We start from the raw sequence: 56,151 nt of genomic DNA, 5'->3' as shown, positions 1-56,151 counted from the left end.
TACGCCGCGGCAATAGCGTTGTGATTGGCGGTGACGGCCAGGTGTCACTGGGCAACACCGTCATGAAAGGCAATGCCCGCAAGGTGCGCCGCCTCTACCACGGCAAGGTCATTGCCGGGTTTGCCGGCGGCACCGCCGATGCCTTCACCCTGTTTGAGCGATTTGAAGCGCAACTGGAAAAACACCAGGGCCATCTGGTCCGTGCCGCTGTAGAGCTGGCCAAGGATTGGCGCACCGACCGCGCCCTGCGTCGCCTGGAAGCTCTATTGGCCGTGGCCGACAAGGAAGCCTCACTGATCATCACCGGCAATGGCGATGTCATTGAGCCGGAAAACGACCTGATCGCTATCGGTTCCGGTGGACCCTTTGCCCAGGCAGCCGCCACCGCCCTGCTACACAACACCGAGTTGGCTGCCGGAGATATTGTCGAGAAGAGCCTGACCATTGCCGGCGATATCTGCGTCTACACCAATCAACAGCAAACCATTGAAGAATTGAGCTGGTAATCCGATGCCAAACCTGACCCCGCGCGAAATTGTTCATGAACTGAACAAGCACATTGTCGGCCAAGAGCCGGCGAAAAAATCCGTTGCCCTGGCCCTACGCAACCGCTGGCGTCGCATGCAGCTTCCGGCAGAAATGCGCGCTGAAGTGGCGCCCAAAAATATTCTGATGATTGGCCCTACCGGCGTGGGCAAGACCGAAATTGCCCGCCGCCTGGCCAAACTGGCCGATGCCCCCTTTATCAAGATCGAGGCCACCAAGTTCACGGAAGTGGGCTATGTGGGCCGCGATGTGGAATCCATCATTCGTGACCTGGTGGAAATGGCCATCAAGATGCTACGCGAGAAAGCCATCGCCCGCGTCGGCAGCCAGGCTGATGATGCCGCAGAGGAACGCATTCTCGATGCCCTACTACCCGCCGCCCGCGGCGAGGAAGAGAACAAGACCGACAACAGCACCCGTCAGATCTTTCGCAAGAAACTGCGCGAGGGTGAGCTGGACGACAAGGAAATCGAGATCGAGGTGTCCAGCAACCCGGCCGGGGTGGAAATCATGGCACCGCCAGGCATGGAAGAGATGACCAGCCAGCTGCAGCAGATGTTCTCGAAAATGGGCGGCAGCGGTAACAAGCGCACCCAGAAACTGCGTGTCCGCGAAGCCTACCGACTGATCCGCGACGAGGAAGCGGCACGTTTCGTCAATGAAGACGAATTGAAGGTGCAGGCCATTGATGCGGTGGAAAACAACGGCATTGTGTTCCTGGATGAAATCGACAAGGTGGCCAAACGCGGCGAAAGCGGCGGCACCGATGTATCCCGGGAAGGGGTTCAGCGCGACCTGCTGCCGCTGATCGAAGGCTGCACCGTATCTACCAAGTACGGCATGGTGAAGACCGACCACATCCTGTTCATCGCCTCCGGCGCCTTCCATCTGTCCAAACCCAGCGACCTGATCCCGGAGCTGCAAGGCCGTCTACCCATTCGCGTGGAACTAAGCGCGCTGACGCCAGATGACTTCCAGCGCATTCTCACAGAACCCAGATGCTCCCTCACCGAGCAGTACAAGGCCCTGCTGGACACCGAAGGGCTTAATCTGGAGATCACCGACGACTGCATCCGGCGCATCGCCGAGGTGGCCTGGCAGGTCAACGAGCGCACCGAAAATATCGGTGCCCGCCGTCTGCACACGGTACTGGAAAAGCTGCTGGAAGAGATCAGCTACGATGCCGACTCCCTGGCCACCCAGTACCACGACAAGGCGCTGGTACTCGACGCCGAAGCGGTGGACCGCTATCTGGGTGAGCTGGCCGATGACGAGGATCTGAGCCGCTACATCCTCTGATGGCCCGCGTCTGAGGTCGGGCATCTGACACGAAACCTGCAAGTGTTGGATGCCTGACTTCCGTCGTCCACCCCCTTTCCTGCTATGATCCCCGCCGGAGGAAAAACCATGACCGCCGGCGAACAACTACAACACTATCTGGACCGTTTCTTTGCCCTGCGCCAGCATGGCGACGACACCCTGTTTCTCGCCCGCCTGCAACGTCTACAGGACTGGCAGGGGGAACGTCTCAAGCACACCCATCGCCATCTTCTGAACGCTCCGGCCACGGCGGAGGGCATCCGTTTTCTCCTCGAGGAAGTCTACGGTGGTCGCGAGCTGCTACCGGTGGCCCGGGAAATCCGGCGCGCCCTGCCCAAGGCCATGAAGCTGCTGCCGGACAAGGTCATGGCCACCTCCGCCAGCGCTCTGGAGGCCGCCATTCTCACCCAGGAGCTGGACGAGCAGGTCACCGACTGGCTGAGTGACGAGCTGGATCAACCGCTCACGGAGCTGACCTACCTCAAGGGGTTTCGCCAGCAAAGCCATCACCCTGCCCGCCAGCGCCAGCTACAATTGGTGGCTGAGCTTGGCCATCGGCTGGACCGCTATATCCGCTCGCGAATGATACAGACCACCTTTCGCATGGTACGCAGACCGGCCCATGCGGCAGGCTTTGCGAACCTGTATGATTTCATGGATCGCAGCTTCCGGGTGATGAAGCCAGTGCCCAGTGTGGGCCTGTTGCTGGAGCAGCTGGCCGCACGGGAAGAGACCATCATGCAGAAGGTCTACGACCATCACCCGGCCCCCTTCGAGGACTGACATGAACGACGAAACCAAGGTCACCCACTTCGGTTACCAGCAGGTACCGTGGCAGGAAAAGCAGCAGAAAGTGGCTGGCGTATTCCGCTCGGTGGCGGGCAAATACGATGTCATGAACGACCTGATTTCCATGGGTAGCCATCGCCTGCTCAAGCGCATGACCATCGAACTTGCCGGCATTCGTCCGGGCCACAAGGTACTCGATCTGGCCGGCGGCACCGGTGACCTGGCCATCAAGTTTTCCCGTCTTGTCGGCGAAACTGGGCAGGTGGTGCTGGCAGATATCAATGACGCCATGCTGGCAGTGGGCCGCGACCGTCTGTTCGACGCGGGTTGCAGCCACAATACCCAGGTCGCCCAGGTAAACGGCGAATGCCTGCCCTTCGAAGACAACAGCTTCCACTGCATCACCATTGCCTTCGGCCTGCGCAACATCACCGACAAGGATGCCGCCCTGCGCTCCATGCTGCGGGTACTGAAACCCGGTGGCCGGCTGCTGGTACTGGAATTTTCCACCCCGGTGCACAAGCCCCTGGCCAAGGCCTACGAGCTGTACTCCTTCGGCGTATGGCCCAAACTGGGCAAGCTGATCGTCAATGACGCAGACAGCTACCAGTACCTGGCCGAGTCCATCCGCATGCACCCGGACCAGGACACTCTGCAGGGGATGATGGACCAGGCCGGCTTCGCCCGTACCGAATACTTCAACATGCTGGGTGGCATCGTGGCGCTGCACAGAGGGTTCAAATTTTGAGTCTGAAAGACCAGTCCCGCTCCCCCGGCCTCCTCTCCACCACCGCTCTGGCTACGGTGGAACGAGCCATTAACACCGCCCTGCGCTCCGATCCGGCCAGCGCCGACCGGCTGGCGCTGCATGCCGGGCGCCTGCTGGCCATCGAGGTGACCTTACCGCCGCTGGCCATCTATGCGCTGATCGTGGAAGACGGGGTGGAGTTATATCACCGCAGCGATGCCAACGCGGATGTCACGGTAAAGGGCAACCCCATGGACCTGGCCTCCCTGCTGCTCAACTGGAATACCCGCCCCGGCGTCATTGGCGGCCCGGTGGATATCAGCGGCAACCGGGAACTGTTGCAGGAAATGCAGCAACTGGCCCGTGAACTGCAAATCGACTGGGGCGCCATCCTAGAGCCGGTGACCGGCTCGGAACTGGCCCAGCAACTGGATTATAGCGCCCGTCGCCTGTTCGGCTGGGCCCGCCAGGCCGCCGGTCGGCTGACCGAGCAACTGGCCGACTACGTGGGCAACGAATCCGGCCTGACCCCCGGGCGCCGGGACGTCTACGAATTCGGTCAGGACGTGGACGAGCTGCGCATGGACGTGGACCGTCTGGATACCCGTATCCAGCGCCTGCGCACTGCACGGTCCGGCAATACCAGCAACGGGAGCGCCACCGACTGATGCTGCCCGTTACCCGCATTCTGGTGGTCGCCCATGTGGTGTGCCGCTACCGGCTGATTGCCCTGCTGCCCTCGCATCCGCTGCGCAATGTGCTGCTGATGCTGTCATTCCTGGTACCTTCAAGCTGGCTTGGCACCGGCAAACTCAGCGAAGGCGAGCGCCTGCAGAAGGCCCTGGAACGCCTCGGCCCCATCTTCATCAAGTTCGGCCAACTGCTGGCCACCCGCCAGGACATGCTGCCACCGGAGTGGACCAGCGCCCTGGCCCGACTGCAGGACCAGGTGGCGCCCTTCGACGGGCAACAGGCCCGGGATCTGGTGGAAGCCAGCCTGAGCCAACCCTTCGATGAGGTATTCCTCGACTTTGACACAACGCCCATGGCCGCCGCCTCCGTGGCCCAGATCCATGCCGCTACCCTGCACAATGGCCAACAGGTGGTGGCCAAGGTACTGCGCCCCACCATCCGTCCGGTGGTGCACCGGGACCTGAAGGTAATGGCCTTCGGCGCCCGCTGGCTGGAACGGTTGTGGCGCGATGCCCGCTATTTCCGCCCGGCCCGGGTGGTACAGGATTATCGGGACATCATCCTTGGCGAACTGGATCTGGCCGCCGAGGCCCGCAACAGCGAAACCATGCGCCGGCACTTCCTGTTCAGCCCGCTGCTGCATATCCCGGCCATTCATCTGGAGCTGTCCAGTCCCACCGTGATCATCATGGATCGCATTCACGGCATCCCGGTGAATGATATCGAGCGCATCAAGGCTGCCGGCATTGATCCCAAGGTGCTCGCAGAACGGGGCGTGGAGATCTTCTTTTCCCAGGTATTCCGTTTCAACTTTTTCCACGCGGACATGCACCCGGGCAACATCTTCGTCAACCCGGAACACCCGGAATCCCCCCAGTATATGGCCGTGGATGCGGCCATCGCCGGGCGCTTGTCGAAGGAAGACCTGAACGTGCTGGGCCGCATGGTGCTGGCCGTCATGCGCGAGGATTACAGCGCCCTGGTGGATGCGGTGATCCGCGCCGGCTGGAATACCGCCCCCATCGACCGCCCCCGCTTTGAGCGGGCCGTGATCGACATTGTCGAGCCGGTGCGCTCCGCCCAACTGGACCAGCTGGAATTCGCGCCGCTGGTGATGAAGCTGTTCGATATGGCGCGCAACTACCACATCGAAATGCCGGTGCAGTACATCCTGCTGATGAAGACCCTGGTACATATCGAAGGGCTGGGGCGCAGCATTTACCCGCAACTGGATATCTGGAGCACCGGACGGCCGCTGCTGGAGGCCTGGATGCTGGCCGAATACGGGCCCAGCGCCACGCTAAAAAAGCTGCAGAACCGCATGCCGGAGTGGACCGCCCAGCTGCCTGACATGCCGGATCTGCTGCGCGACGGTCTGGAAAGCCTGCGCGAACTGCCCTATCAACAGGACCGCCTGGAAGCCCGCTTCGAACAGGCCCTGTTACGCCATCGGCACAAGCTGTTTGCCGGTCTGGCCGGCCTGGGCTGCGCCGGCACCGCCGTGTGGCTGGCAACCCCCCATTTCAGCTGGCCACTGGCCGCGGCTGCCATGCTGCTGGTGAGCTGGAGCTGGCGGCGCTAGACTGTGGCACCGCACTGCGGCACACCGGATAATCCGTCGGCGCCCGCCCGCAGCAGGCGCCAACAATAAAGAAAGTACAAACGCTATGTCAGATATACTCAGTCAGCTCCATCAGGTGCTTGAATCCCGCAAGGGCTCCGACCCGGACAGCTCCTACGTGGCCAGCCTGTACGCCAAAGGATTGAACAAGATCCTGGAAAAAGTGGGCGAGGAAGCGGTGGAAACCATTCTCGCCGCCCGCGACGCGGAGGTCAGCGGCAAAACCGATGCGCTGATCAGCGAAACCGCAGATTTGTGGTTCCATAGTCTGGTCATGTTGGCCAAACTGGGAGAACACCCTGACAAGGTACTGGCAGAACTGGAGCGCCGCTTCGGCCTGTCCGGCCATGACGAAAAAGCGGCGCGCGGCAGCAAGCACTGAACCGCCCTGACTATCGGCGCCTGACCTACTGGAGAGAGACAGCATGTTTTCCGGCATCAGCATTTGGCAGTTACTGATCCTTCTGGCCATCGTGGTCCTGTTGTTCGGCACCAAGAAGCTGCGCAATATGGGTGGCGACCTTGGCGGAGCCGTAAAAGGCTTCAAGAATGCCATGAAAGACGGCGAGGAAGAGCAGGATCAGAAGCGCCTGGCCGACGAAGAGAAAGAGGCTCCCGAACAAAAAACCGAAAAGGACAAGGAAAAAGACCAAGCCTGATCTGGCCCGGGCTTTCGGCTTCCCCAACGCCCCGTTAAGAGGTTTCCATGTTCGATATCGGCTTTGCCGAACTTACCCTGATCTTCGTCATTGGTCTGGTGGTGCTTGGCCCCGAGCGTCTTCCCACGGTGGCGCGCACTTTGGGGCAATGGATCGGTCGTGCCCGCTCCACCTTCAATCATCTGAAAAGCGAACTGGAGCGCGAAGCGGTCACCCAGGACATGCGCGAACGCATGGAAAAACAGATGCGCGAGATGGGCCTGGATGAAGACAGCATCCGCGACGCCAAAGAAAGCCTGCTAAGCCCGGAACAGATTGCCAAGGCGAGAACCCCCCGCGACTCGCAAGCGGACTCCGCCGACGACAGTGAAAAAACCCAGGAACCACCGCGCCATGAATGACGCCAGCAACGATTCCGGCCAGCCACTGATTGCCCATTTGCTGGAACTGCGCAATCGCCTGCTCAAAGCCATGGCAGCCATCTCCGTGGTGTTCCTGGGGCTGTTTTATTTCTCTCGAGAACTGTACACCCTCGTGGCCAAACCGCTGATGCAGGCCATGCCGGAAGGTACCAGCATGATCGCCACCGGCGTCGCCTCGCCGTTCCTGGCGCCCTTCAAACTAACCCTGTATCTGAGCATCTTCGTGGCCATGCCCTTTATCCTGCATCAGGCTTGGGCCTTTGTGGCACCTGGCCTGTACCGGCATGAAAAACGCCTGGCCATCCCGCTACTGGGCAGCAGCGTGCTGCTGTTTTACGCCGGCGCTGCCTTTGCCTATTTCGTGGTATTCCCGCTGATGTTCCAGTTCTTTACCGCCATTGCCCCGGAAGGGGTGGCGGTGACCACGGACATCAGCAGCTATCTGGATTTTGTGCTGGCCCTGTTCCTGGCGTTCGGGCTGGCCTTTGAGTTACCCATCGCCATCGTGCTGCTGGTCAGTACCGGGGCCACCACAGTGGAAAAACTGGCCAGCGCCCGCGCCTATGTGGTGGTGGGCTGCTTCGTGGTAGGCATGCTGCTGACACCACCGGACATCATCAGCCAGACCCTGCTGGCGCTGCCCATGTGGTTCCTGTTCGAGGTTGGCCTGATGGCCGCGCGTTTGATACGTCGGGAAAAGCAGAAACAGCAGGAGACGCCCGACCCGTAGGGTGGATTAGCCGAAGGCGTAATCCACCAGACCAGGCACATCGAACACTCTCCCACCTTATGGTGGATTACGCCCTTTGGCCTAATCTACCCCCTACGCACAGTCTCGCGCTCGGCAGCCTCCTTCATTAAAAGCGGTAGCCATTATTGCCGGTTGGCGCTGGCGGCAACGGCAACGGCGCCAGGCCATCCATACCGTCATCACGGGCCGGTGGCGCTGGTGCCGGTGCGGCGCAGCCATTGTGCTGCAGAAAATCCACTATGCGTTGCTGCACCGACGGATCCCGGGTGCTTTCGATATGCCCGCCACGCAAGCGCTGGAACGTTTTCGGCTCGCTGGCAGCAGCAAACAACCGCTTGCCGTGGTCATAGGGAATAATCGGGTCGTCTTCGCTGTGCATCACCAGCAAGGGCGTCGGTGCCACCCCTGCAATACGGGATTCCGGGTCCAGGTCGGTGCCGGGCATACCCGGTAGCACCAACCAACGCAGCGGCCACAGCAACCAGCTGCCTTTCATCACATCATTGGTGATACCCCGATAACTGGCAAACGCCGCCTCCAGCACCACGCAGTCCGCCGCACCCTGATTCTCGGCATCTCCCAGCACCGTCGCTGCCATGGCGCCCCCCAGGCTCTGACCAAACACTGTCAGCGGGCCCTCGGCACTCTTGGCATTGCGCAACCAGTCCAGACCCAGCTGCACATCGTCGAACACCGCCGGCAGTTTCGGCTTTCCCTCTGACAAACCATAGCCACGGTAATCAAGGAGAAAAACGTTATACCCCTGCTCTGGCAACCATTGCACACTGGCCAGATGGGTGCTGATGTTCTGAGCATTGCCATGAAGAAAATACACGGTGCCACGCACATGACCATCACCGGCTGCCGGCAGCCACCAGCCATGCAGGCGCAGCCCGCGCGGATGGATCAACACCACATCCTCGTAGCTGAGCCCCTGGTTTTCCGGGTTTTGTACCCAGGGCTCCATGGGATAGAAGAACAGTTTGCTGCAGCCGGCCAGCGCCATGGCCAGCCCAGTCAGCAGGATCAGTCGAAGTACCATCGCCATTGCAGTTTGAACTCGTTATCACCATCCCCGCGCCAGCCTTCCCGGCTCAGCGATGCCCGCAGTCCGTGCTGTCGGGCAAACGCCCAGTGCACGGCAAGCTCGGAGGTATGTCGATAGGTATCGTTGTTGAAGTAATGCCCCACGCTCCCCACTTGCCACTGCCAGCGCCCACGCTGGTAGAGCAGACCGGCATCCAGCCCGGCCCCGGGGGTGAGGAAGGTATCGAAGTCGCTATTATTTTCCATTCGCAGGCTGGTTAACAGGTAAGGCTGCCAGTTCCCCATGGCCCAGCTGCCACCCGCACCGCCCTGAACATAGCGAACCAGTCTGCGACGCCCCGCCCAGGCTCTCTCCAGGCCACCCTCCACATACCAGCTCAGCGGTTTGCTGAAGCGGTTAAGGGGGGCCAGCGAGCGAATGCTCACCACATCCAGTTCTTCCAGTCGTGGATCACCGGATTCCGTGCTGCGCAACGTCAGTCCGAGCCCCTGGATCTGTGCTCCGCGCAGAAACCCGTAATTATTATCCAGCAAGTCATGATAGGTCAGCCGGTAACTCAGTTCCCCAAAATCCTGGTTTCCTTCGCGCTGACCACCAGCCAGCGCCAGCATCTGGGTGCCATGGCCGGCTTCCGGCGGCTCGGGGTCCTGCGTTTCCGGCACATCGACCCTGGGCAACTGATTCATCTTTGTCAGCAAGACAAAGGAATCCCTGGCGACCTCTGGATCCCGTGCCCCCTTGCGGTTGACCAGGCGCAGATAGCGGTAGGCTGTGGTGACCATCTGCGCCTGCTGCTCCGCACCGGCTTGCAGGAATTCTTCCGATTCCATTAAACCGGGATCATCCGCCAGACGCCGGGCCAGCTTCTGTTGGCGCGGCGTCATCTGGCGGCGCAGGTTATCCAGCTCCACCGCCTTGGAGGGCCGGTAGTGGCGCTCGCTGATCAGATCCCGGTCATCCAGGGCGCGCACCGTATTCACCGGCACTTCGGCAAACCGTAATTCTGTCAGCAGCTGCGACCCCGGACGTGCTACCTCCACCAGCTCCAGCAAACGAAAGGAGCAATTTTCATCAAAAAAGTAGTAATCGAAATTGATGTCCTTCAATTCCCACAGATGCTCAATCAGCCAGTCAATTTCCTGCTGATCCAGGTCCAGGGTGTACTCCCACATGTCGCGGTTTTCCATGTGGGAGTATTCCTGAATTTTTTGCACGTAAGGGACCAGGGCAAATCGCCCGGGATAACCACCCGCCAGACCCCGGTAAATATAAAACAGGGAATTGTCGGCCTCGCTGGATACCGCACCGAAGTTCACCGCCCAGGACAACCACACGGCACTGCCTTCGCCCTGATCCAGGCGCAACAGAGTGTGACCGAACATGGAAGACGGGCTGTTCAGATAAGCCGCAGGAAAAACCAGCACTGCCCGACTGGCCTGTACCGCAGCACGCCATTCGGAATAATCCTCGCAGTGGGCAAACGGCGTATCATCCTGCCAATTGAAATGCCCGGCCAGGAAACGATAGCGGGCAGGGAAACGACAACGATCCGGGGCTTCTGCCGGCTCAAGCGCAGCAGCCGTTGCCCGCAATTCGGCAAGCACATCATCCTTGCCATTGTCTGCCAGAAAATAATTGTCGTCGTCGATATAACTGCGTCCCCGGTCACGCAGGGTGGCACCGGGATTTACATGCATGAGAGCCTGCCATCGTGATGAAGCGGCAAGATCAACCAATGAGGGAGAGGAGTTCGCGGCCAACGCCGGGGCAATCCAGCACAGCAGCACACAAAACAGTCCAGTGCGCATCCGGTATTATCCGTGATTCGGGCGGGGGAAATTCAGACCTGAATCCGTGATTTCAGATCAGACAAACAAAGCCCCGCCGTTGGGCGGGGCTTGTCGGTAAACGTGCTAGCCGTTTACGCCAGGTACTTGGACAGGCTCTGGTCCTGCTTCATTACCTCGGTGATGCTGGCCATGACTTCTTCGGCAGTCACATCCTGGTGCGGGAAGATAACTGCAAAGTTTTCATGCATGGCAGCATTGAAGCGAGCGCGGTCGCCAGCTTCGATGCCCATGGATACGGACAGTGCGGTCAGGGCTTCGCCTTCACCGGTTGCCATATCCTGAGCCACTTCTTCCATCACACCGGTCATACCCAGCAGGCTCTGGCCGCTGTAGGTCAGAGAACCATTGGTATCACAACCGTTGGTGCCGGTAGTCATACCAAAGGTGGCGTTGCCGGAGGTGCCATTCACAATGGTCGCCAGCAGGTGCATGGGCAGACCGGAGTTGCCTTCGAACAACAAGTTGCCCCAACCACAGCCCGGACCACCCGGTGCTACAGCCATGGCAGAAGTAGAAGCGCCAAGCAGAGTGGCAGCGATAAGCGTCTTTTTCATCCTGAGATACCTCCAAGTTTTTATATGTCGTCCCTGGGGATACTTCACAGCACCAGGCTGTATTTCGCAACCCTTTTGCAGCGATGCTGCTCAGTGCTCTCCCCGTCACCCGTAACCAGGTAACAAACTTCATCATAAACAAGGCGAGGACCTTTGCAATACAATTGCAAAACCGGTGTCACGAGCTCAAAAGAAATGTGACGGGTCCATCATTGACGAGTTGAACCTGCATATCGGCACCAAAGACTCCGCTGCGCACCGGAATATTCTGTTTCTCCAGCTCCCGCAGGTAACCCTCGTATAGCTGTTTGCCCTGCTCCGGCTGGGCTGCCTTGCTGAAGCTGGGCCGACGCCCTTTGCGGGTATCTGCCGCCAGAGTGAACTGGGATATGGCAAGAATTGCGCCATGAATATCTCGCACATCCAGGTTCATCTTGTCATCACTGTCGGCAAACACCCGATATCCCACCGTCCTCTCGGCCATACGCGCAATCGTAGCCTCATCGTCGCCGGGCTCAATGCCAACCAGCAACAGCAGACCTTGACCAATGCGCCCCACACAATCACCGGACACCGTCACCGACGCTTCGCTGACACGCTGCAACAACACCTTCAATCGTCAATCCTCTTTTCCAGTCGATTTACCGCATCCATCAGTGCATTGGAAATCGCCGGGTCGGAGGAAGAATGACTGCCCCCTTCCACCCAGTGGAGTCGACTGCCTGGCAATACCTGATGCAGAGCAAGGGCCTGATCCGCCGGGCAGACAAAATCCCGGGTGCCGTGAACCATTTCCACCGGCAGGGTCATGCCGGCACAAGCCTCCAGCAACGGCGCTGTCAGGAAACCATCATGAAGAAAATAATGGGTTTCCTGCATGGCCATGCATAACTCATCGTCACTGGCTTCACCGGACGGTAACACCGACGTTAACGCCAGCGTGGACTCCCAGTTACACCAGCTGCGGGCATGATAGCGGGCACGATCTCCTTTCAGCCCCTGATGATAGCGCTGCAGCAGGCTCCCCTCGCCAGGCGGGGCCTGCTTCTGTAATGCAGCCCATTCTTCAGGGAACAGCCGCGCCGCACCCTCTGACGTATAAAGCCAGTCACGATCCTGCTGACGACAGAGGAAGACGCCCCGCAGCACCATACCGACGACTCGCTGCGGATGCGCCGCCAGATAGGCCAGAGCCAGAGTGACGCCCCAGGAACCACCAAACACTCGCCATCGCTCCACCCCAAGGGCCTCGCGGAGAGATTCCAGATCAGCAATCAGATGCGAGGTGGTATTGTGGCTGGTAGACGCAAAGGGACGGCTTTGACCACTACCCCGCTGGTCGAAGAGAATAATGCGAAACCGCCGGGGATCGAAAAAGCGGCCCATGAACGGCGAGCAACCGCCACCGGGGCCACCGTGCAACACGATCACTGGCACGCCGTTCGGGTTACCACTTTCTTCCACATAAAGCTGATGCCCCTGACCCACCGGCACCAGAGACTGCCGATAACTGTTCGGCAAGGGAAATAACGCCATGAGAACTGCACTTGTCTGCAGAAAGATTTCAGCATACCTGCTGCTGATTGCCCTGCAACTGTTGATCGCTGGCTGCACCAAAACACCACCGGAGCAAGCCATTCTGGATGCTCTGGAAAAGCTTGAGACAGCCATAGAAGCCGGCGATACCGGCACGGTGATGGATGCCCTCACCGATCCGGCAGAGATTCAGCGTGGCGGCCAGATCCTGCAGCGCGACGAGCTTCGGCGCCTGGTGATGGGCACTTTCCTGCGCTACCCGAAGCGCCAGCTCGCACTCACCCAGATCAACATCGAGCTGGATCCGGTTACCCAGCGCCACGCCCGCGTCACCTTCACCGCCTTCGCCTGGGGCGGGCAAAGCGTGATGCCCGACAACGCCGACAGCTACCGGGTGGTGAGCGACTGGCGCGAGGACGGAGAGTGGAAGATTGAGGGGCTGACGGCGAACGGGCTTAGGGAGTGAATTGATAATTGATAACGACGCGGGTTGGCGTTCTGTTATCTTTGAGTGCAAGAGGCCGCGACTAAACCATTGTCGCGGCCTCTTGCGTTTTAAGCTTTACTATCCCTTCTGGCGAGTTATCAATTATCCATTCTCAATCATCAATTGCCTTTCAATCCTCTTCCCCTGCTGTCAACTCTCCTTCCATATCCAGCTCCTTGATCTTGCGGGTAAGAGTGTTTCGCCCCCAGCCGAGCAGAGCGGCGGCGTCACGTTTGCGGCCGCCGGTGTGCTGCAGGGCCACTTCGATCATGGTGCGCTCAAAGCCGGGAACCGCCTGTTCGAGGATGCTGCGCTCACCCTGTGACAGGGCGCGATCGGCCCAGTTGCGCAGGGACTTGAGCCAGTCACCGGACACATCAGCCCCCTTGGCGGCACCCGCTTCTTTCAATTCCGGGGGCAAATCATCCACAAGGACTTCGCGACCGGACGCCATTACGGTCAGCCAGCGACAGGTATTTTCCAGCTGCCGCACATTGCCCGGCCACGCCTGGGCAGACAGGTATTTCTCGGTATCCTTGTGCAGAATTTTCGGCTCCACACCCAATTCATGGCCTGCACGCTGGAGAAAATAATTGGCCAGCCGGGGAATGTCTTCGCGGCGCTCGGCCATACGCGGAATATGGATGCGAATCACGTTTAGTCGGTGGAACAAATCCTCCCGGAAGTCCCCTTCCTTCACCAGTTTTTCCAAATCCTGGTGGGTGGCGGCAATAATCCGCACGTCCACATGGATAGGCGTTGTACCACCGACCCGATAAAACTCACTTTCCTGCAATACCCGCAACAGACGGGTCTGCGCTTCCAGCGGCATATCACCGATTTCATCGAGAAACAGGGTGCCGCCATTGGCCTGCTCGAAGCGGCCTACACGCTGGTTGTTGGCGCCAGTAAAGGCACCTTTTTCATGGCCAAACAGTTCCGACTCGATCAGATCCTTGGGAATGGCCGCCATGTTCAGGGCAACGAAATTCTTTTCCCGCCGCATGGAATGGCTATGCAGTGCCCGCGCCACCAGCTCTTTACCGGTACCGGACTGGCCATTGATCAATACGGTGACGTTGGAATGGCTGAGCCGACCAATAGCGCGAAACACCTCCTGCATGGCCGGTGCTTCACCGATAATCTCAGTGGACTCTTCCTCCACCGCGGCCGGCTGTTCACCGCGGGATTCTTCCCGGTGCTTGATGGCGCGGCGCACCAGCGCTACCGCCTCATCCACATCAAACGGCTTGGGCAGGTACTCAAAGGCCCCGCCCTGGTAGGAGGCCACCGCCGAATCCAGATCGGAATGGGCGGTCATGATGATCACCGGCAGGTCCGGATTCTTGCGCTGCAGGATCTTGAGCATGCGCAGGCCATCAGTACCGGGCATTCGCACGTCACTGATCAGCACCTCCGGCTCCTGCGCTCCCTCTTCCAGGGTATTCAGCGCCTCATCGCCATCTTCGAAACAGGTTACCGCGTATCCTTCCTGGCTCAGTGCCTTTTCCAGCACCCAGCGAATGGAGCGGTCATCGTCGACTACCCATACGGTTACGCTCATGACCGGCCTCTCCCTGGATTTTCACTGTTGTCGTTACTCACGGCTACATAGGCGCTCATGACTGTTCGCTCTCCGTTACTTCCGGCTGCTCCATTGGCAGCAAAATACTGAATACGGTTTTGCCCGGTACGCTTTCGCACTCGATCAGCCCCTGGTGCTGGCTGATGATGGACTGGGCAATGGACAATCCCAGCCCGGTACCACTGGCCCGGCCACTGACCATGGGATAGAACAGGGTCTCCTGCACATCCGGAGCTATGCCCGGGCCGTTGTCGATAATATCCACCCGCAGCACCAGGCGGTGGCGCAGTGAGCCGATGGTGAACTGCCGCAACACCCGTGTGCGCATGATGATGCGGGCATCCTCGGTGTGCGATTCCAACAAGGCCTGGGTGGCGTTGCGGATAATATTGAGCAGCACCTGGATCATCTGATCCCGGTCGGCGATCACATCCGGCAGGCTGATATCGTAATCCCGCCAGATGGACACACCCCTGGGATGTTCCGCCAGCAACAATTGCCGCACATGCTCCAGGCACTCATGGATATTCACCGCCTTGAATTCCGGCGGTTTGCGCGGACCCAGCATACGGTCTGCCACCGTGCGCAACCGGTCCGCCTCATCAATGATGACCTTGGTGTACTCGGTCAGATCCGGGGTCGGCAGGGCTCGCTCCAGCAACTGTGCAGCACCGCGGATGCCGCCCAACGGATTCTTGATCTCGTGTGCCACACCGCGCACCAGCGCCCGGGTGGCCTGATGAGCATGGATCAGCGCCTCTTCCCGGGTAATGCGCAACAGCCGGTCCAGCGGTTGAAGTTCCATCAACAGACACAGCGTCTGCCCCGGCTCATTGATCGGGCTGACTGAGTAATCCACCGTTATTTCATAGCCGGGGGACACTGCCAGGCGGGCTTCCCGACGGGTAAACGGATGCTCGTCCCGAATGCACTGGCGCAGGGCAGCACGGGCTTCCTCATCATCAAAGAAATAGTCCGGTAACGGCTGACCCATGGCACGGCTGGCACTGGTCGCAAGCAGCATTTCCGCCGCCGGATTCAGGTAGCGGACCTGCAGATTGTCATCAAGCATGATCACTGCGGTACGCAGGTGATCGAGTAAACGTTTGTGCAAGGTGACACCACCCATCAACTGTTGGCCCATAACAGGGCATAAGCAATTATCAGGCCACTTGGGCTGGCACCTATAATGCGTACCTAACAGGCACTACAACCCGACAGGGCTCAGAGCCTATAATGAGTTTAGGGGATGGCAAGGCAGAATTGCACCAAAGCAGTGCTTTAAGGGCGGGCCGAATAGGGGCGCAGCGGCTGAACAGGGCGCTGCGATGTGCCAGGACGTATGGCGGTATCACCCCCGTTCGAGGGCTGCTGCTGCCGTTTGATATCCCCCACCGTTGTCCTGTGGATATAGATCTCAACAATTTCAGATTCGATCAGTACCTCACCCTCGGCACTCAAAATCCGAGCCTGAATTTGATGCGTGCCTCGCTCTGGCCGATCCAGTGAAGCTCCTTCAAGAACCTGACCATTATGCGTCAACTCCAGCCGATCGCCTGGTTGTAGCTGTGGCTTGATGGCCACTTCAATGGGTATCGACTCCACAGGGTTACGGATGGTCGCACCCGGCTCAGGACTGGAGACCGCCAGACCGGCATACTCCTGCCGGGAAACTACCGGAGGCGCACTTTTCCGTAGCTCGCTGTCCACCGGGCGCACTGTCTTTTTCGCACCCTCCACAGTGTTCACACTACGGATATCAACGGGCTCTGCCCCTGAAGACAAAGGCTTATCCGTGAACTGCACCGAACCGTCCGGCATCGTCTGCTTGTAAATTCTGGATTGCGCGGCGGAAGCGCCCTCTTCGTCGACAATCCCGTCTTCAGCCTGCAACACAACCGTCATAAGCAGCACGGCAATACCCGCTATCAACCTGAGCATCTGGACACCTCCCTCTTTCTTTCGATTCTGAACAGCCTCTGGAAAGATGAAAAGGGCAAAATGCACAAAACACCATATGCATTACCGTCTTTCTTCAGACAAAAAAAGCCCCCGACTAGCGGGGGCCTTCTTTCTGCGAGCTTTCCCAGGGGAAATCAGCAGGAGTAGTACATATCGAACTCGACCGGGTGCGGGGTCATGTTGAGACGTTCAACCTCACCACGCTTCAGGGCGATGTAGCCTTCCAGCATATCCTTGGAGAACACGTCGCCTTCGGTCAGGAAGTCCATATCGGCTTCCAGGCAATCCAGCGCCATGGTCAGGGTATGCGCCACGGTCGGGATGTCCTTGGCTTCTTCTGCCGGCAGATCGTACAGATCCTTATCCATGGCATCGCCAGGGTGCATCTTGTTCTTGATGCCGTCCAGGCCAGCCATCAGCAGAGACGCGAAACACAGGTACGGGTTCGCAGACGGATCAGGGAAACGCGCTTCGATACGACGCGCCTTGGCGCTGTTCACAAACGGAATCCGGATGGAAGCAGAACGGTTACGGGCAGAGTAGGCCAGCATTACCGGGGCTTCGAAGCCGGGCACCAGACGCTTGTAGGCGTTGGTGGACGCATTGGTGAACGCGTTCAGGGCACGGGCGTGCTTGATGATGCCGCCGATGAAGTACAGCGCTTCGTCGGACAGGCCTGCATAGCCGTCACCCGCGAACAGGTTTTTGCCATCTTTACCCAGGGACACGTGAACGTGCATACCGGAACCGTTATCACCGATCAGCGGCTTGGGCATGAAGGTGGCTGTTTTGCCGTAGGCGTGAGCCACGTTGTGTACGCAGTACTTGAGAATCTGTACTTCGTCAGCCTTGGCAGTCAGGGTGTTGGCGCCAACGCCGATTTCACACTGGCCCGCAGTACCCACTTCGTGGTGATGCACTTCGATCTGCAGACCCATCTGCTCCATGGCGGAACACATGGCGCCACGCAGGTCGTGCAGGCTATCTACCGGCGGAACCGGGAAGTAGCCGCCTTTCACGCCCGGACGGTGACCGATGTTGCCACCTTCGAAGTCTTCGTGGGATACCCACGCTGCTTCTTCGGAGTGAATATTGTACATGGAACCCTGCATGTCGGATTTCCACTGCACGGAATCAAATACGAAGAATTCCGGCTCCGGACCGAACAGTGCGGTGTCAGCAATACCGGTAGACTTCAGGTATTCCTCGGCACGACGGGCAACGGAACGCGGATCACGCTCATAACCCTGCATGGTGGACGGCTCGAGGATGTCGCAGCGCAGGTTGACGGTCGCCACATCAGTGAACGGGTCCAGTACGGCAGACTCGTCGTCCGGCATCATCACCATGTCGGACTCGTTGATGCCTTTCCAGCCAGCGATGGAAGAGCCATCGAACATTTTGCCATCCTGGAAGAAATCTTCGTCGATTTCGCCCACGGGGAGGGTTACGTGCTGCTCCTTACCACGGCTATCGGTGAAGCGCAGGTCCACCCATTTCACATCATTTTCTTTAATCAGCTTGAGGGTCTTTTCAGACATTGTCGTGCGTCCTCCTAAGGAACAGCGGGTTTGTCTCTGGCTCATGGCCCCGCCCCGCATCAGGGCAGAACAGAGAGCCGGTATTCTCGGCCACCAGGCCTGCTTTGCCAATAGGGAGGCAAGTTCCATGCCAGCCCTTTTTTAGCGCATTTGACGCTAAAATACAGAATCAGGGGAAAGATAGCACCTCATAGTGCATTATTGTGGTGCGCCGCACCATTTTATTGCACTAAAATAGTGCACCATTGTCTTCGCCGACCCGCAGGACCACAAACACCTCGTTGCCCGCCTCGCCGGTTTCCAGCACCTGATGCCCGTTGATACGGCACCAGGCAGGGATATCGCTTAGCGCTCCGGGGTCCGTGCATACCACACGCAGGCAATCGCCGGTGGCCAGAGTGCGCACCTTATTCTGCGTCTTGATCACCGGCATGGGGCACAACATGCGGCGCACATCCAGTTCATGAACAGCTTCGGTCATCAGGGGTCCCTGGGTTCTAGCTTCTAGCTTCTAGCTTCTAGCTTCTAGCTTCTAGCTTCTAGCTTCTAAAGAGGGTGCCGCGCCCCAAACGAAGCACAACCCCAGCAGCACTTTTTTGTTTTCCTCGCAGCCAACAGCTCATAGCTGCCTTTACCCCACATTCCAGGCCAACGGCACTGCATCCGGGTGAAATGGCTCTACAGTGACCTGGCGCGCCACACCATCCGGGCTGCGCACTTCCAGGGTAACCTCATCCGACGAACGCCCCTTGGAATAACGGGCCACGATCGCCGCCGCCTGCTGCATTTCCTCATCATTCTGGAAATTGCCATCCACCAAGGCCAAAGGCCCCGGGCAGCTCACTGTGGTAATGCTGGTAAACTGGTAGCGATACCCCTCCAGGAAACGGTTCTCGCCTTCCTCCCGGCTGATGATCAGCTTTAAATGGGGCTGCGGACGTATATGACGCCCCACCTTTAACAGCATGATGTCATCAAGCTCGTAGCGACGCTCGTTGCGGGCCTTCCACAGATCCGCCAACTTGTTGGAATAGGATTCGTCGGTAAGAAAGCAGCAACCACCGGCAGGCTGGGCAAAGTCATCCAGCCCGAACTTCTTGGCCAGGGCCATTTGCGGCTTACGGCTGCGGCCGGAAAAATCGTGCAGGGATTCCCGGTCTACCCAGCCCTCACGTTCGGGCAGGGTAGCTGGCAAGTTCTTCGCGCATAGCGGCCGCAGCAGACGCTCGTCCGCGCCGGATTCCGCGCTGATAATCGGCATGGTTGCCTTGCGCTGGCTTTTCGGACGCTGGCCGATCACTTCACCGGTCACAATAAAATCAAACCCGCGATCCCCAGCCAGTTCCCGGGCCTTGTTAATCATCAGAGTGGCCTGATTGACCATGAAGATCTTGCAATCCAGACAAGGATTCAGGTGCGCCCCGTAACCGTGCCTGGGATTGAGCACCACATCCTTATACTCCTCGGAGATATCGATGATGTGCATCTTGATACCCAACTGCTCGGCAACCCACAGGGCGTTATTGCGCTTTTCCTTGTCCTTGTCTTTCTTGCGGATGGCATGAGTATGCCCCTCCACGCAGAAGCCAGTGTAGAAATTCACGCCTTCCACCTCGATGCCCTGTTCCTGCATGACTTTCACGGCCAGCATGGAGTCCAGTCCGCCGGACACCAGTGCAATGGCGCGACGCTTGATGGGTTGGGTTGCCTCTGTCATCAAAAAAACCTGCGTTACTGTGGAAGGACAGCTCAAAATTTGGGCGGTGCAGTATAACAATGGCATGCCCGGGACGCACCCTCCCCTCCCTCGCTAACCACACCGGCTGTCACCCCATCGTCATCTGACTTGGCCACACTCTGGCCTCCCTGGATGAAATACCATGGCTTTATGTTCCTTTGGCTTCGCGTTTCACTGATTGCCCTGCCGGGGCTCATCGCCGCCGCCGGCCTGGGCTGGTGGTGGCAGACCCCGCAAGCTCCCTGGTTGCTTCACCAGCAGCCGCTGGCCGGCCAACGGATATGCGCCATCGGAGATGGCGGCTGGGGGAACACGCCATCCCTGGCAGTGGGACAGGCCCTGGTCACGCTACAATGCGATCAGGTCCGCTACCTGGGCGACATGGTTTACCCGGACGGCATCCATAGCGCGGATGATCCTCTGCTGAAAAGCCGCTTTCTCACCCCGATGAAACCGGCCCTGGACGCCGGCATTCCAATCTATCTGGTACTGGGAAACCACGATTGGAAGCGCAACGGACAAGCTTGGCTGGAGGTGGCTCAGCGCCATGCGCTGGTGCATTTCCCCCATTATTACTATGCAGAACAATGGCCAGATGCCTGTGCCTTCAGCCTGGAAACCACCTGGTTCGAGAAGTGGTATTACATCCGACGGCAGGGGCGCTGGCTGGAACAGGCTCAAAACACCGCCAGAGAGCATGGTTGCCGGTTCAGCCTGGCCTTTGCCCATCACCCCTTATTCAGCACCGGCTCCCACGGAGAAGCCGGCGAGATGATCAATCTGCTACTCAAACCGAAGCTGCTCGGCCGCCTGGACTTGCTGCTCGGCGGTCATGACCACATTCTTTCCGATGAAGGAGAATACCAGGGCACTCGACAACTGGTTTCCGGTGCGGCCAGCATTAACAACGACCTGGGTACTCCCAGCGAGGAACAACGCTTCACTCTCGCCACCCACGGACTGGTGACCTTGGACCTGTATGACAATCATGGAGAAATGGAGGCGCAGTACGCGTTCTATAGTGTATCGGGGGACCCGCAAGCCCCACTGATCACCCTGCTTTGGCAGGGCGATCAGAGAGGCCAGGGGGTTCGCTGATTTAGTGTTTCCGAAAGAAGGTGGAAATATCCAGCAGCACCCGCGCCAGAGCATCACGGCGCTGCGCCAGCACAACGTCCGGATCTGCCACTGACTGATCATCCGCATCACTGATGCGCATTTCCGATAGCCCCCCCGCACCGAGGGGCATGGCCACCTTGTAATCTGCACCCACATAGGCCAACGCATCCCAGCTGGCCACAAGCCGATATGCCTCGCTACGGTCCGCCAGCAAAGATCGTCCCACACTGTAATCGGTGGCGGGATTGGTCACGCCAAGTAGAGGCAGCAACGTGGGTACCAGATCCAGATGACTGGTAGGCCGCTCAACCACACTCGGCGTGCTGCCCGGTAGCGACAACACGAAAGGCACATGTATCTGCTCGTTATGGAATTCGGAATTGTGCCCCCAGCGGCCATTTTCCATGAATTCCTCACCGTGATCGCCGGTAACAATGACAATGGTATTGTCCAGCCGCCCACTGTTCTCCAGATGCTCCAGCACTCGCCCCAACTGCTGATCCAGATGATGGGAGGCGTTGATATAGCGGTTGAAAATGCCTGGCATATCGGCTTCCAAGTCCATCGTCGCATAGTTCATTTCTGGCAGGTAATCCTCACGGATTGCGCTCTCCTCCGGAAAGTAATAACGAGCATGAGCGGATTCGAAAAACATGAACCCCATGAAGGGCGAATCCTTTTCACCCTGGTCAATAAAGTCCAGCAGGCGCACCACGTTGCGACGGTCACGTTCCCAGCCGGGCCCGGCATCGTCACTGACCAGCTCACCTTCGGGCACCGACACAAACAGGGTTTTATCAAACTCGGGGTAGCTGAAGTTGGCACTGGTATACAGGCCCATACGGTAATCAACCTGCTGTAAATGCGTCATCAGCACGGGAGACTTGCGCTCGTCGAGCACGCTGAACCAGTAATTACCCGGCAACCCGTAAAACAGGCTAAACATACCCATCCGGGTACCATTTCCGCCACTGTAATGCTGAGTGAAGCGGGTGCCGTGTTGCGCCGCAAAACGCCACAGATTCGGCATAATTTCCGGGGTCAACATATCCCAGCGCAGAGACTCAGCCACGAGGAACAGAATGTTCGGGCGCGACGCGTCGGCGCTGATCTGCAGTGGCGCTTTCGGGTAATTCAGGCGGCCTTTGGCCTCCGCCTCCAGCCGGGCACTACGCACCATCTCCCACCCCCACTGTTTCGCCACATGGCGGAAGGTGGTGGGCTGGTAGAAGGGAATACTCTGAGCGGCCATCAGCACCGGCTGATAACCTTTCAGATGGCTGATACCGTAAGCCGCGCGCTCACCCACCATGCACAAAACCAGTAGCGCCACCGCAAAACCCACCCCCGGCAGAGACCGCGCACGCAGCAGAAACAACGCAAGGACGTGAATCGCCAGCACCGCCGCACAGATGGCGGCCACAGTCCAGGACGTGTCGGCACTGCCGCCCATGGATTCAATTCCGCCGGGTGTAGTTATCAGGTTCCAGACAAAACCATTGAGGTGAAAGCCATAGATCGCATAGATCTGGCTGTCGATCAGTAGCAACAAGGTAATAGATGTGGCTAGCGCCACAACCAATGCGACCTGGGCGCCCCGCCCCAGAACCTTGCCCAGCATCCAGCCGGGAGCAGCCACCATGAGCACATAGAGAAAAGCATAACCGCTCAAGGCGGCGAGCATGAATAGCATGCCCAGGGGTGGCAAGGTTTCTATCATTCCACGCCCGATCCATGCATTGAGCGCAAGAAAGAGAAGAAAAAGGAAAAAGTAGTACCCGCGCAGGGAAGCACCCCATGCACTTTGCTTATTCATTACAAAACCCCTTGAATGCCAGGCAGTGAAGCCTACGCCAAGAGGCTTATCGCCAGCTTAAATCATTCTTCTTGTTCTGCCAGAACGGGGCCAGCCACTGCAAATTCTCGCTTGGAAAATGTCACGCGCTCAGCCACCGGACGGATTTCGCCCTTCAGGTCAGCCAGGTGGTTTTCGACAATCTGGCAACGACGCAGCAGACCATCATCCATGGCGATCTGGATGTTCAACCCTGGTCGGGCATTCAGCTCCAACATCATCGGTCCGAATTCCCGGTCCATCACCAGATCCACCCCCAGATAGCCCAGGCCGGTCAGATCATAACAACGGGCGGCCAGCTCCAGACACTCTTCCCAGTCCGGCACGGTCAGGCCGGCCACCGCATTGGCGGTGTCTGGATGGCGCTCGATTCTCTGGTTGTGCCAGGTGCCACCCAGAGTCACGCCGCTGGACAGGTCCAGACCCACACCAATAGCACCCTGATGCAGGTTGGCCTTGCCCTGGGATTGGCGGGTAGGCAGACGCAGCATGGCCGCCACCGGGTAACCCTGCAGCACGATGATGCGAATATCCGGCACCCCCTCGAAACTGATGCGATTGAACAGCTCGGTGGACCGCACCCGGTATTCAATCAGGGCCTGATCACGGTGGCCGCCCAGGGAATAAATACCGGAGATAATCCCGGAAATATGATGTTCCAGCTCCTCGGTAGTCACGATGCGCCCGGAGGCGGAACGGAAATAGTCCTCGAAGCGATCGGCAATCACCATGATACCGTCACCGCCCGCACCCTGAGCCGGCTTGATGACGAAATCCCGATGGGTTTCCACCACCCGGTGCAGGGTGCTGATTCCCTGTTCGGTGGCGATGGCACCGTACAGCTCCGGCACCCGAATGCCCGCATCCAGCGCCATCTGCTTGGTCTGCAGCTTGTCGTCCACCAGCGGATACAGACTGCGCTTGTTATAGCGGAGGATGTAATCACCGTTGCGCTGGTTAATACCCATTACGCCACGGGCACGCAGGGCCTTGCGGGTCTTGGACCAGAACATGTCAGCGCTCCACCATCGCCCGGAAGCGCATCAATTCAGTGAGGCGGTAGCCACGGTAATGCCCCATCAACACCATCACTGCGGACATGCACAACAGCACACCCGGGAAGGTAAAGACGAAATAGACCAGCGGCGGCCATACCATAAGCAAATGACACAACACCGCAGCCACCAGGGTACCCAGCGCCACTTTCAGGGACTGGGTTCCACCGCGCTCTTCCCAGACAATGGAAACCCGCTCGATCACCATGGTCAGAATCACCATGGGGAACAGTGCCACCGACAACCCTGATGACACACCCAACTTATAGCCAAACAGACTGATGACTGCCATCAGGATTACCACAAAGGTGAGCACAATGGACAGCCGCGCCAACAGCTGCAGTTTCAAATGCTCAAGATAGGAGCGCACCGACAGGCCAATAGCGGTGATGAAGGTAAACAGCAGCACCCCCCAGATCACCTGGGTTTCCCGGAACGCCAGGGCAATCAACACTGGCGTAAAAGTGCCCAGAGTTTCCATACCCACCAGGGAACGGATCAGCAGGACCAGCAGTACGCCCACCGGGATCATCATCAGAATGCGGAATAGCTGCTGAGAGGGCAGCGGCAACTCGTACAGGGAGAAATCGATAAAGCTGCTGGCATCCTGCAGCCGCAGGGACCGAGCCAGTTGCAGGGCACTCATTTCATTACGGTGCACGCTCAGTGTCATATTCGCCGAGCGCCCGCCTTCGACATTCAGCAACGACTCACTGCCGCTCCACCATACCACTCGGTCATCCGGCAAACCCTGCTGGCCATCCAGCGGGTTGAAGTACAGCCAGCGCTTTCCGTTATAGGTCCGCAACCACAGTTCGGGCTGCTGTTCCTGACTTTCCACCAGTCGCAGGGTATGCACCGGCTGAGCAGGAATATGGGACATGGCAAGCAGCAGATCCACTACCTGGGCTCGGTTTTCCGGACTCACATCACCGCCGAGCAACAACTGGACGTTGTCGTTTTCCAGTTCATTCACCCGCTTGATGGTTTCGCCAATGAAGGTTTCCACATCGGCGGAATGCTGACGGATCGGCTGCAACAGCGCTTCGGCCGCCAACTTTTCCGCTCCGTCCAGCACCGGGGCCGGCCGGAACTGGGGGCCCGGCTCATTCTCGCGGGTTTCCGCAAAACGGGGGGTAAGCATCAGCCGATAGTAAAGATACTGATTACCCTCGGCACGACGGGCGGACCAGGTGACCTGTCGGTTGCCCTTCTCCACATTGACGTTTACGCCATAGTTATTGGAGATAAAGCTTTCGTTGAGGGTGGTGTAACCGGCCCCCTGTGGCGGCACGAACATGCGCACCTTGATCGGTTTGTTGGCCCTGGCAGTAAAGCTGACCTGGGCATCGACCACCCACACCGGGTCCTTCTCATCCTGAGTCAGCGGCACCTTCTGCACTAGCAACTGGTAAGCGATACTGCCGCCACCCAGCAGCAAGAGAAACACGGCCAAAATCCGTGCCTGTAGTTTGACAGACCCCATGTTAATGCGCCCCGGCAGCCTCCATCATCAGTTCATCCTCCTGATCCTCCCGGCAGCGTGGCGCGCCCACAGACATGGACAACGACGGGTCTACCAGGGCTCCCAGGCCCATCAGGGCATCCGCACCGACCAGAAGCGGGTAACGAAACTCGCTCCGGTCTGTCAGATTGACATCTATTTTCTGCTCACGATCGCCCATGCATATCGTCAACGTCACCATTGGCCGGCGGCTGAAATCCCGCTCGCCGTCCTGAACACTCTCTGCCCGGCGCTTTATCCGCACATGCCCGGCCAGTGGCAATTCCACGTCATCCCACTGATTCTGCTGGATGCCCCACTCTTCACGGTCATCCCTGTCGATGGCTATATCAAACTCAACCATTTTCACCCCGTCACGCTCAAAGGTCTTTATGTAACGGGCACTCAGGGAGGCGGAGTCCGCCCCGGTGTCCAGCTTGGCCGGCACCGTAATACCCAGTTCACCGACATGCACGCTTTCGTGCAGACCATAGATTCTCTTGTTGACTGGTGGCACCTCAGACAGGGCCACGGCAGGCACCAGCGCCCCTATCAGCACCAAGGGGATTCGCATCATAACAACCTGATTATAAAAGCGTTATTGCCGAATTTTCGGCACCGACAACGGAAAAAGACGGTGAGTCTGACCCTTCTCCGGGGAAATGGTTGCGCCATTCTAGGCGATCCGCAGCCCACTCGCAGGAACAACCGTAAATTTTTGAATCTTTTCACATTCGCAAATGTTACGCGAAAGCCTGACCGACGGGCTATCACCTGCGCCCAGCGCTGGTATAATGCGCGCCCCCGCGGGATGCCAGACCCTTTTCAACGCCCACTACGTGGCTGCGTACAGGTCGAGATCAGGCACGAGCGTCATCCCGCCCATTTCTTAACGGAGCTACATCTGTGATTGAACGTCTGCGCAATATCGCCATCATCGCCCACGTTGACCACGGCAAGACCACCCTGGTGGACAAGCTGTTGCAACAATCCGGCACCCTGGGAGATCGCGCTGGCGATATTGAGCGGGTAATGGACTCTAACGATCTGGAGAAGGAACGGGGCATCACCATCCTCTCCAAGAACACTGCCATCCAGTGGAATGAATACCGCATCAACATCGTCGACACCCCCGGCCACGCCGATTTCGGTGGCGAGGTAGAGCGGGTCATGTCTATGGTGGATTGCGTATTGCTGCTGGTAGACGCGGTGGATGGCCCCATGCCGCAAACCCGCTTCGTCACCCAGAAAGCCTTTGCCGCCGGCCTCAAGCCGATCGTGGTAATCAACAAAATCGACCGCCCGGGCGCGCGACCGGACTGGGTCATGGATCAGGTATTCGACCTGTTCGATAACCTTGGCGCCACCGACGAGCAACTGGATTTCCCGGTCATTTACGCGTCAGCCCTGAACGGCATTGCCGGTCTGGAAGCAGACAACATGGCCGACGACATGACCCCGCTGCTGCAGACCATCGTCGACAAGGTGGACTACCCGAACGTGGACGCGGACGGTCCGTTCCAGATGCAGATTTCCTCCCTGGACTACAACAGCTACCTGGGCATCGTCGGCATTGGCCGGGTCAAGCGCGGCAACATCAAGGCCAACAGCCCGGTGAAAGTAATCGGCGCCGATGGCAATGTCCGCAATGGCAAGATCCTCACCATCATGGGCTATCACGGTCTGGAGCGTGTTGACGCCCCCACTGCCTCTGCCGGCGAAATCGTCTGCATCACCGGCCTCGACCCGCTGAACATTTCCGACACCCTGTGTGATCCGGCCAGCGTGGAAGCGTTGCCGCCGTTGAGCGTGGACGAGCCCACCGTGAGCATGTTCTTCCACGTGAACACCTCGCCGTTCGCCGGCCAGGATGGCAAATTCGTCACCAGCCGCCAGATCCGCGAACGCCTGGAAGCGGAGCTCAAGCACAACGTGGCCCTGCGCGTGGAAGAAACCGGCAGCGCCGACCAGTTCCGCGTCTCCGGCCGTGGCGAGCTGCACCTGTCCGTGTTGATCGAGAACATGCGTCGCGAAGGCTTCGAGCTGGCCGTTGGCCGCCCGCAGGTGATCATCCGTGAAGAGGATGGCGTCAAGCAGGAGCCCTACGAAACCGTGATCGCCGATGTGGAAGAGCAACACCAGGGTGCCATCATGGAGCATCTGGGTCTGCGTCGTGCGGAAATGACCAACATGGAGCCGGACGGCAAGGGCCGGGTACGCCTCGAGTTCCTGGTGCCCAGCCGTGGTCTGATCGGCTTCCGTAGCCAGTTCCTGACCCTCACCTCCGGCACCGGCATCCTCAACAGCACCTTCAGCCACTACGGCGAATACAAGGCCGGCGACATGGCCAAGCGCATCAACGGTGTGCTGGTGTCCATGGTCAAGGGCAAGGTGCTGGGCTTCGCCCTGTTCAACCTGCAGGAGCGTGGCCGGATGCTGATCGATCCGAACGTGGATGTGTACGAAGGCCAGATCATCGGCATCCACAGCCGCGGCAACGACCTGGTGGTCAACCCCACCAAGGGCAAACAGCTCACCAACATGCGCGCCTCCGGCACCGATGAAAACATCGTCCTGACTCCGCCGATTCGTTTCAGCCTGGAGCAGGCACTGGACTTCATCGAAGATGACGAGCTGGTGGAAGTGACCCCGAACTGTCTGCGTATCCGCAAGAAGCTGCTTACCGAAACCGAGCGCAAGCGCGCCGGACGGTAAACGCAACAATGGTCGCGGGGAGGAATGCGCAAAGCGAATTCCTCCCTCTAAGCCAACGTTTGACACCAAAAAGCCGGGCGATGCCCGGCTTTTTTGTGTCCAACCTTTTTCAACGCAGCAGCATCAACATCACCACCGCGCCGATCACCATTCCCAACAACAACCCCTGGGTGAAAGAGCGCTGCGCCTCCGGGCGAGCGGCTTGCACGGTGTCTGCAGGCTGACTGGTCTCAAACTCGGCGATCACCTCGCGAGCTCTCGACTCATCGCTTTCCGCCACCCACACCGACGCCAGGCCCGCCGCAGGCAGCTCTCCTACGGCTCCCTGCAACATGTCGCCCTGAACCTGCGCCATGATACCCACCTGATCCAGCAGGTCCGCCAGCATATGCGCTTCAATACCGTCGCGGGCATGGAAAACACACTTCACGGCAGTGCCCTCTCATTCATCAGGGGTTGACCGCTTCCTTGCTCACCACCTCCAGCAGGGTGTAACGCAAGCTGCTGCCGTCCGCTGGCGGTGACGCCACTTCCTCTATTTTTACTCGCAGCGTATAGCGGTGACCGGGCTCGAACTCGAAACCATCGATATGATTATAGAAAAGCTGAAAGTTGGCTTCGTCATCACTGCGCACCCTCAGACAATCCATTGGCCCCGCACCGATACAGGCAGAAGAATAAGGAGCAACATGCAGAATATCGCCGGGCTTGTCTTCTTGTTCACCACAAGCAACCAGTAAAAACAGCGCCGCAAACAGCGTGTGTTTCAGTATCATGGTACCAGCCTTGTTATTTTTTCCCTCACAGGTAACAAGCAGTACCATGCGCGGCCCACCAAGGCAAAACATAAGGGCCATACACCGCCGCAATACGAACGGACGAAAAATTCGCTTCCGGCACGGCTGCCACTAGACTTGAAACAGGTTCCCATGCTCCATATCGCACTGTTCGAACCGGAAATCCCCCCCAACACCGGTAACATCATCCGCCTGGCCGCCAACACCGGGGCCCACCTGCACCTGATAGAGCCACTGGGCTTTTCCCTGGAGGAAAAGAAACTGCGCCGCGCCGGGCTGGACTACAATGAACTGGCCCACCTCACCGTGCATGCGGATTTTGTCGCTTTTCTGGACGCAATGGAGGGTAAACGCCTGTTTGCCCTGACCACCCGGGCCAGCCAGCCACACAGTGATGCGGTGTTCGCAGACGAGGATGTGCTGCTGTTCGGTCCGGAAACACGCGGCCTGCCCACCGACATTCTCGACAGCCTGCCACCCACCCAAAAACTGCGCCTGCCCATGGTGGCGAACAGCCGCAGCCTCAATCTTGCCAATGCGGTGTCGGTGACGCTGTATGAGGCATGGCGGCAGCTGGACTACATAGGGGCAATTGAGAATGGATAATTGATAACTCGCGGGAACGGACATCAAGTCCTGAAACGCAAGAGGCCGCGTCCAAGCGTTTGGACGCGGCCTCTTGCATTTAAAGACAATAGCAACGCCAATCCGTGGCGTTATCAATTATCCATTTTCAATTATCAATTCTTACTGAACCGTCTCACCCTCAGCTTCAGCCTGCGCTTTCGCCTGCTGCTGGCGTTGCTGCTGGTACAGGGCATCGAAGTTGATCGGTTGCAGTACCATTTGCGGGAAGGAGCCCTTGGCGACCAGATCCGAGACCACTTCGCGCACATAGGGAAACAGCAGGTTCGGGCAGTAGGCACCGAGCAACTGGGCCCGCTCTTCGCCCTCCACACCCTTCACGGTAAAGATACCGGCCTGCTTCACTTCTGCCAGATAGAAGGTTTTCTCTTCCTTCTCGTCCTTGGCGGTAACCGTGACAGTCAACTCCACTTCAAATTCATCGGTCTCGCCAATGCGGCGGGCGCCGTTATTGAGCTGCACATTGACCTTGGGTTTCCACTCTTCCAGGAACACTTCCGGCGCCCCCGGGCACTCGAAAGAGGCATCTTTCAGATAAATACGCTGCAGCTGGAAAACCTGTTGTTGTTCGGCCATGGTTTTTCTCCTGTTACTTTGTTCCCGACTCCCCCGAATTGGCGCCGAGCAGCGAATCCAGCTCCCCTGCGCGCTCCAGAGCATAAAGTTCATCACAACCGCCGATGGGGCGATCATCAATAAAGATCTGTGGCACCGTACGAGCCCCGCCACGCTGCATCATCACCGCACGTTGATCAGGCTGTCGATCCACATCCGTATCGTGGTACGGAATGTTTTTGCTGTTCAGCAACTGCTTGGCGCGAACGCAAAAAGGGCACCAACCTGTGGTATAAAGCTCCACTTTGGCCATATTCACCTCCTGCCTAGTCTTTAACCACAGGCAGGGAAGCCCCGCGCCAGGCGTTAAGTCCGCCCTGGATGCGATACAGCTCGTCAAAGCCCTTACCACGCAGCTGACGACCGAGATGTGAGGCCTTGGCGCCCATATCACAAGTCAGAATAATGGGTTTGTCCTTGTATTTTTCCAGTTCTGCAATACGCTCAAGGGCCTGGCTGGCAGGGATATTGATGCTGCCGGCAATATGTCCGGCACGAAACTCATCGCTATCGCGCAGGTCAACAATCACCGCATCCTTCTGGTTGACCAGATTGGTGGCCAGCTGAGGACTCAGAGCCTTGCCGCCACGGCGGGACTCAAGCACAAAGAAAACGGCCCACAGCAGAAAAAAGGCGGACACCAGAAGGTAATGGTTACTGGCAAATTCAAGCAATTGGCTCATTGGAACCCCGAATCAGTGGCAATGGCCGACGCTGTGCAGATAATTGGACAGCCCCGCGCCGATGGAAAATCGGCGCCAAGTATACACACCCGCAAGGGGGTAAGGTAAAACCATGCGCCCCGGATTACTGCTGCTATTACTCCTGCCCGCCCTGGCCTGGGGCGAAAATACACCGTCAAAGGCCCAACTGGCGCAGCTCAAGGACCGCATCAGCGAGCTCAGTGCCGCCCAGAACCGGGAACTGCGCAAGCGGGATTCAGTTCAGGCGGATCTGCGCGAAGCCGAGCTTCGCATCAGTCGCCTGTCCCGTGAACAACGCAATCTGGAACAACAGGCCGGCGAGGCCCGCCAGCGACTGGCCAAACTGGAAAAGGAACAGGCTCAGCTGGCCCGGGAAAAGCAGACCCAGCTCGACTGGCTGGCCAAAACCGTCCGCGCCAGTTATCAGGCCGGCCGCCAGGAACGCATCAAACTGCTGCTGAACCAGGAGCAACCGGACCAGATTGCCCGCCTGCTGCGCTACCAGGAATACTACCAGCGCGCCCGCAGCAATCGCCTGCAACAGGTCAATGGTGAGCTGGATGAACTGATGGCTGTCAGCCTGCGCGTGGAGCAGGCCCGCCAGGCACTGCTCGACAAGCGCAGTGACGTACACCGCCATGCAGACAAGTTGCAGGGGGCCCAGAAAAGCCGCCAGCAGACCCTGGCCAGCCTGAACCGCTCCCTGGATGACCGCAGCTCAAGCCTCAGCCAGCTCAGGCGAGACCAGCAGCAGCTGGAAAAATTGCTGGCAGATATGCAGCGCAGTCTGAACGATATCCCCGCCGACCTGGGCGGAACGCCCTTCGGCAAGCTGGCCGGCAAACTGCCATGGCCTCTGGACGGAAACATTGGCACCAGCTACAACAGCGCCCGCGAAGGGGCGCTACGCTGGCAGGGCGTGATTTTGAATGCGTCTGCCGGCACGCCGGTGCGGTCGGTATACGCCGGTCGCGTCGTGTTTGCAGACTGGCTGCGCGGCTACGGCCTGCTCACCATTGTCGATCACGGTAACGGCTACCTGACCCTGTATGGCTATAACCAGAGCCTGTTGCGGGAAGTCGGCGAGTGGGTCTCCGCCGGTGACAGCCTGGCACTGGCCGGCAATTCCGGCGGCAATCGTGCCAGTGGTCTGTACTTCGAGATACGTCATCGCGGCAAGGCGGTGAACCCCACACGCTGGTGTAATCGCCGTGTTACACTGCCGCCACTGGCCCAAAACACAAATGATTGAAGCACGCGCATTGATCTCGCGTGCCTGCCGGGGATACTGAATGCCAACGCCAACCTTGTCCTTTCTGCGCACAGCTGTGGTGACGGCACTGCTGTCCGCCGCTCCCTTCGCCAGCCTTCATGCCGAAGACCCGGCGCTGGATCAACAGGCCCGCCAGCAGGGCGTACCGGTGGATGAACTGCGTGCCTTTGCCGAAGTCATGGAGCGCATCCGCGGCGCCTATATCGATGAGGTTGATGACCGCGAACTGCTTGAATCAGCCATTCGCGGCATGCTCTATGAACTGGACCCGCATTCCAGCTACCTGACCCCGGACCAGTTTGACGACCTGCAGGTCACCACCACCGGTGAATTCGGCGGCCTGGGTATCGAAGTCACCATGGAAGACGGCTTCGTCAAGGTGGTTACCCCGGTGGACGGCTCACCGGCCAGCAAGGCCGGCATCCAGGCCGGCGACCTGATCCTGAAAATCGACGAGACCTTTGTGAAAGGTCTGAGCCTGGGCGAAGCCGTAGAGCTGATGCGCGGTGAGATCGGTTCGGAAATCGAACTGATGGTGCTTAGTGACGGGGATGACAAACCTCACCAGGTCACCCTCGAGCGCGACAAGATCCAGCTGCACAGCGTCAAATCCCGCATGCTGGAGCCTGGGCTGGGCTATTTGCGCATTTCCCAATTCCAGAACAATACCGGCGACGATGCCCGCAAAGCCCTGGACAAACTCGCCAAGGAAGATACCTTGCGTGGCCTGGTGCTGGACCTGCGCAACAACCCCGGCGGTGTACTGGGTGGCGCCGTGGAAGTGGCCGACCTGTTCATGGACAACGGCCTGATTGTTTATACCCAGGGCCGCGAGAAAAGCAGTCGCAGCGACTTCAATGCCAAACCCGGCGACCGCCTGAATGGCATGCCCATGGTGGTACTGGTCAACGGCGGCAGCGCCTCCGCCTCGGAAATCGTCGCTGGCGCCCTTCAGGATCAGGGCCGCGCCATCGTGGTGGGTAATCGCACCTTCGGCAAGGGCTCGGTACAAACGGTGCTACCGCTGAGCAAGGACAAGGCCCTGAAGCTGACCACTGCCCGTTACTACACACCCGATGGACGCTCCATTCAGGCCGAAGGCATTGAACCGGATATCGCCGTGGACGTGGTTACCAAATTCGAGGTCCGTGAAGACATGCAGGTACGAGAGGCAGACCTGCCTCGCCACCTGAACAACGAAAACGGAGAAACCCGCGACGACGGCAAGCGCCAGTCTCTTGCCCAGGAAGATTACGCCCTGGCACAGGCCCTGTCCGTGCTGAAAGGCGTAGTACTGGCTCGCAACAACGACAGTCGCTAATGCACCGTTTCGCAATCGGTCTGGCGCTGTTGCTGGCCACCGCCACTGCCACAGCCCAGCCGCGCATTGCCATCATCATTGATGATCTGGGCTATCACCGCCAGAACGGCCAGGCCATTGCCGATCTACCTGCACCGGTGACCTGCGCGGTGATCCCCTATTCCCCTCACGGACGCAAACTGGCCGAGCGCGCCAGTCGGGCCGGCAAGGAAGTGCTGGTACATCTGCCCATGGACGCCGGCCAGCATATTCGCCTGGATCGCGGCGGACTCCGGCAGGGCATCAGCGAAAACGAACTGCTCGATACCGTACGCCAGGCACTCAGTCAGATCCCCCAGGCACGGGGCCTCAACAACCACATGGGTAGTGCACTCACCGAACAGGACGAACCCATGGGCTGGCTGATGGCAGAACTAAAAGCCCATCAACTGTTCTTTGTGGATAGCCGCACCAGTGGCCGCTCAGTGGCACAGCAGGTGGCACGACAACAGGGGCTGGCCAACGCCGGACGTGACATCTTTCTGGATAACGAGCGTGATCTGGTCAAGATCAACGCCCAGTTCAACAAACTGATCCGGCTCGCCCGTCAGCGCGGCCAGGCGATTGCCATCGGCCACCCTTATCCGGAAACCGTCCATTATCTGCAGCAGGTACTACCGCTGATGGACGATGCCGGCATTCAAGTGGTGCCAGTTTCTTCGCTACTGGACACCCCGGCGCTGGACACTGCCACTACGGGAAATAGCACCCACGCCGGGTCCTGAGTCCGGTTATTCGGAAACCGGAGCGGGCTGTCCCCGGCCGATACCGGTGAGCCTGGCATAGCCGATCATCAGGAAGCCGAAGACAAACATCAGCACCCCGTACACCGCTGACGGCACCGACATGGCTTCGGAGTGCAACAGGGTCAGGGTCACCATCAGCCCCAGGGTGCCATTCTTGATGCCCAGCTCGATGGCCACGGTAAAGGCCTGGTCCCGGCTCAGGCCAATCAGGCGCCCCCCCACCAAACCCAGCACCAGGCCGGCAATGTTCAGAATTACCGCCGACAACCCTGCCTTGCGGAACAGATCCAGCGCTTCTTCACCCAGCTCTACCATCAGCAGCGCAATCACCGCCACCAACACCAGCAGACCCAGCAAGCCTACCGCCTTCTCGCCCTTTTCCGCCCAGTCCTGACGGAAATGGCGAATCGTCATGCCCACTGCCACCGGCAGCAGAATGATCACAAACAGAGTAATGATGGTGCGCAGCACCGGCAGCTCCAGCACCTTGTCCGCATCCTGAAAGCGCTCCAGCGCCCAACCGGTAAATGCCGGCAGGGTAACAATGGTGATCAGGCTGGCCAGCACTGTCAGTACGATGGACAGGGCCACATCACCACGGCCCAGGTAGACGAAAAGATTGGACGTTGTACCACCCGGACAGGCGGCAATCACGATCAGCCCCACCGCCAATGCAGGGGACAACTCCAGCGCCAGGGCCACCCCCAGGGCAATGAGCGGCAATAAAAGAATCTGGGCCAGCAGGCCGAAGAAGGTGCCGCGCGGGGCGATGGCGACTTCGCGGAAGTCCTTGGGAGTCAGGGTCATGCCCATCCCCACCATGATCAAAAACAGCGACACCGGCAGGCCGATATCGATTAGCGCATTGGAACCCATTGCCTCTCTCCCGAGATTTTATTCTTGGTAACGCCTCGAGAGTAAAACAGGATTTCACTGACAGCCAGTACAAAGCGGCTGTCTTGCCACATCTGCGACCCCGGTCTGATATACCTGTTGGCGCTTTGCTCGCAAAGCGAAGGGTAAAGGCAACCGAAAGATTCGAGTTGCGAGCAAAGCGCCAGCGGGTCGACTCAGTAGCGCGCCGCTGAAATATAGCGGCCGCTAGTCCAGTCGCATCTCCACCCCGGCCGCCTGCATGAACTGCTTGGCCTCCTGCACGGAGTATTCGCCGAAGTGGAAAATGGAAGCGGCGAGCACCGCATCGGCACCACCCTGAACCACGCCGTCCACCAGGTGCTGCAGGTTACCAACACCCCCAGAAGCGATCACCGGCACCGGCACTGCGTCGGCAATGGCCCGGGTCAGGGCAATATCAAAGCCGTTCTTGGTGCCATCCCGGTCCATGCTGGTGAGCAGGATTTCACCGGCACCGTAGTCGGTCATCTGCTTTGCCCAGGCTACCGCATCCAGCCCGGTGGGCTTGCGGCCACCATGGGTGAAGATTTCCCAGCGATTGGTCTCGCTCTCGGCACTGACTTTCTTGGCATCAATGGCCACCACGATGCACTGGGACCCGAAACGCTCCGCCGCCTCGCGCACAAATTCCGGATTGTGCACCGCCGCCGAATTGATGCCGACCTTGTCAGCACCGGCATTGAGCAGATTACGGATATCTTCCAGAGTCCGAACGCCGCCGCCCACGGTGAGCGGAATAAACACCTGGCTGGCGATCCGCTCCACGATGTGCAGGGTGGTGTCACGCTCCTGATGGCTGGCGGTGATATCCAGAAAGGTAATCTCGTCAGCACCGGCATCGTTGTAGCGCTTGGCAATCTCCACCGGGTCACCGGCATCGCGAATGTCCACGAATTGCACGCCCTTGACCACCCGACCGGCGTCCACATCAAGACACGGAATAATGCGTTTGGCTAAGCCCATAATGCGTCCCCGTCAGGCGCCGATCAGTTCGTCGGACAGTGCCTGGCCTTCGCCGAAGTCCAGGGTGTTCTCGTAGATGGCACGACCGGTAATGGCACCACTGATGCCCTGATCCGCCACTGCACATAGGTTACGCACGTCATCCAGATTGGTGATACCGCCGGAGGCAATCACCGGAATGGACATGGACTGGGCAAGGCGCACGGTAGCGTCCACATTGACGCCCTGCAGCATGCCGTCACGGCTGATATCGGTATAGACGATGGCGGACACGCCGTCGTTTTCGAACTGTTTGGCCAGATCGATCACATCCACATCAGTGACATTGGCCCAGCCATCGGTGGCGACCTTGCCATCCTTCGCATCCAGGCCAACGATGATGTGGCCGGGGAACTGCTGACACATTTCCTTGACGAACTGCGGCTCGTTGACCGCCTTGGTGCCGATAATTACCCATTGCACCCCGGCATCCAGATAGGCCTGGATAATTTCCGGGCTGCGGATACCACCGCCAATCTGGATTGGCAGATCCGGATGCGCCTTGGCTATCGCCTTGACGATGTCACCATTCACCGGCTCCCCGGCAAAGGCACCGTTCAAGTCCACCAGGTGCAGACGGCGGGCGCCGCGCTCCACCCAGTGGCTGGCTACCGCCACCGGGTCATCGGAAAACACCGTATCGTCTTCCATACGCCCCTGCTTCAGGCGTACACATTTACCGTCTTTCAGGTCGATGGCGGGAATCAAAAGCATGTCAAAATCTCAAAAGCTGGGTTTGCGCTTGCGCGGTGAATGACGACGTTAGTGATGATGTTGCTGTCAGCGATCCACTGAAACACTCAGTGAAATCATGGCTGCCAGCGCAGGAAATTTTCCAGCAGCGTCAGGCCGGCATCTGCGCTCTTCTCAGGGTGAAACTGCACCGCAAAGACATTCTTTCTGGTAGCCGCCGCGGCAAAGCTCAGACCGTAGTCGCAACGACCCGCTACTTCCTCATCGGCCAGCCCGGTGACGCAATAGCTGTGTACGAAGTAGAAACGGGTGTTATCGGCGATGCCCGCCCACATGGGGTGCGCCATGCCCTGACGCACCTGGTTCCAACCCATGTGCGGCACCTTCAGGCGGCCACCGGTATCATTCTGCAACTCGCCGAAAAAAGTAACCTGACCGTCGAACACGCCAAGGCAATCCACGCCGTTGTTCTCCTCACTACGTGCCATCAGGGCCTGCATGCCAACACAGATCCCCAGCACCGGCTTGCCGGCGGCAATCACATCCAGAATGGCCCGGTCCAGGCCGGTCTCGCGCAGCACCGCGATACAATCCCGGATGGCACCCACACCGGGGAACACCACCCGATCTGCCGCCCGCACCTGATCCGGGTCACCGGTAATGACGATCTGCTGGCCACTGGCCACCTTTTCCAAGGCCTTGCCGGCGGAGTGCAGATTGCCCATGCCGTAATCAATGACGGCTACTACTTCGCTCATACGCTACGGTTACTCGCTTTCGCTCAGGGTGCCCTTGGTGGACGGGGTAATGCCGCTCATGCGCGGGTCCGGCTCCACCGCCATGCGCAGGGCACGGCCGAAGGCCTTGAACACGGTCTCTGCCTGGTGGTGGGCGTTCTTGCCACGCAGGTTATCGATGTGCAGGGTGATCATGGCGTGGTTGACCAGCCCCTGGAAGAATTCGTAGAACAGGTCCACGTCGAAGCCGCCGATGCTGCCCCGGGTAAAGTCCACGAACATTTCCAGGCCGGGACGGCCAGACAGGTCCAGCACCACGCGGGACAGGGCTTCATCCAGCGGTACATAGGCGTGGCCGTAACGGCGCACCCCTTTCTTGTCGCCAATGGCTTTGGTAAAAGCCTGACCAAGGGTAATGCCGATGTCTTCCACCGTGTGGTGGGCATCGATGTGCAAATCCCCCTTGGCCTTGATCTCGATATCCACCAGGCCATGGCGGGCCACCTGGTCCAGCATGTGCTCCAGGAACGGCAGGCCGGTATCCAGTTTGCACTGGCCGGTGCCATCCAGGTTGATGGAGACCTGGATCTGGGTTTCCAGGGTGTTGCGCTCAACAGTGGCGCTGCGCTTGCTCATCTCTATCTCCAGGGGTTACCCAGGGCAGTGGGCCGGTTATTATACGCACCCTGACAGAGCCTAACCAGCGGAGCAATTTCATGCCGATCAGTGCTGAACCCCACCCCTTATCGTCGGAACAGGCCGCCACCTTCGATCAGGTGCTGCGAGATGACCCGCAATACCGGGAAAAACTGGACGCGGCAGTGGCCGCCGGCGACAAACGCCTGTTTGCCGCCCATTTCAACGGCAAGCGCGTGGCGGTGGCGTTGATAGAAGAAAACCGGCCCGAGCTGGACTGGGTGGTGGTGCACCCGGCCACCCGGGGCCGAGGGGTGGGCAAGGACTTTTTGCGGCTGATCGGCCAGCAACTGGGGGCAATTCTGGCTATGCCCCGGGAATGCGACCCAACACGCTGATCAGTGACCCGGGCGGCAACGGTTACGCCCGCGGGGCCTGCATGTCCGAGAGAGGCAGGCGAATATGCAGGGTAAAGCCCTGCCCCGGCCCCGGGCTTTGCGCCCACAACTGGCCATCCACCTGCTCGATCATTACCCGGGCCATGGCCAATGACAGGCCAAAGCCCTCCTCGTGGTGGCGCGAGCCCATCACAAAAAACGGTTCGAGAATATGCTCAAGCTGCTCGGCCGTGGCGCCCTTGCCCTCATCCTTGATACAAATCTCCGCGTAACCGCCGGACACATCCACTTCACTGGAAATGTCCACGCTGCCGCCTTCCGCACTGAAGCGCAGTGCATTATCCAGACCGATTGACAACACCTCCTGCAGCTCGCCTTCACTGGCGTTGACCCGCAGGTTCGGTGATACACGATTGCGTACGGCAATGCCGCTCTGTTCAATCCGCCCGGCTTGCTCACGCAAAATCCCATCCAGCACCCACATGGGCTGGCAGTTACCCACCGGCGGCGGCTGATTGCGGTCTGACAAATCGAAATAACGCAGCGAGGTGCTGACGATCCCGGTCAGCCGTCGCTGGCCCTTGCGTACCATGGCCCAGACATCCACATCCTGGTCACCCTGTGCATCCTGTCCCAGGGAGTCGGCGGCACCGATCCAGTTGATCGGTGTATTCAGCTCGTGGCTGATGTATTGCAGGAACATGGACTTGTCCCGGTTCATCTGCTCGATATCCGCCAGATGCCGCTCCAGATTCTGTTGCGCTTCAAGGGCCAACTGTTTGCGCTCGGTCTCCAGAAAGCGAATCCGGTCCCCAAGCGCCAGCGACAGCATGACTACCACCCACAGAGCGCCAAAATGCGGCAGATAAGGTACGAACACGCTATAGGGCATAAGCCCCAGGTTGCCCATGGCGAACAGGAAGATAGTCAGCAGAAACACCGACCAGGCCAGTACGTAGAGCCGCGCGACCCGAAACCCCTGCCGCCAGACCATCCAGCCCAGCCAGCTGAACAGCACGATGGTCATCAACGCAATCACCGTGGAAAGGTGATAGGTCCAGGGGGGCTCCATGAGCCACTGCAGCACAAAGGCGCCGCCAACCATCATCAGGTAATGTTTTATCAGCCGATCATAGCGGGGAAAACGTTGCGCCAATTGCAGAAACTGGCGGGAATACAGGGCAAGGGCCAATGTAATCACATAGGTACTAAGCCAGAAGTATTCATTGATCTTGGGCGTTTCCGGCCACAGGTATTGCAAGCCAAAGCCGCTGACATTGATGTTGAAAAAAATTATCCCGCCCAGAAACATCACGAAGTGCAGATGCACATTGTCGCGCAGAGACAGGTAGAGCAGCAGGTTGTAGACCAGCATAATCACCAGGGAGCCGTAAAACAGGCCCTGCATCAATTGCTCAAGGTATGTGAACTCCACCAGCCCCTTGGCACTATAGAGCGCCGGCATCATGTTCAGGGCACCCTTGCCGCGCACCTTGAGGTAATACTCCTTCACCCCGGGATCGTCGGTTTCCAGGCCAAATACAAAGGCCCGATGCTTCATGGGCCGCTGGTCAAAGTTCCGAGTATCCCCCACTTCCAAAGCACGATAATTGCCCTCCCCGTCAGGCGCATAAAGAGTCAATTCATCAAGGATCGGATGACGCTCCACCAGAAACCAGCTTCCGTCCACACCGGTGGAATCCACGGCAATACGTAACCAGAAAGTGCTGCGGGTGAAGCCGAAGTTCAGGGTACTGCTTTCGCTGTTGCGAAAGCGGCTGACAAACTGGTCACGGACCTGATCCAGAGTCCAGTCTCCCTCCGGATCTTCCAGTATCTGCATGTACTCGCCCAGCAGCACTTTCTCCTTGGCATCAGCCAGTGCCACCGTCCTTCCCTGGGCAGCCGTGGCCAGGCCGCACCACACAAGCAGAAGCGTCAACACTGAAAATTGGAACTTTTGCAAAGGTCCTTCCCCTAAACTCACACGATCAATGCTAAGTTATCAGTCAGTCATTTCTGACTGGTATAATCCGGGTCCATCGTCCAACACGCAAGGAGAGCTCCATGGGACGCTTGATAAAAATTTTGCTGATCACAATTTTTGCCATCATTCTGCTATTGGCTATCGCGGTTTTTGTGATCACACAGGTGATTGATCCCAACGAGTTCAAACCGGAAATTGAAAAACAGGCCAGGGAGCAGGCCAATCTGACTCTGGATATCCAGGGCGACCTGGCATGGCAATTCTGGCCATCGCTGGGCGTCAGCCTGGGCCGCACCGAGGCCCGCATCGCGGATGAGGAGGAGCTGTTTGCCGCTCTCAACGCGGCCAGCGTCAGTGTTGCAGTACTTCCCCTGCTGTACGGTCAGGTGGAGATGGACGGCATCACGCTGGCAGGCCTGGATGTAAACCTGATCGAGGGGCCGGATGGCGCCAACTGGGAGCAGATCGGCCCGCAAACTGCGGCGGAAGAAACGCCGGAGGAGGCAACCACCGCCGCTGACGAAGAAGGCAGCAGCAGCCTGGATATTCCCCTTACCATTCCCAGCGTGGCCGTCACCGACGGCAAGGTGCGCTATCGCAACACCAGCGACGGCACCGACATCGTGGTAGAGCATTTCAACCTGAACGCCCAGGACGTCAATCTGGATGAGGCTTTCCCACTGCAGATGTCACTGCGTTATCAGGACCAGAGCGACATGCGGGTGGACCTGAATCTGGACACCACTCTCACCACCGATCTGGATGCCAACCACTTCATCCTTGACCCGATGACCCTGGACGCCAACATCGCCGGCGCCACCACCATGCCAGTGGATGTGCACCTGGAACAGAAGCTCGACGTAAACCTCGGCGAGGACACCGTCTCTATCAAGGATCTGCTGCTCACCGCCGCTGGCACCGAAACCCGCGGCAACATCGACATCGCCGCCCTCACTGGCGACATGCAGCTCAGCGGTAAACTGTCCACCGCCCCCTTTGACGCCAACAAGGTACTGGAAGCCATCGGCGAAGCCCCCATCGAGACCACCGACAGCAAGGCGCTCAGCAACATCGCCATGGAGACCACTCTGGCCGGCGAGCCCGGCAGCGTCATGGCCAACCCGCTGAAGATCACGCTGGACAGCAGCACTCTCAGCGGCAGCGCCGGCCTGGCCAGCCTGGAAAGCGGCAAGATCATTTTTGACCTGGCGCTGGACCAGATCACCCTGGACGGCTACATGCCGCCATCCTCGGATGAGCCGGCCACCGCTGCTGCCGGCGGCGGCAAGGACGGCGGCACCGCCAACCTGTCCACCGCGGAACTGATTCCGGTAGAAGCTCTCCGCCCCCTTGTCATGGATGGCAAACTGCGCATCGGCAGCCTGAAGTACGACACCATCGACGCGAGCAATCTGAAATTTGCAGTCACTGCCAACAACGGCATCCTGCAGCTCACTGAAGCCCGCGGCGACACTCTCGGTGGCAGCTTCAGCGCCAAAGGGAAGCTGGATGCGTCCGGCAACACTCCACGCATCACCGCCAGCAACACCGTGACCAGCATGCAGATCCAGCCACTTGTACAACTGGCGCTGGAAGACGACCTGGCCAAGGGCATTTTCGCCATGAGCGGCAGCTACAGCGCCAGCGGAAATAGTGAAAAAGCACTGATGGATTCCGCAAAAGGCACTATCGACATGTCACTGGCCGATGCCACCGTGCGCGGCCTCAACCTTTACCAGACCCTGGTCGGCGGCGTAAACGATATGCTTGGCCAGTTCCAGGGCCTGGCCACAGCACTGATCCCCAATCAGGAATCCGGCAAGCTGCCCAGCGCCCTGTCCGAAGACACCAAGATCGTGGACCTGACCACCAAGGCGCGTCTGGACAAGAACGTGGCCTACCTGGACAGCCTGAATGCGGTACTCAGCAAAGGTGAGATCACCGGTAACGGCTGGATGAATATCCTCAATCAGGATTTCGACCTGAAAATCGGCATGCAGTCCCCGGAACTGGGTACCTCCAAGTACCTGGAAGGCACCACCTGGCCGCTGCGCTGTGAAGGCAATCTGGGCGGCAGCCCCGCCAAATGGTGTGGCCCGGACAAATCCGGCTTCAAGGACATTGGCAAGCAAGTGGCCGCCAAAGCCGCTCAGCAAAAGATCAAGGACAAGCTGGGCATCGACGGCGAAGGCGACACCGCCGAGGAAGTGATCAAGGATGCCGCCAAGAAAAAGGCCAAGGAAGAAGTGGACAAACAGCTCAAGGATGGCCTGAAAAAGTTGTTTAACTAACGCCACACGCGGCACGCCTCACGCTACACGCCACGCCGGCTTCGTCACCGGCGCAAGGCGTGAAGCGTGTTGCATGCCTGCGTCTTCACAGGTACAACTCGCCGCATGCGCAGTCCTTCACCGATCCCCCCCTCCACCGTCAGCGATGCCGTGCTCGCCTGGTACGACCAATACGGTCGCCAGAGTCTGCCCTGGCAGCATCCCCGCACACCCTATCAGGTGTGGGTTTCGGAAATCATGCTACAGCAGACCCAGGTCACCACGGTCATCCCCTACTTCCAGCGGTTCATGGAACGTTTTCCGGATGTACACAGCCTGGCCAGCGCCGCCCAAGATGAAGTGCTGCACCTGTGGACCGGCCTGGGCTACTACGCCCGCGCCCGTAACCTGCACAAGTGCGCGCAAACGCTGGTGGCGGAACATGCGGGCGACTTCCCGCATACCGTGGAGGAAGTCGCTGCCCTGTCCGGCATCGGTCGCTCCACCGCCGGCGCTATTCTTGCCCAGAGCCGAGGGATCCGTGCCGCCATTCTCGACGGCAACGTGAAACGGGTACTGGCGCGTCTGCATGCAGTGGAAGGCTGGCCCGGCAAGAAACCGGTGGAAAACCGCCTGTGGGAACTGGCAGAACATTACACCCCTCACCAGCGATTGGCAGACTACACCCAGGCCATGATGGATCTCGGCGCCACCGTCTGCACCAGGGGCACGCCCAATTGCAGCGCCTGCCCGATACAGCCCCACTGCCAGGCCCACGCCAATGGCAATCCGCAGGACTATCCCGGACGCAAACCGAAAAAAACAGTGCCGGTGCGCACCACCGTGATGCTGATCCTGCGAGATACACAAGGCCGGGTGTGGCTGGAACCCCGGCCATCATCTGGCATCTGGGGTGGCCTGTGGTGCTTCCCGCAGACAGATGATGTCGATCTTTTCGACGAAGCTCTGGCCCAGCGAGCGCTCAGCACCAGTGACACACCACAGCCCCTGCCAGGCTTTCGTCATACCTTCAGCCATTTCCATCTGGATATCACGCCGCTGGAGGTCCGGGTACACACCGTCGGCACCCGAGACAGCAACGGCCGCTGGGTGGACCCGGCAGCCCCGGGCGAATTGGGGCTGGCCGCCCCGGTCAAAAAACTGTTGAGCCGGCTCGACCATCCACAGCAGACGAGCATGTTATAGTCCCTCCATACCCATTCCGCACCATGGAGACGTTATGAGTCGCACGGTTTTCTGCCGCAAATACCAGAGCGAACTGGAAGGCCTGGACCGCCCCCCCTTCCCCGGCCCCAAGGGGCAGGACATCTTCGATAATGTATCGCGCAAGGCCTGGCAGGAGTGGCTCCACGAGCAGACCATGCTGATCAATGAAAAACACCTGAACGTGATGGACCCACAGGCAAAAGGGTTTCTGGACGAACAGCGCGATCGTTTTTTGAACAACGAAAACTACGAAAAAGCCGAGGGTTACGTTCCCCCTGCTCACGATGCGAACAAATAGCCGCTGATCACTTGACGCCTCCGGCTCGAGCCGCTTTAATACGCGCCCTGATTGCCCGGATAGCTCAGTCGGTAGAGCAGGGGATTGAAAATCCCCGTGTCGGTGGTTCGATTCCGCCTCCGGGCACCATCTTGAGAAGCCCCGCTCAAACGAGCGGGGCTTTTTTTATGCTGCAGAATCGCCTGCCCCGCCCAAGGGCTACCACTCCTATCGGCTTCCCCCTTATCCTGACACTGCACTCACCGCAGGACAGCCCATGAAGACACGCCTCCTTCTGCTTGCCACCCTGATACTGATCAGCGGCTGCGACAAAACTCCAACCGGTCGCGACCAATTAGCGCTGGTACCCGGGTCGATGATGGCCCAGTTTGGCAGCCAGGCCTTCCTGCAGATGCAGCAACAGATTCCGGCCAGCGAGAATACGACCCGTAATGCCCGTGTGCAGTGCATCGCCAGGGAAATCCTGCTGGAAGTGGGCAATCGCTTTCCCGGCACCCCCATGCCGGACACCTGGGAAATCGTGCTGTTTGATGACCCCACGCCCAACGCCTTCGCCCTGCCTGGCGGCAAGATTGGCGTGAACCAGGGTTTGCTGGACGTGGCCGACAACGACGCCCAACTGGCCGCAGTCATCGGCCACGAGGTGGCCCATGTGCTGGCTCGCCACGGTAATGAGCGCCTGACCCAGGAACTGGGTATCAAGGCGGTATTGTTACTGGTGGGGTTATTCAGCGAGGGGGACGGTGATAGTGAACGAATCATCCAGGCACTGGGACTTGGCGCCCATCTGGGCATTGCCCTGCCCTTCAGCCGTGCCCATGAGGAAGAAGCCGATGTAATGGGACTGGAGTTGATGGCCAGTGCCGGTTTCGATCCGCGAGAGAGCACCCAGCTGTGGCGCAATATGGCCGCCGCGGGGGACGGGCAACCGCTGGAGTTCCTTTCTACCCACCCAAACCATGAATCGCGGATCGAAGGGCTGGAAGAGCAGATGGAGGCAGCGCTGCCACTGTATCAGCGCACCACTCCGGTGGATTGCGGGAGCCCGTGAGTCTTGCCGTAGGAACGCTCCGTGACATCTACAAAGCCCCTGTAGGAGTTCCTCTTGAGGGACGAATCCGAGCCTGAGCGAGGAAGCATGCTCCTGATCGCCCTACGGCGATGTCCACGCTGATGCGTGGTTCGTCCCTCAAGAGGAACTCCCGGCATAAACGTGTGACTAGCGCCGCCAGCGACACGCCTACGGATAGGCCAGCCTACCTGCCCAATGACGCCTTCGCCGTAGCCGGCACCACCGCCGGCTGCCAATCGTAATCCTGCATATTTACGCGCCAGGTACGGGCCATGAACTGGAAGGTGGCGTGGGGCCACAGGGCGGTATTGCGGCCATCCGCCTGCTGATACCAGCTCATGCAACCACCGTTCTGCCACACCGTGCCTTTCAGCTCCTCCTGGAGCTTGTCGTTGTAGCGGTCCATCACATCCTTTTTCACGTCCAGCCAGGCATCGCCGCGCTGATCCAGCTTGCTGATGGCATCAATGACATAACGCACCTGGCTCTCGATCATGAAGATGATCGAGTTATGGCCCAGCCCGGTATTCGGCCCCACCAGCTGGAACATATTCGGGTAACCCCTGACGGTGGTCCCCAGGTAGGCCTCCGCGGCGTCTTTCCAGTCATCCTGCAGACGGTGACCCGGCAAGCCGGTGATCTCGAAATCCTTCATGTAAATGCGCGGATCGACGATAAAGCCGGTGCCCAGCACCAGACAATCCGCCTGCTGCTCAGTACCATCACTGAAGACAATGCTGTTCTCGCGGATTTCCTTCACCCCTTCGGTGACCAGCGACACATTGTCCCGGTTGAAGGTGGGGTAATAGTTGTTGGAAATTAGGATGCGCTTGCAGCCCAGGGTGTAGCTGGGTATCAGCTTGCGAGCGGTCTCCTTGTCCTTTACCTGATAACGGATAAACGCCTTCAGGGCCGGCTCTGCCAGCTTGGCCAGGCGCGGTTTGAAGATCGGCACCACACGGGCTTCGTTACTCAGATACAGACGCAGGCGGTGCAGCTTGCGCAGGGCCGGGAAGCGGCGAAACATCCACTTACTCAGACCGGAATAGGCGCGTTCGTCACGAGGAATAATCCATGGCGGGGTACGTTGCACCACGGTGAGATGTTCCGCCTCTTTGGCTACGTGCGGCACATACTGAATGGCGCTGGCGCCGGTGCCAATGGACACCACCTTCTTGCCCGCCATGTCGTAACCGTGATCCCACTGGGCCGAGTGAATGATCTTGCCCTGGAACTTGTCCATGCCCTTGAAGTTGGGGAAGGAAGGGACATGCAGGGGGCCGCTGGCCAGCACCCAGTGCTGACATATCACCTGGGAGCCATCTGCCAGGTCCAGGGTCCACAGGGCAGCCTTGTCATCAAAATGCGCGCCGGTCACTTCCGCATTGAAACGGGTGAACTGGCGGATGCCGTGCTTTTCAGTGACCCCATTGATGTAGCTGTGGATCTCCTGCTGGCCGCTGTAGCGGTGACTCCAGTCCGGATTGCCCTCAAAGGAAAACGAGTACATGTGCGACTGCACATCACAGGCTGCACCCGGGTAGCTATTGTGATTCCAGGTACCGCCCACATCGTCGCCCTTCTCCAGCAGCAGAAAATCATCGATGCCAGCTTCTCGCAGCTTGATGGCCATACACAGACCGCCGAAGCCACCACCGACGATGGCCACCTTTACGCGACGGGTTTGTACATTGATCCGGGCCTGACTTGTCATCGTTATCCTCCATGGACAGCACCGCTGTCATTCGTCATTGGCGATTACTCTAGCCATGGTTGGCGTCGGTGAATACGTGTTAACCTGAGCTGAAAATTGATAATTCCGGCCAAGGCTTTATCCCATGTCCGCTCGCTCGATCCTGGCACTGATCTACACCGTGGAACTTCTGGAAACAGAGAAAGGACTGGATTGCGCGCCGGTGCTGGCCCGCCATGGCTTGGACAAGGCCAGCCTGGACCCCAACAGCGAAATCGGCCGGGACCGGGAGCTGCTGATCTTTTCCGAGCTGCTGCCCCGGGTGGATGACCCGATGCTGGGTTTCGAAATGGGCAGTCGCTTCGGTTTTGCCGGCTATGGCCAGCTCACCATGCTGCTGATGACCAGCGAAACCGCCTTTCAGGGCTTCCAGTTCGGCGTGAAATACCAGGCGCTGACCTATCTCTACGGCGAAATCGCCCTGACCCCGGGGGAGCACAGCACTGCCCTGGATCTGTACCCCATCTCACTGCCGCCGGAGCTGCGCCGCACCCTGATCGACCGGGACATGGTGGGCACCTTCAAGCTGGTCAACGATATCCAGACCCAGCTCAATCTGGACCTGAAACCGGCCGAGGTCTGGATGCCCTATGCCCGCCCACCGGAGGAACAGGTACGGAGATTCGAGGACTATTTTGGCTGCCCGATACGCTATGACCAGCCCCACTGCCGAGCGCTGATTCGCAATCAGGACCTGGCCGTACGCCTGCCGGGCTACAACAAAATGGCCCAGGACATGTACCGCGACCAGTGCGACGCCATGCTGGCCCGTCGGGAGATTCCCACCGACAACCTGGCTACCCGGGTGGCCAGTTACCTGCAGCTGTTCGTACGCAGCTACCCTACCGCCGAGCAGGTGGCCCAGGCCTTCGGCATCCCGGAACGCAGCTTCCGACGGCAGTTAAGCAGCGAGCAAAAGCCCTTTCAGAGCATCATGGATCAGGTGCGCGAAGAGAAAGCCAAACGATACCTGGCCGACTCAGAGAAAAGCGTGGCGCAGATCGGCGAGCTGCTGGGGTATAGCGAGTCGGCGGCTTTCGTGCGGGCATTTGAACGGTGGACCGGGCAGACACCGGCCAAACACAGGAAGGCAATTGATAATTGAGAATGGATAACTCGCAGGAAAGGGCATCAAGTCCTGAAACACAAGAGGCCGCGCCCAAACGTTTGGGCGCGGCCTCTTGCATTGAAAGACAACGGCAAAACCAATCCGCGCCGTTATCAATTATCCATTCTCAATTATCAACTAGTCCTTGCGAATGCGCTCCACAATCTTCGTCGTAGAAATATCGTCAATAAAGTCGAGCACCTTCACCTCCCCACCATAGCCCTGCACAAACTCGTGACCGACTACCTGGTCGACACTGTAGTCGCCGCCTTTTACCAGCACATCCGGCTTGATGGCTTCCAGCAGCGGCTCTGGGGTATCGGTATCGAAAGGCACCACCCAGTCCACCACCTCAAGGGCCGCAAGCACTGCCATGCGGCGCTCCAGGGGATTGATGGGGCGGCCTGGCCCCTTCAGTCGACGGATGGATTCGTCGCCATTCACCGCCAGAACCAGGCGATCACCCTGACGGCGGGCGGAATCCAGATAGCCCACGTGACCGGCATGAATAATATCGAAACAGCCATTGGTAAAGACGATCCGCTCGCCCTGGGCGCGGGCATCTTCGATGGCAATCAACAACTGATCTTCCGTCATCACACCACGGCCCAAGCCACCTTCCTGATGTACCGCCCGGCGCAATTCCGGGGCAGAGACCACCGCGGTGCCCAGCTTGCCGACCACGATACCAGCGGCGATATTCGCCAACGCCACCGCGTCCGCCATGTCGGCACCGGCGGCCAGCGCCACCGCCAACACCGAGATCACCGTATCGCCGGCGCCGGTCACATCGAATACTTCACGGGCACGGGCAGGCAGGTGCAGCTCCGGCTGACCATCGCGCAGCAGGGTCATGCCCTTTTCGCTGCGGGTTACCAACAGGGCCTGCAGGTCAAGATCCCGGATCAGTTTCTGGCCCTTGGCAATCAGATCCTGCTCATCTTTGACCGGGCCGGCCACCGCTTCGAATTCACTGAGATTGGGCGTAAGCAACGTCGCGCCACGGTAATGACTGAAATCCGTTCCCTTCGGGTCCACCAGTACCGGCACGCCGGCTTCCCGGGCCAGGGCAATCAGACCGGGGCAATCACGCAACGCCCCCTTGGCATAATCGGACAACACCAACGCCCCGCAGTGAGCCAGTTGCTCCTTTACCTTGCTGGCGAAAGGCGCCGGATCCTGGTCGTGGAAGGCTTCTTCGAAATCCAGGCGCAGCAACTGCTGCTGGCGACTGATGACACGCAGCTTGGTAATGGTGGGGAGGCCATTCACCTTCTGAAAATGACAACCCACTTCCGCGGCACCGAGGCGCTCCTCAAGGATAGAGGCGGCCTCGTCATCGCCGGTAATCCCCACCAGCTCGGCCCGGGCGCCAAGGGCGGCCATATTCAGGGCCACGTTGGCCGCGCCACCAGGACGGTCCTCCAGCTCGGTCACCCGCACCACCGGTACCGGCGCTTCCGGCGAGATTCGCCCGGTGGGGCCATGCCAATAACGGTCGAGCATGACATCACCTGCCACCAGAACACGGGCCTTGCCAAAAGCAGGAATATGCGGATTGTGCATAGGTTCTCCAAAACACAACAGAGCCGGATTTCGAGGCAGTGTAGCATAGCCTGATACTTAGCTAACCTGCTGAAAGTGTTCGGGGAAACACCAAAACGCCAGGGACACAGACAAAACCCGGGAAGCCGTATAGACAGTCGATGCCGCAGGCTCTGGGCAGTACACTTTGCCGCCGCTACGCATCTACCGGCCAGACGGGTATCATGTCCCCCAACCGAGAGAATCCAGGGAGCCACAGGACCATATGCCGCCATTACCCCCCAACATCATGCAAGGTCGCTGGCTGCGCTGGTGGCTGACCCTGTCTTTTGCAGTGATGTTCAGCGGTACCTTCCTGTTCAACTCCCGCATTGGTTTTCTCAACGTGCTGGACGTGCTGTTCTTTCTGCCGGCACTGACCTTGCTGACCCGGGCCGTGGTAAGCGGTGACTACCGTCTGATGACCTCGCCATTGCTGGTACCGCTCTACCTGTTTATCGGCTGGGCAGCCCTGAGTTTCATTTGGGCAGAAGAGCCCAACACCTCTCGAGCCGTTCGCGGCATGGTGCAGATCATCGTCATGGTGGGCATCTTCCGCTGGCTGCACCTGTATTTCCGCAACACCTTCAAACAGGCCCTGGCCAATGGCGCCCTGTGCTGCATGGTCGTTGCCACCATGGTGATGATCAGTTACTACACCACCCAACCGCTTAACAGCCCCCTGTTCAGCGAACCGGCCAATCTGATCTTTCACCTGCCGTCCCTGGATCCCAGCGTTGCCCTGATGGCCATGGTCGCTCCCACCTTCATCCTGCTCGCCCAGGGCATGGAAGAAGGGGTCAGTGGCAAGGGCGGGCGTCGCCTGGTCGGTGCTGCTGTAGGCTTTGCCTTTCTGTGCCTGACATCACTGCCACTGGGCCTGATGACGATAATGTTGGGGCTGAGCTGGCTGGCCAGCCGGCGGCGGCGCTCCTGGTTGGCGGTAATTCCCTTGCTAGCCGGGGTCTATCTAATGCTCGAAGGCCGTAGCGACTTCACCCTGAGCAACTATTTCCTGCATCCGCTGATTGGCAATGGTCTCAATCAGGAGACCCTCAACAGCGTTCTTGCCGAGGACAATAACCGCCTGCTCAGCCTGGCGCATCCACGCAACCTGTTCGTGTTGTTGATCCACAGCGTCGGTCTGGTCGGCCTGGTTCTGTTCCTGGCCAGCTGGATAAGCCCTTTCACCGCCTTGTTACAGCGCCAGATCAACTGGCATGAGGACGCGGCCTATTCAATCGCTGTGCTTCCTGGCCTGTTCATGGCATTCGCCGCCGGCGCCTACCTGCTGGTGCCGTTTCATGCCAGCTGGCTCAGTGTCTGGTTGCCATTGGCCCTGCTTCTCGCCCGGCTGAGTGAACGCCCCTCTATCCGCCCTAACAGCCGTTAAATTTGTCTCGAGATTTGCATGGGAAAACGTAATAACCGCCCCACCCGATTGTCTGATCCCAGGCTATACCCTAGCTGGATCGGCGTGGGCCTGTTCTGGCTGATCGGTCAGCTGCCCTGGCGCCTTTTGCAGGCCATAGGCAGAGGCGTGGGGCGCCTGGCGTGGCATCTGGCAAAAAAACGGCGCCATATTGCCCAGACCAACATTCGACTTTGCTTCCCGGAGCTGACGCCGGAAGAACAGGACGAGCTGGCCCACCGCAGCGTCATCAGCACCGGCGAGGCGATCCTGGAGATGGCCGGCAGTTACAATAATCACCGCATCGACCTGAATAAGAATCTTACCGTGACGGGCATGGAGCACATCGAAGCCTGCCAGGCCAGGGGCGAGGGCGTATTGCTGCTGGGCATGCATTTCAACACCTTGGATACCTGCTCAAGGATGCTTGCCACCCTGGTGGATATCCATGCGGTCTATCGCCCCAATGACAACCCGGTCATCGACCGGCTTATCGACCGGGGGCGCCGCCACTACGTTCGCAGCACCGTCGACCGTACCGATATCCGGCAAATGCTGCGCCTGCTGCGCAGTGGCGAAATTGTCTGGTATGCGCCGGACCAGGACTACGGCACTGCCCACGCTCTGTTCGTTCCGTTCTTCGGCATTCCAGCAGCCACCATCACCGCCACCAGCCGCATCGCCAAGATGGGCAAGGCTGCGGTGATCCCGTGTGCGCATTATCGCTTGCCTGGGGGGCGGTACGAGATCGAGTTCGGACCAGCACTGGAACATTTTCCCGGCGGCGACGAAGCGGCGGATACCGCCCGCATCAATCAGACTATCGAACACTATGTCCGCAAGCATCCCGAGCAATATTTGTGGGTGCATAAGCGGTTCAAACATCAGCCCGAAGGTCAGCGCCTGTACCGTTAACCTCACCTTGCCCCACAGGTCGGGCTGACAGTCCAATGGCAAGCCCAACAGGAACGACAAAAACAAACCATAGCGGATCGGGGGAGGCCAGCAACAGATTACCGTCTGTCAGCATGGAAACCAGGCCAAAGCAGACCAGCAGTAATCCAAGCATGGACAAAGGCTGCCCGCGAAAGCGATAGAAAAGCCAAACCGCCCGACCGTAAACCGCTGCTAGCAGCAAGGCGGCGACAGCACCGCCCCAGTACAGATGCCCTAACCAGATGTTATGGGCGTGCTGCCAGCCATAGACTTCGCTGAAATAAACATAATTGTCGTGGGAACTCCCATGCCCTAGCCACAAGGCCTCCGGCAGCTGCTCAAATACGGCTTCCCAGATCACAAAACGCCCTGTATCCAATCGCGATAACCAGTCTGCATCCTGAAGCAGAAGAAACAGCAAAACAGCAGCGGCCCCTCCTCCAAAGACCAACACCCTGGCCCGGCCGGCAAGGCCGAAAAATGCCACCGTTCCAGTAGTAACTATCAACCCCAGGAGTGGCCCCCTGCTCCGAGACAACAGAAAAACCGACAGTAGCACCGCCGCACACAACAGTAACATGAGCCGAACGCGCGTCTCCTGCGACGCTCTGAAAAGCAGCCCGGCAAGCAGCAATGGAAAGGCATAGTAGTACATCCCGATAATGGGATGGGATGCTTCACCCAGTGGCCGGAGCCTATCCTGCAAGCCATTTCCTTGCAGCACATAAAAGTTGAACAAGGAAACACCGGCCACCATGGTTCCAAGCAAAACCAGTAGCAGCATGCCGGAACCTTGCGCGTCAGCTCGCGAAACCCACCAAGCCAGCAATGCCACCATCAGAATTGCCTGTGTCACCGGGCGAAACATATCCACGGAAGCATCAATCGAACCATCCCAAGCGTGCCAGCGCAGCAGATAATAGCCGCAATAGGCAATAAATGCGGCAATGAGCAGCCCGTCCGCCCTGATGCTAGCTGCGCCACGCTTGAATAACAGATACAGCGAGAATAATCCCAGCAAGGGCTCGAATACGGAAGCAATCTTGCCTCCTCCCCGCTCCAGACCGATTAAAACAAACAACAGACAAAAACAGACAAACAACAGCTGAGCGGGTCCAATACTAAACCTGCGAAGAAGGGGCATGCAGACATCCTGGCTATAAGCGCAAATAACTTTGCAAAATTTCGCTGAAATTATAACGAGTCGGGATACACTGATTTTGACCAGGGCACCGCATCATGGCCGCATCCAGATGACGGCGCAGATCGTCCTGATCTCCAGCCCGGAACAAGGCATCAGGATAATTTTCCATGATTTCCTCAAAACCGCTCACTCTGGAAGCCAACACCGGCACACCAAGGCACATTGCCTCCAGAAGAGCCAAACCAAATCCCTCATGAAAGGAAGCCCCGACGTAGAGAGCGGCATTTTTCACAATGCCGAATGGTGGCTTCACATAACCAGTCAAATGAACTCGATGTTCCAGACCCAGTTCGCAAACAAGAGCCTCCAGCTGCGGTCGTTGCTTACCTTCACCAACAATAACCAGATCATGACTCTCCCTGGCACTGGATGCAGCGTAGGCATTGATCAGGATATCAAACCCCTTCACATCCACTAAGCGCCCGACAGAAACGATATAGGGTCGGGAAAGTGCCAGGGTTTCGGACTCCTTCGCCAACAGCCACAGGGCCTGGACATCAATACCATTACTAATCACCGTCACCTGTTGTGCGCCCCCCACCACGTCCCGGAAATCACGCTTCACCGCTTCCGAAACCGCCACCAACCTTCCCCGCTGGTAACAGTTGCGAATCAGGCGGAATCGCAGCCGTCGCATCCAGCCTGAAGCCCTTCCTACATGCATGCTCTGCAGTTCATGCATCACCTTGACCAGACGAGGGTGCGACACCCGGCGCAAAGCCGCAATCGTCCGAAAACCGTGAATGGCCACGAGATCATCGGCTTCAACCCCGCTCTCTTCCAGGAACTCATGGAAAATGCGAGCATTGCGCCTTCCTGCAAACAAATTACCAATCCCTCGGAGAAACGGGCGAAAAAGTGCATATAGAATACGCAGGTAAAACACCGAGTTGGAATCGATTTTCGGCATATAGTGGACCCGTCCCTGCAATCCAGAGGGTACTTCGCCGCCACGCCGAAGAAGTACGACAGAAACATCCAGCCCCGCCGACAAAAAAAGCTGGGCATGCTCTTCAATAACAGAGTTCAGCCCCCCCATCTTCATACTGCTTGTCACAAGAACAACTCGCTTCATTATTCTACCTAGTGGCTCTGCTGTTATGTCTGCTATTCAACATCCGGCGCTTTGGTTACCATGTCCCTTTGAACCGACTAGTTACCGCCAAATGTCACAGCACCGTTTAGTCATTAACTACCTACGCGATCCGGCGCAAAAATCGCCCCTCCCTATCGCTATAGAGCAACTGCTTTCAGATGACGGCAGCTGGCGACTGATCAAACGCAATACCCGCAACACGATTGCATTTCACTCTGAGCTCAGGGTGTATTTCAAGAGTTTTAACCACACCAACATTAAAGAGGGATTAAAGCGCCTCTTCACTGGCGGACGAGCCCAACGGACGCTGAACGGCACCCGTCTTCTCCACCAGGCAGGTTGCCAAGCCCCTGACGTGGTCGCCATGGGCCATTTTCCTGGCAACGACTTCATCCTCATGGAGTCGATTGAAGGCCCGCCACTGCTCAATGCACTGGAAAGCCACCTAAAGCACCAGAAACATCCCGAATGGCGTCGCGCACTGTTTCAGGAGCTGGGCCTAACCATAGGAAAAATGCACGCCAAGGGAGTCATCCACGGGGACCTCCGCGGCAACAACGTGATAATCCTACCTGAAAATCACCATTATCGCCTCGCTCTGATCGACAATGAACGGACCCGAAAACCCTTCCGTTTCCAGCGGGAACAGCGGCGAAACCTCAAACAAATCATGCTTTTCGGACCGCAGTACATCACCCAAGGGGAGCAGCAGCTGTTCTTCTCCGGCTATTTCCAGGCCTTCCCACACCCTGCCCAGGCTGCAAAGCAGCTTTCAGCAGAAACGCTCAGAGAAGTGGGCAAGCACTTCAAACGCAAGGGCATTGTGCAAGGCACCCCCATCTCGGAGGCTAACTATTGGCCGGCTCTGGCAGAATGCGTGCCCTACGAGTTGTCCCGCCTCAGCAATAGCGGCGAACGATTTCCTCAACCCGAGTAGCCCACTGCGCATTCAATCCAGCCGCCATGCCATAACCCTCAAGCCACGCCCGGATCTGGCCTTCCTGTAATCGCAGCCCGCTGCGGCGATTACGGTACCAGGCCCGCTCCAGGGAGGTCATAGCCCTCTTCCCCTGCCAACCAGCCGCTCCCAGTGGCTTTTCCCGGTCCAGCAGGAAGACTTCTTCCTCCACAACCAAGAAGTCCTTGGCTCGCAGAGGCTCATAGCCCCCCAGCTGATGCAGGCGACCAGCCACGACACCATAACGACTGGCCAGGCCCAGACTATCCGCCCGCTCTTCCATTAGAGCATCTTCCAAACTGCTCCCGGCAACCGCCTGCGACAACATCATGCCCCCCACCGGAAGACCGCACTGATAGCGTGTCCCCCAAGCCAACAGAGGAATCACCGGAATACCTTCCGCCTGCAATCGCAAAAGATTGCGGGCTTCCAGCTCTACCGAAGAGCACCAGGACCTTGCCCTCCAGAGGCGCGGGGCCAGCACCCGCCAACGCTCCCGGTGAGCCAATTTGAGGTATACCGCTTTTTCCTGCCATCGCCCCCGGTACACCACTGTCGTGTTTCCCTCACCGGATATCACTTCATCACCACAGGCCAGAAGGTCGGACATATTCCCTCCCCCCCCCCC

The 56,151-nt window shown here is 58.8% G+C and carries 57 protein-coding genes and 1 tRNA gene (1 of these 58 only partly in view); 27 read left to right on the top strand and 31 right to left on the bottom strand.

The window, feature by feature from the left end; all coding sequences use genetic code 11:
* The 10 genes from hslV to tatC form a co-directional block, all read left to right on the top strand.
* A protein-coding gene (gene hslV, locus B3Q33_RS05040) for an ATP-dependent protease subunit HslV (protein ID WP_035245145.1) crosses the window boundary here: on the top strand, window positions 1-506 show its 3' portion. The gene continues 19 nt to the left of window position 1, outside the view; 506 of the gene's 525 nt are visible here — the last part of the coding sequence; its start codon lies beyond the left edge, outside the window; it ends in the stop codon at window positions 504-506.
* 4 nt (window positions 507-510) lie between these two features.
* A complete protein-coding gene (hslU, locus tag B3Q33_RS05035; RefSeq protein ID WP_035245146.1) occupies window positions 511-1,845 on the top strand; it encodes an ATP-dependent protease ATPase subunit HslU in 1,335 nt (444 codons plus the stop codon).
* Window positions 1,846-1,953: 108 nt separating this feature from the next.
* Entirely contained in the window at window positions 1,954-2,649 is a 696-nt protein-coding gene (locus B3Q33_RS05030; RefSeq protein WP_272962148.1) for an FFLEELY motif protein, read from the top strand.
* 1 nt (window position 2,650) lies between these two features.
* Window positions 2,651-3,403 (top strand): bifunctional demethylmenaquinone methyltransferase/2-methoxy-6-polyprenyl-1,4-benzoquinol methylase UbiE, encoded by a 753-nt coding sequence (ubiE, locus tag B3Q33_RS05025; protein WP_035245148.1) that lies wholly within the window; start codon window positions 2,651-2,653, stop codon window positions 3,401-3,403.
* The gene (locus tag B3Q33_RS05020; protein WP_272962147.1) at window positions 3,400-4,071 is read left to right on the top strand and encodes a ubiquinone biosynthesis accessory factor UbiJ; all 672 of its coding nucleotides are present in this window, start codon (window positions 3,400-3,402) and stop codon (window positions 4,069-4,071) included. Before ubiE ends, B3Q33_RS05020 begins: the two co-directional genes overlap by 4 nt.
* Window positions 4,071-5,678 carry an AarF/UbiB family protein gene (locus B3Q33_RS05015; RefSeq protein ID WP_272962146.1) on the top strand — a complete coding sequence of 536 codons (1,608 nt, stop codon included), beginning with the start codon at window positions 4,071-4,073 and terminating at the stop codon, window positions 5,676-5,678. Before B3Q33_RS05020 ends, B3Q33_RS05015 begins: the two co-directional genes overlap by 1 nt.
* An 85-nt stretch (window positions 5,679-5,763) precedes the next feature.
* A complete protein-coding gene (locus tag B3Q33_RS05010; protein ID WP_035245151.1) occupies window positions 5,764-6,099 on the top strand; it encodes a phosphoribosyl-ATP diphosphatase in 336 nt (111 codons plus the stop codon).
* Between the two features lie 43 nt (window positions 6,100-6,142).
* Entirely contained in the window at window positions 6,143-6,376 is a 234-nt protein-coding gene (gene tatA, locus B3Q33_RS05005) for a Sec-independent protein translocase subunit TatA (protein WP_272962145.1), read from the top strand.
* Between the two features lie 47 nt (window positions 6,377-6,423).
* Window positions 6,424-6,777 carry a Sec-independent protein translocase protein TatB gene (gene tatB, locus B3Q33_RS05000; RefSeq protein ID WP_035245153.1) on the top strand — a complete coding sequence of 118 codons (354 nt, stop codon included), beginning with the start codon at window positions 6,424-6,426 and terminating at the stop codon, window positions 6,775-6,777.
* A complete protein-coding gene (gene tatC, locus B3Q33_RS04995) occupies window positions 6,770-7,528 on the top strand; it encodes a twin-arginine translocase subunit TatC (RefSeq protein WP_035245154.1) in 759 nt (252 codons plus the stop codon). Before tatB ends, tatC begins: the two co-directional genes overlap by 8 nt.
* A 127-nt stretch (window positions 7,529-7,655) precedes the next feature.
* Here tatC and B3Q33_RS04990 read toward each other — a convergent pair whose 3' ends face one another.
* From B3Q33_RS04990 to pip, 5 genes are all read right to left on the bottom strand, one after another.
* Complete coding sequence (locus tag B3Q33_RS04990; RefSeq protein WP_035245155.1) at window positions 7,656-8,597, bottom strand: alpha/beta hydrolase; 942 nt, start codon at window positions 8,595-8,597, stop codon at window positions 7,656-7,658.
* The gene (locus B3Q33_RS04985) at window positions 8,576-10,294 is read right to left on the bottom strand and encodes a DUF4105 domain-containing protein (RefSeq protein ID WP_286827084.1); all 1,719 of its coding nucleotides are present in this window, start codon (window positions 10,292-10,294) and stop codon (window positions 8,576-8,578) included. The genes B3Q33_RS04990 and B3Q33_RS04985 overlap by 22 nt, the downstream gene beginning before the upstream one ends.
* A 224-nt stretch (window positions 10,295-10,518) precedes the next feature.
* Window positions 10,519-11,001, bottom strand: a complete 483-nt coding sequence (locus tag B3Q33_RS04980; RefSeq protein WP_035245157.1) for a DUF3015 domain-containing protein — start codon at window positions 10,999-11,001, stop codon at window positions 10,519-10,521.
* A 178-nt stretch (window positions 11,002-11,179) separates the two neighbouring features.
* Window positions 11,180-11,617: a D-aminoacyl-tRNA deacylase gene (gene dtd, locus B3Q33_RS04975; RefSeq protein ID WP_035245158.1), complete on the bottom strand. Its 438-nt coding sequence runs from the start codon at window positions 11,615-11,617 to the stop codon at window positions 11,180-11,182.
* The gene (pip, locus tag B3Q33_RS04970) at window positions 11,614-12,537 is read right to left on the bottom strand and encodes a prolyl aminopeptidase (protein ID WP_035245161.1); all 924 of its coding nucleotides are present in this window, start codon (window positions 12,535-12,537) and stop codon (window positions 11,614-11,616) included. Before pip ends, dtd begins: the two co-directional genes overlap by 4 nt.
* Between pip and B3Q33_RS04965 the strand changes: the two genes are divergently transcribed.
* Window positions 12,536-13,003, top strand: coding sequence for a nuclear transport factor 2 family protein (locus B3Q33_RS04965; protein ID WP_272962143.1), 468 nt, complete (start codon window positions 12,536-12,538; stop codon window positions 13,001-13,003). The two genes, pip and B3Q33_RS04965, sit on opposite strands and share 2 nt — an antisense overlap.
* A 151-nt stretch (window positions 13,004-13,154) precedes the next feature.
* Here B3Q33_RS04965 and glnG read toward each other — a convergent pair whose 3' ends face one another.
* The 6 genes from glnG to B3Q33_RS04935 all read right to left on the bottom strand — a co-directional run bounded on the left by glnG (window position 13,155) and on the right by B3Q33_RS04935 (window position 19,829).
* On the bottom strand, window positions 13,155-14,588 hold the full coding sequence (gene glnG / locus B3Q33_RS04960; protein ID WP_035245163.1) for a nitrogen regulation protein NR(I): 1,434 nt from the start codon (window positions 14,586-14,588) through the stop codon (window positions 13,155-13,157).
* A gap of 55 nt (window positions 14,589-14,643) precedes the next feature.
* Window positions 14,644-15,753 (bottom strand): nitrogen regulation protein NR(II), encoded by a 1,110-nt coding sequence (glnL, locus tag B3Q33_RS04955; protein ID WP_035245165.1) that lies wholly within the window; start codon window positions 15,751-15,753, stop codon window positions 14,644-14,646.
* Window positions 15,754-15,890: 137 nt separating this feature from the next.
* The gene (locus B3Q33_RS04950) at window positions 15,891-16,616 is read right to left on the bottom strand and encodes a hypothetical protein (protein WP_272962140.1); all 726 of its coding nucleotides are present in this window, start codon (window positions 16,614-16,616) and stop codon (window positions 15,891-15,893) included.
* A gap of 89 nt (window positions 16,617-16,705) precedes the next feature.
* Window positions 16,706-18,112 carry a glutamate--ammonia ligase gene (gene glnA / locus B3Q33_RS04945; RefSeq protein ID WP_035245168.1) on the bottom strand — a complete coding sequence of 469 codons (1,407 nt, stop codon included), beginning with the start codon at window positions 18,110-18,112 and terminating at the stop codon, window positions 16,706-16,708.
* Window positions 18,113-18,341: 229 nt separating this feature from the next.
* Window positions 18,342-18,593 carry a sulfurtransferase TusA family protein gene (locus B3Q33_RS04940; RefSeq protein WP_035245170.1) on the bottom strand — a complete coding sequence of 84 codons (252 nt, stop codon included), beginning with the start codon at window positions 18,591-18,593 and terminating at the stop codon, window positions 18,342-18,344.
* A 150-nt stretch (window positions 18,594-18,743) separates the two neighbouring features.
* Window positions 18,744-19,829 carry a tRNA (5-methylaminomethyl-2-thiouridylate)-methyltransferase gene (locus B3Q33_RS04935; protein WP_272962139.1) on the bottom strand — a complete coding sequence of 362 codons (1,086 nt, stop codon included), beginning with the start codon at window positions 19,827-19,829 and terminating at the stop codon, window positions 18,744-18,746.
* 171 nt (window positions 19,830-20,000) lie between these two features.
* Here B3Q33_RS04935 and B3Q33_RS04930 point away from each other — a divergent pair, with 171 nt between their 5' ends.
* Entirely contained in the window at window positions 20,001-20,948 is a 948-nt protein-coding gene (locus B3Q33_RS04930) for a metallophosphoesterase (RefSeq protein ID WP_272962138.1), read from the top strand.
* A gap of 1 nt (window position 20,949) precedes the next feature.
* On the opposite strand, the gene B3Q33_RS04925 is transcribed toward B3Q33_RS04930, so the two are convergent.
* The 4 genes from B3Q33_RS04925 to B3Q33_RS04910 all read right to left on the bottom strand — a co-directional run bounded on the left by B3Q33_RS04925 (window position 20,950) and on the right by B3Q33_RS04910 (window position 25,960).
* Entirely contained in the window at window positions 20,950-22,785 is a 1,836-nt protein-coding gene (locus tag B3Q33_RS04925) for a DUF3413 domain-containing protein (protein ID WP_272962137.1), read from the bottom strand.
* 62 nt (window positions 22,786-22,847) lie between these two features.
* Window positions 22,848-23,837 carry an alpha-L-glutamate ligase-like protein gene (locus B3Q33_RS04920; protein WP_272962136.1) on the bottom strand — a complete coding sequence of 330 codons (990 nt, stop codon included), beginning with the start codon at window positions 23,835-23,837 and terminating at the stop codon, window positions 22,848-22,850.
* A 1-nt stretch (window position 23,838) separates the two neighbouring features.
* Window positions 23,839-25,365, bottom strand: a complete 1,527-nt coding sequence (locus B3Q33_RS04915; protein ID WP_272962135.1) for an inactive transglutaminase family protein — start codon at window positions 25,363-25,365, stop codon at window positions 23,839-23,841.
* A 1-nt stretch (window position 25,366) separates the two neighbouring features.
* Complete coding sequence (locus tag B3Q33_RS04910) at window positions 25,367-25,960, bottom strand: ATP-dependent zinc protease (protein ID WP_035245174.1); 594 nt, start codon at window positions 25,958-25,960, stop codon at window positions 25,367-25,369.
* Between the two features lie 329 nt (window positions 25,961-26,289).
* Between B3Q33_RS04910 and typA the strand changes: the two genes are divergently transcribed.
* Window positions 26,290-28,098: a translational GTPase TypA gene (gene typA, locus B3Q33_RS04905; protein WP_035245175.1), complete on the top strand. Its 1,809-nt coding sequence runs from the start codon at window positions 26,290-26,292 to the stop codon at window positions 28,096-28,098.
* A 109-nt stretch (window positions 28,099-28,207) separates the two neighbouring features.
* Here typA and B3Q33_RS04900 read toward each other — a convergent pair whose 3' ends face one another.
* Window positions 28,208-28,528, bottom strand: coding sequence for a DUF2007 domain-containing protein (locus tag B3Q33_RS04900; RefSeq protein WP_272962134.1), 321 nt, complete (start codon window positions 28,526-28,528; stop codon window positions 28,208-28,210).
* Between the two features lie 19 nt (window positions 28,529-28,547).
* On the bottom strand, window positions 28,548-28,874 hold the full coding sequence (locus B3Q33_RS04895; RefSeq protein ID WP_052042467.1) for a DUF4377 domain-containing protein: 327 nt from the start codon (window positions 28,872-28,874) through the stop codon (window positions 28,548-28,550).
* A 153-nt stretch (window positions 28,875-29,027) separates the two neighbouring features.
* Between B3Q33_RS04895 and trmL the strand changes: the two genes are divergently transcribed.
* Window positions 29,028-29,501, top strand: coding sequence for a tRNA (uridine(34)/cytosine(34)/5-carboxymethylaminomethyluridine(34)-2'-O)-methyltransferase TrmL (gene trmL, locus B3Q33_RS04890; protein WP_035245179.1), 474 nt, complete (start codon window positions 29,028-29,030; stop codon window positions 29,499-29,501).
* 141 nt (window positions 29,502-29,642) lie between these two features.
* On the opposite strand, the gene secB is transcribed toward trmL, so the two are convergent.
* Genes secB through B3Q33_RS04875 form a run of 3 tightly spaced genes read right to left on the bottom strand, consistent with a single transcriptional unit; the run spans window position 29,643 to window position 30,838 of the window.
* A complete protein-coding gene (gene secB, locus B3Q33_RS04885; RefSeq protein ID WP_408605291.1) occupies window positions 29,643-30,155 on the bottom strand; it encodes a protein-export chaperone SecB in 513 nt (170 codons plus the stop codon).
* On the bottom strand, window positions 30,130-30,408 hold the full coding sequence (gene grxC, locus B3Q33_RS04880) for a glutaredoxin 3 (protein ID WP_272962133.1): 279 nt from the start codon (window positions 30,406-30,408) through the stop codon (window positions 30,130-30,132). The genes secB and grxC overlap by 26 nt, the downstream gene beginning before the upstream one ends.
* 13 nt (window positions 30,409-30,421) lie before the next feature.
* A complete protein-coding gene (locus B3Q33_RS04875; RefSeq protein WP_035245184.1) occupies window positions 30,422-30,838 on the bottom strand; it encodes a rhodanese-like domain-containing protein in 417 nt (138 codons plus the stop codon).
* A 112-nt stretch (window positions 30,839-30,950) separates the two neighbouring features.
* Between B3Q33_RS04875 and B3Q33_RS04870 the strand changes: the two genes are divergently transcribed.
* The 3 genes from B3Q33_RS04870 to B3Q33_RS04860 are packed head-to-tail and all read left to right on the top strand — an operon-like array spanning window position 30,951 to window position 34,217.
* Window positions 30,951-32,111, top strand: a complete 1,161-nt coding sequence (locus tag B3Q33_RS04870; RefSeq protein ID WP_273009911.1) for a murein hydrolase activator EnvC family protein — start codon at window positions 30,951-30,953, stop codon at window positions 32,109-32,111.
* 40 nt (window positions 32,112-32,151) lie between these two features.
* Window positions 32,152-33,453 carry a S41 family peptidase gene (locus tag B3Q33_RS04865; protein ID WP_272975579.1) on the top strand — a complete coding sequence of 434 codons (1,302 nt, stop codon included), beginning with the start codon at window positions 32,152-32,154 and terminating at the stop codon, window positions 33,451-33,453.
* A complete protein-coding gene (locus B3Q33_RS04860; protein WP_272961483.1) occupies window positions 33,453-34,217 on the top strand; it encodes a divergent polysaccharide deacetylase family protein in 765 nt (254 codons plus the stop codon). Before B3Q33_RS04865 ends, B3Q33_RS04860 begins: the two co-directional genes overlap by 1 nt.
* 6 nt (window positions 34,218-34,223) lie before the next feature.
* Here B3Q33_RS04860 and B3Q33_RS04855 read toward each other — a convergent pair whose 3' ends face one another.
* The 5 genes from B3Q33_RS04855 to hisB all read right to left on the bottom strand — a co-directional run bounded on the left by B3Q33_RS04855 (window position 34,224) and on the right by hisB (window position 38,221).
* Window positions 34,224-35,114: a bile acid:sodium symporter family protein gene (locus B3Q33_RS04855; protein ID WP_035245189.1), complete on the bottom strand. Its 891-nt coding sequence runs from the start codon at window positions 35,112-35,114 to the stop codon at window positions 34,224-34,226.
* A gap of 225 nt (window positions 35,115-35,339) precedes the next feature.
* The gene (gene hisF / locus B3Q33_RS04850; RefSeq protein ID WP_272975578.1) at window positions 35,340-36,116 is read right to left on the bottom strand and encodes an imidazole glycerol phosphate synthase subunit HisF; all 777 of its coding nucleotides are present in this window, start codon (window positions 36,114-36,116) and stop codon (window positions 35,340-35,342) included.
* A 12-nt stretch (window positions 36,117-36,128) separates the two neighbouring features.
* Window positions 36,129-36,869, bottom strand: coding sequence for a 1-(5-phosphoribosyl)-5-[(5-phosphoribosylamino)methylideneamino]imidazole-4-carboxamide isomerase (gene hisA, locus B3Q33_RS04845; RefSeq protein WP_035245193.1), 741 nt, complete (start codon window positions 36,867-36,869; stop codon window positions 36,129-36,131).
* 95 nt (window positions 36,870-36,964) lie between these two features.
* The gene (gene hisH / locus B3Q33_RS04840; RefSeq protein ID WP_272962018.1) at window positions 36,965-37,606 is read right to left on the bottom strand and encodes an imidazole glycerol phosphate synthase subunit HisH; all 642 of its coding nucleotides are present in this window, start codon (window positions 37,604-37,606) and stop codon (window positions 36,965-36,967) included.
* 9 nt (window positions 37,607-37,615) lie between these two features.
* Window positions 37,616-38,221: an imidazoleglycerol-phosphate dehydratase HisB gene (gene hisB / locus B3Q33_RS04835; RefSeq protein ID WP_035245197.1), complete on the bottom strand. Its 606-nt coding sequence runs from the start codon at window positions 38,219-38,221 to the stop codon at window positions 37,616-37,618.
* A gap of 80 nt (window positions 38,222-38,301) precedes the next feature.
* On the opposite strand from hisB, the gene B3Q33_RS04830 reads away from it, so the two are divergent.
* Complete coding sequence (locus B3Q33_RS04830; RefSeq protein ID WP_272962020.1) at window positions 38,302-38,619, top strand: acetyl-CoA sensor PanZ family protein; 318 nt, start codon at window positions 38,302-38,304, stop codon at window positions 38,617-38,619.
* Between the two features lie 22 nt (window positions 38,620-38,641).
* Here the strand turns inward: B3Q33_RS04830 and B3Q33_RS04825 are convergent, their stop codons facing one another.
* On the bottom strand, window positions 38,642-40,507 hold the full coding sequence (locus B3Q33_RS04825) for a sensor histidine kinase (protein WP_272975577.1): 1,866 nt from the start codon (window positions 40,505-40,507) through the stop codon (window positions 38,642-38,644).
* A 179-nt stretch (window positions 40,508-40,686) separates the two neighbouring features.
* On the opposite strand from B3Q33_RS04825, the gene B3Q33_RS04820 reads away from it, so the two are divergent.
* The 5 genes from B3Q33_RS04820 (at window position 40,687) to B3Q33_RS04800 (ending at window position 45,452) form a co-directional block, all read left to right on the top strand.
* A complete protein-coding gene (locus B3Q33_RS04820) occupies window positions 40,687-42,897 on the top strand; it encodes an AsmA family protein (RefSeq protein WP_273009912.1) in 2,211 nt (736 codons plus the stop codon).
* A 105-nt stretch (window positions 42,898-43,002) separates the two neighbouring features.
* Window positions 43,003-44,082: an A/G-specific adenine glycosylase gene (gene mutY / locus B3Q33_RS04815; protein ID WP_035245205.1), complete on the top strand. Its 1,080-nt coding sequence runs from the start codon at window positions 43,003-43,005 to the stop codon at window positions 44,080-44,082.
* Window positions 44,083-44,116: 34 nt separating this feature from the next.
* Window positions 44,117-44,401 (top strand): oxidative damage protection protein, encoded by a 285-nt coding sequence (locus tag B3Q33_RS04810; RefSeq protein ID WP_035245207.1) that lies wholly within the window; start codon window positions 44,117-44,119, stop codon window positions 44,399-44,401.
* A 53-nt stretch (window positions 44,402-44,454) separates the two neighbouring features.
* Window positions 44,455-44,530: transfer RNA gene (locus B3Q33_RS04805), tRNA-Phe, on the top strand.
* Window positions 44,531-44,657: 127 nt separating this feature from the next.
* The gene (locus B3Q33_RS04800; protein WP_272962024.1) at window positions 44,658-45,452 is read left to right on the top strand and encodes a M48 family metallopeptidase; all 795 of its coding nucleotides are present in this window, start codon (window positions 44,658-44,660) and stop codon (window positions 45,450-45,452) included.
* Between the two features lie 205 nt (window positions 45,453-45,657).
* Here B3Q33_RS04800 and B3Q33_RS04795 read toward each other — a convergent pair whose 3' ends face one another.
* Entirely contained in the window at window positions 45,658-47,187 is a 1,530-nt protein-coding gene (locus B3Q33_RS04795) for a flavin-containing monooxygenase (RefSeq protein ID WP_272962025.1), read from the bottom strand.
* Between the two features lie 124 nt (window positions 47,188-47,311).
* Between B3Q33_RS04795 and B3Q33_RS04790 the strand changes: the two genes are divergently transcribed.
* Window positions 47,312-48,331 (top strand): AraC family transcriptional regulator, encoded by a 1,020-nt coding sequence (locus tag B3Q33_RS04790; RefSeq protein ID WP_272962026.1) that lies wholly within the window; start codon window positions 47,312-47,314, stop codon window positions 48,329-48,331.
* 141 nt (window positions 48,332-48,472) lie between these two features.
* On the opposite strand, the gene hldE is transcribed toward B3Q33_RS04790, so the two are convergent.
* Window positions 48,473-49,900 (bottom strand): bifunctional D-glycero-beta-D-manno-heptose-7-phosphate kinase/D-glycero-beta-D-manno-heptose 1-phosphate adenylyltransferase HldE, encoded by a 1,428-nt coding sequence (gene hldE / locus B3Q33_RS04785; RefSeq protein WP_272962027.1) that lies wholly within the window; start codon window positions 49,898-49,900, stop codon window positions 48,473-48,475.
* Window positions 49,901-50,144: 244 nt separating this feature from the next.
* Between hldE and B3Q33_RS04780 the strand changes: the two genes are divergently transcribed.
* The gene (locus tag B3Q33_RS04780) at window positions 50,145-51,311 is read left to right on the top strand and encodes a hypothetical protein (protein WP_272962028.1); all 1,167 of its coding nucleotides are present in this window, start codon (window positions 50,145-50,147) and stop codon (window positions 51,309-51,311) included.
* Between the two features lie 18 nt (window positions 51,312-51,329).
* Entirely contained in the window at window positions 51,330-52,244 is a 915-nt protein-coding gene (gene lpxL / locus B3Q33_RS04775) for an LpxL/LpxP family Kdo(2)-lipid IV(A) lauroyl/palmitoleoyl acyltransferase (RefSeq protein ID WP_272975575.1), read from the top strand.
* On the opposite strand, the gene B3Q33_RS04770 is transcribed toward lpxL, so the two are convergent.
* Entirely contained in the window at window positions 52,207-53,409 is a 1,203-nt protein-coding gene (locus B3Q33_RS04770) for an O-antigen ligase family protein (RefSeq protein WP_272975574.1), read from the bottom strand. The genes lpxL and B3Q33_RS04770 overlap by 38 nt on opposite strands.
* Window positions 53,410-53,422: 13 nt before the next feature.
* A complete protein-coding gene (locus B3Q33_RS04765; RefSeq protein ID WP_272975573.1) occupies window positions 53,423-54,544 on the bottom strand; it encodes a glycosyltransferase in 1,122 nt (373 codons plus the stop codon).
* Window positions 54,545-54,635: 91 nt separating this feature from the next.
* Between B3Q33_RS04765 and B3Q33_RS04760 the strand changes: the two genes are divergently transcribed.
* The gene (locus tag B3Q33_RS04760; protein WP_272979862.1) at window positions 54,636-55,502 is read left to right on the top strand and encodes a lipopolysaccharide kinase InaA family protein; all 867 of its coding nucleotides are present in this window, start codon (window positions 54,636-54,638) and stop codon (window positions 55,500-55,502) included.
* Here B3Q33_RS04760 and B3Q33_RS04755 read toward each other — a convergent pair.
* The gene (locus B3Q33_RS04755; RefSeq protein ID WP_272975571.1) at window positions 55,465-56,133 is read right to left on the bottom strand and encodes a hypothetical protein; all 669 of its coding nucleotides are present in this window, start codon (window positions 56,131-56,133) and stop codon (window positions 55,465-55,467) included. The two genes, B3Q33_RS04760 and B3Q33_RS04755, sit on opposite strands and share 38 nt — an antisense overlap.
* Between the last annotated feature and the right edge of the window lie 18 nt (window positions 56,134-56,151).

Source organism: Alcanivorax sp. UBA3183 (assembly GCF_002364155.1).
GTDB lineage: Bacteria > Pseudomonadota > Gammaproteobacteria > Pseudomonadales > Alcanivoracaceae > Alcanivorax > Alcanivorax jadensis.
Note: the sequence above shows the minus strand (reverse complement) of the source record. Positions and strands in the feature narration are given on the sequence as shown.

Bases quoted from the DNA above. Each gene is read 5' to 3' on its own strand.
- hslU (WP_035245146.1), top strand. From the start codon at position 511: ATGCCAAACCTGACCCCGCGCGAAATTGTTCATGAACTGAACAAGCAC.
- B3Q33_RS05030 (WP_272962148.1), top strand. From the start codon at position 1,954: ATGACCGCCGGCGAACAACTACAACACTATCTGGACCGTTTCTTTGCC.
- ubiE (WP_035245148.1), top strand. From the start codon at position 2,651: ATGAACGACGAAACCAAGGTCACCCACTTCGGTTACCAGCAGGTACCG.
- B3Q33_RS05015 (WP_272962146.1), top strand. From the start codon at position 4,071: ATGCTGCCCGTTACCCGCATTCTGGTGGTCGCCCATGTGGTGTGCCGC.
- B3Q33_RS05010 (WP_035245151.1), top strand. From the start codon at position 5,764: ATGTCAGATATACTCAGTCAGCTCCATCAGGTGCTTGAATCCCGCAAG.
- tatA (WP_272962145.1), top strand. From the start codon at position 6,143: ATGTTTTCCGGCATCAGCATTTGGCAGTTACTGATCCTTCTGGCCATC.
- tatB (WP_035245153.1), top strand. From the start codon at position 6,424: ATGTTCGATATCGGCTTTGCCGAACTTACCCTGATCTTCGTCATTGGT.
- tatC (WP_035245154.1), top strand. From the start codon at position 6,770: ATGAATGACGCCAGCAACGATTCCGGCCAGCCACTGATTGCCCATTTG.
- B3Q33_RS04990 (WP_035245155.1), bottom strand. From the start codon at position 8,597: ATGGCGATGGTACTTCGACTGATCCTGCTGACTGGGCTGGCCATGGCG.
- B3Q33_RS04985 (WP_286827084.1), bottom strand. From the start codon at position 10,294: ATGCATGTAAATCCCGGTGCCACCCTGCGTGACCGGGGACGCAGTTAT.
- B3Q33_RS04980 (WP_035245157.1), bottom strand. From the start codon at position 11,001: ATGAAAAAGACGCTTATCGCTGCCACTCTGCTTGGCGCTTCTACTTCT.
- B3Q33_RS04965 (WP_272962143.1), top strand. From the start codon at position 12,536: ATGAGAACTGCACTTGTCTGCAGAAAGATTTCAGCATACCTGCTGCTG.
- pip (WP_035245161.1), bottom strand. From the start codon at position 12,537: ATGGCGTTATTTCCCTTGCCGAACAGTTATCGGCAGTCTCTGGTGCCG.
- glnG (WP_035245163.1), bottom strand. From the start codon at position 14,588: ATGAGCGTAACCGTATGGGTAGTCGACGATGACCGCTCCATTCGCTGG.
- glnL (WP_035245165.1), bottom strand. From the start codon at position 15,753: ATGGGCCAACAGTTGATGGGTGGTGTCACCTTGCACAAACGTTTACTC.
- glnA (WP_035245168.1), bottom strand. From the start codon at position 18,112: ATGTCTGAAAAGACCCTCAAGCTGATTAAAGAAAATGATGTGAAATGG.
- B3Q33_RS04940 (WP_035245170.1), bottom strand. From the start codon at position 18,593: ATGACCGAAGCTGTTCATGAACTGGATGTGCGCCGCATGTTGTGCCCC.
- B3Q33_RS04935 (WP_272962139.1), bottom strand. From the start codon at position 19,829: ATGACAGAGGCAACCCAACCCATCAAGCGTCGCGCCATTGCACTGGTG.
- B3Q33_RS04930 (WP_272962138.1), top strand. From the start codon at position 20,001: ATGTTCCTTTGGCTTCGCGTTTCACTGATTGCCCTGCCGGGGCTCATC.
- B3Q33_RS04925 (WP_272962137.1), bottom strand. From the start codon at position 22,785: ATGAATAAGCAAAGTGCATGGGGTGCTTCCCTGCGCGGGTACTACTTT.
- B3Q33_RS04920 (WP_272962136.1), bottom strand. From the start codon at position 23,837: ATGTTCTGGTCCAAGACCCGCAAGGCCCTGCGTGCCCGTGGCGTAATG.
- B3Q33_RS04915 (WP_272962135.1), bottom strand. From the start codon at position 25,365: ATGGGGTCTGTCAAACTACAGGCACGGATTTTGGCCGTGTTTCTCTTG.
- B3Q33_RS04910 (WP_035245174.1), bottom strand. From the start codon at position 25,960: ATGATGCGAATCCCCTTGGTGCTGATAGGGGCGCTGGTGCCTGCCGTG.
- B3Q33_RS04895 (WP_052042467.1), bottom strand. From the start codon at position 28,874: ATGATACTGAAACACACGCTGTTTGCGGCGCTGTTTTTACTGGTTGCT.
- trmL (WP_035245179.1), top strand. From the start codon at position 29,028: ATGCTCCATATCGCACTGTTCGAACCGGAAATCCCCCCCAACACCGGT.
- grxC (WP_272962133.1), bottom strand. From the start codon at position 30,408: ATGGCCAAAGTGGAGCTTTATACCACAGGTTGGTGCCCTTTTTGCGTT.
- B3Q33_RS04875 (WP_035245184.1), bottom strand. From the start codon at position 30,838: ATGAGCCAATTGCTTGAATTTGCCAGTAACCATTACCTTCTGGTGTCC.
- B3Q33_RS04870 (WP_273009911.1), top strand. From the start codon at position 30,951: ATGCGCCCCGGATTACTGCTGCTATTACTCCTGCCCGCCCTGGCCTGG.
- B3Q33_RS04865 (WP_272975579.1), top strand. From the start codon at position 32,152: ATGCCAACGCCAACCTTGTCCTTTCTGCGCACAGCTGTGGTGACGGCA.
- B3Q33_RS04860 (WP_272961483.1), top strand. From the start codon at position 33,453: ATGCACCGTTTCGCAATCGGTCTGGCGCTGTTGCTGGCCACCGCCACT.
- B3Q33_RS04855 (WP_035245189.1), bottom strand. From the start codon at position 35,114: ATGGGTTCCAATGCGCTAATCGATATCGGCCTGCCGGTGTCGCTGTTT.
- hisF (WP_272975578.1), bottom strand. From the start codon at position 36,116: ATGGGCTTAGCCAAACGCATTATTCCGTGTCTTGATGTGGACGCCGGT.
- hisA (WP_035245193.1), bottom strand. From the start codon at position 36,869: ATGCTTTTGATTCCCGCCATCGACCTGAAAGACGGTAAATGTGTACGC.
- hisH (WP_272962018.1), bottom strand. From the start codon at position 37,606: ATGAGCGAAGTAGTAGCCGTCATTGATTACGGCATGGGCAATCTGCAC.
- hisB (WP_035245197.1), bottom strand. From the start codon at position 38,221: ATGAGCAAGCGCAGCGCCACTGTTGAGCGCAACACCCTGGAAACCCAG.
- B3Q33_RS04830 (WP_272962020.1), top strand. From the start codon at position 38,302: ATGCCGATCAGTGCTGAACCCCACCCCTTATCGTCGGAACAGGCCGCC.
- B3Q33_RS04820 (WP_273009912.1), top strand. From the start codon at position 40,687: ATGGGACGCTTGATAAAAATTTTGCTGATCACAATTTTTGCCATCATT.
- mutY (WP_035245205.1), top strand. From the start codon at position 43,003: ATGCGCAGTCCTTCACCGATCCCCCCCTCCACCGTCAGCGATGCCGTG.
- B3Q33_RS04810 (WP_035245207.1), top strand. From the start codon at position 44,117: ATGAGTCGCACGGTTTTCTGCCGCAAATACCAGAGCGAACTGGAAGGC.
- B3Q33_RS04800 (WP_272962024.1), top strand. From the start codon at position 44,658: ATGAAGACACGCCTCCTTCTGCTTGCCACCCTGATACTGATCAGCGGC.
- B3Q33_RS04795 (WP_272962025.1), bottom strand. From the start codon at position 47,187: ATGACAAGTCAGGCCCGGATCAATGTACAAACCCGTCGCGTAAAGGTG.
- B3Q33_RS04790 (WP_272962026.1), top strand. From the start codon at position 47,312: ATGTCCGCTCGCTCGATCCTGGCACTGATCTACACCGTGGAACTTCTG.
- hldE (WP_272962027.1), bottom strand. From the start codon at position 49,900: ATGCACAATCCGCATATTCCTGCTTTTGGCAAGGCCCGTGTTCTGGTG.
- B3Q33_RS04780 (WP_272962028.1), top strand. From the start codon at position 50,145: ATGCCGCCATTACCCCCCAACATCATGCAAGGTCGCTGGCTGCGCTGG.
- lpxL (WP_272975575.1), top strand. From the start codon at position 51,330: ATGGGAAAACGTAATAACCGCCCCACCCGATTGTCTGATCCCAGGCTA.
- B3Q33_RS04770 (WP_272975574.1), bottom strand. From the start codon at position 53,409: ATGCCCCTTCTTCGCAGGTTTAGTATTGGACCCGCTCAGCTGTTGTTT.
- B3Q33_RS04765 (WP_272975573.1), bottom strand. From the start codon at position 54,544: ATGAAGCGAGTTGTTCTTGTGACAAGCAGTATGAAGATGGGGGGGCTG.
- B3Q33_RS04760 (WP_272979862.1), top strand. From the start codon at position 54,636: ATGTCACAGCACCGTTTAGTCATTAACTACCTACGCGATCCGGCGCAA.
- B3Q33_RS04755 (WP_272975571.1), bottom strand. From the start codon at position 56,133: ATGTCCGACCTTCTGGCCTGTGGTGATGAAGTGATATCCGGTGAGGGA.